56 protein-coding genes (2 of these 56 running past the window's edge) are annotated in these 55016 nt (G+C 73.1%); 23 read left to right on the top strand and 33 right to left on the bottom strand.

The genetic code is table 11. From position 1 onward, the window contains the following. Positions 1–637, top strand: partial view of a zinc metallochaperone AztD gene (gene aztD / locus FVE25_RS01610; RefSeq protein WP_157244553.1) — the 3' portion only. The gene continues 476 nt to the left of window position 1, outside the view; only the last 637 of its 1113 coding nucleotides appear in the window; its start codon lies off the left edge, out of view; it ends in the stop codon at positions 635–637. A 35-nt stretch (positions 638–672) separates the two neighbouring features. Here the strand turns inward: aztD and FVE25_RS01605 are convergent, their stop codons facing one another. Next, on the bottom strand, positions 673–1827 hold the full coding sequence (locus FVE25_RS01605; protein WP_246266512.1) for a winged helix DNA-binding domain-containing protein: 1155 nt from the start codon (positions 1825–1827) through the stop codon (positions 673–675). A gap of 358 nt (positions 1828–2185) precedes the next feature. Here FVE25_RS01605 and FVE25_RS01600 point away from each other — a divergent pair, with 358 nt between their 5' ends. From FVE25_RS01600 to alc, 7 genes are all read left to right on the top strand, one after another. Next, positions 2186–2566 carry an allophanate hydrolase-related protein gene (locus tag FVE25_RS01600; RefSeq protein WP_157244552.1) on the top strand — a complete coding sequence of 127 codons (381 nt, stop codon included), beginning with the start codon at positions 2186–2188 and terminating at the stop codon, positions 2564–2566. Beyond that, positions 2563–3324, top strand: a complete 762-nt coding sequence (locus FVE25_RS01595; RefSeq protein WP_219825261.1) for a hydroxypyruvate isomerase family protein — start codon at positions 2563–2565, stop codon at positions 3322–3324. Before FVE25_RS01600 ends, FVE25_RS01595 begins: the two co-directional genes overlap by 4 nt. Beyond that, the gene (locus tag FVE25_RS01590; protein ID WP_157244549.1) at positions 3321–4151 is read left to right on the top strand and encodes an NAD(P)-dependent oxidoreductase; all 831 of its coding nucleotides are present in this window, start codon (positions 3321–3323) and stop codon (positions 4149–4151) included. Before FVE25_RS01595 ends, FVE25_RS01590 begins: the two co-directional genes overlap by 4 nt. 2 nt (positions 4152–4153) lie before the next feature. Then, a complete protein-coding gene (gene gcl, locus FVE25_RS01585) occupies positions 4154–5854 on the top strand; it encodes a glyoxylate carboligase (RefSeq protein WP_181019469.1) in 1701 nt (566 codons plus the stop codon). A gap of 85 nt (positions 5855–5939) precedes the next feature. Beyond that, positions 5940–7148, top strand: coding sequence for a glycerate kinase (locus FVE25_RS01580; protein WP_246266688.1), 1209 nt, complete (start codon positions 5940–5942; stop codon positions 7146–7148). A 1-nt stretch (position 7149) separates the two neighbouring features. After that, positions 7150–8463, top strand: a complete 1314-nt coding sequence (allB, locus tag FVE25_RS01575) for an allantoinase AllB (protein ID WP_157244547.1) — start codon at positions 7150–7152, stop codon at positions 8461–8463. Next, positions 8464–9411 carry an allantoicase gene (gene alc, locus FVE25_RS01570; RefSeq protein WP_157244546.1) on the top strand — a complete coding sequence of 316 codons (948 nt, stop codon included), beginning with the start codon at positions 8464–8466 and terminating at the stop codon, positions 9409–9411. An 89-nt stretch (positions 9412–9500) separates the two neighbouring features. Here the strand turns inward: alc and FVE25_RS01565 are convergent, their stop codons facing one another. After that, complete coding sequence (locus tag FVE25_RS01565; RefSeq protein ID WP_157244545.1) at positions 9501–9833, bottom strand: YciI family protein; 333 nt, start codon at positions 9831–9833, stop codon at positions 9501–9503. Positions 9834–9851: 18 nt separating this feature from the next. Further along, positions 9852–11090 carry an MFS transporter gene (locus tag FVE25_RS01560; RefSeq protein ID WP_157244544.1) on the bottom strand — a complete coding sequence of 413 codons (1239 nt, stop codon included), beginning with the start codon at positions 11088–11090 and terminating at the stop codon, positions 9852–9854. A 45-nt stretch (positions 11091–11135) separates the two neighbouring features. Here FVE25_RS01560 and FVE25_RS01555 point away from each other — a divergent pair, with 45 nt between their 5' ends. The 4 genes from FVE25_RS01555 (at position 11136) to FVE25_RS01540 (ending at position 16419) form a co-directional block, all read left to right on the top strand. Further along, the gene (locus FVE25_RS01555) at positions 11136–11684 is read left to right on the top strand and encodes a CGNR zinc finger domain-containing protein (protein ID WP_157244543.1); all 549 of its coding nucleotides are present in this window, start codon (positions 11136–11138) and stop codon (positions 11682–11684) included. 445 nt (positions 11685–12129) lie between these two features. Next, on the top strand, positions 12130–14214 hold the full coding sequence (locus FVE25_RS01550; RefSeq protein ID WP_157244542.1) for a metallophosphoesterase: 2085 nt from the start codon (positions 12130–12132) through the stop codon (positions 14212–14214). A 79-nt stretch (positions 14215–14293) separates the two neighbouring features. Further along, complete coding sequence (locus FVE25_RS01545; protein WP_157244541.1) at positions 14294–15511, top strand: MFS transporter; 1218 nt, start codon at positions 14294–14296, stop codon at positions 15509–15511. After that, positions 15508–16419 (top strand): TolB-like translocation protein, encoded by a 912-nt coding sequence (locus FVE25_RS01540; RefSeq protein WP_157244540.1) that lies wholly within the window; start codon positions 15508–15510, stop codon positions 16417–16419. The genes FVE25_RS01545 and FVE25_RS01540 overlap by 4 nt, the downstream gene beginning before the upstream one ends. Before the next feature lie 4 nt (positions 16420–16423). Here the strand turns inward: FVE25_RS01540 and FVE25_RS01535 are convergent, their stop codons facing one another. The 11 genes from FVE25_RS01535 to uraD all read right to left on the bottom strand — a co-directional run bounded on the left by FVE25_RS01535 (position 16424) and on the right by uraD (position 27811). Next, the gene (locus FVE25_RS01535) at positions 16424–17350 is read right to left on the bottom strand and encodes a hypothetical protein (RefSeq protein WP_157244539.1); all 927 of its coding nucleotides are present in this window, start codon (positions 17348–17350) and stop codon (positions 16424–16426) included. Beyond that, on the bottom strand, positions 17350–18318 hold the full coding sequence (locus tag FVE25_RS01530; protein ID WP_157244538.1) for a TrmB family transcriptional regulator: 969 nt from the start codon (positions 18316–18318) through the stop codon (positions 17350–17352). The genes FVE25_RS01535 and FVE25_RS01530 overlap by 1 nt, the downstream gene beginning before the upstream one ends. A gap of 31 nt (positions 18319–18349) precedes the next feature. Further along, entirely contained in the window at positions 18350–19447 is a 1098-nt protein-coding gene (locus tag FVE25_RS01525) for an XdhC family protein (RefSeq protein WP_157244537.1), read from the bottom strand. 49 nt (positions 19448–19496) lie between these two features. Next, positions 19497–20903 carry an NCS2 family permease gene (locus FVE25_RS01520; RefSeq protein ID WP_157244536.1) on the bottom strand — a complete coding sequence of 469 codons (1407 nt, stop codon included), beginning with the start codon at positions 20901–20903 and terminating at the stop codon, positions 19497–19499. A 127-nt stretch (positions 20904–21030) separates the two neighbouring features. Continuing rightward, positions 21031–23328: a xanthine dehydrogenase family protein molybdopterin-binding subunit gene (locus tag FVE25_RS01515; RefSeq protein WP_219825260.1), complete on the bottom strand. Its 2298-nt coding sequence runs from the start codon at positions 23326–23328 to the stop codon at positions 21031–21033. Next, a complete protein-coding gene (locus FVE25_RS01510; RefSeq protein ID WP_181019417.1) occupies positions 23325–24743 on the bottom strand; it encodes an 8-oxoguanine deaminase in 1419 nt (472 codons plus the stop codon). The genes FVE25_RS01515 and FVE25_RS01510 overlap by 4 nt, the downstream gene beginning before the upstream one ends. After that, positions 24740–25285, bottom strand: coding sequence for a (2Fe-2S)-binding protein (locus FVE25_RS01505; protein ID WP_157244535.1), 546 nt, complete (start codon positions 25283–25285; stop codon positions 24740–24742). The genes FVE25_RS01510 and FVE25_RS01505 overlap by 4 nt, the downstream gene beginning before the upstream one ends. Beyond that, positions 25285–26145, bottom strand: a complete 861-nt coding sequence (locus FVE25_RS01500) for an FAD binding domain-containing protein (RefSeq protein WP_157244534.1) — start codon at positions 26143–26145, stop codon at positions 25285–25287. The genes FVE25_RS01505 and FVE25_RS01500 overlap by 1 nt, the downstream gene beginning before the upstream one ends. Positions 26146–26147: 2 nt before the next feature. Continuing rightward, on the bottom strand, positions 26148–27023 hold the full coding sequence (pucL, locus tag FVE25_RS01495) for a factor-independent urate hydroxylase (RefSeq protein ID WP_157244533.1): 876 nt from the start codon (positions 27021–27023) through the stop codon (positions 26148–26150). Beyond that, on the bottom strand, positions 27024–27317 hold the full coding sequence (uraH, locus tag FVE25_RS01490) for a hydroxyisourate hydrolase (protein WP_157244532.1): 294 nt from the start codon (positions 27315–27317) through the stop codon (positions 27024–27026). It lies immediately after the preceding gene. Next, the gene (gene uraD / locus FVE25_RS01485; RefSeq protein WP_157244531.1) at positions 27314–27811 is read right to left on the bottom strand and encodes a 2-oxo-4-hydroxy-4-carboxy-5-ureidoimidazoline decarboxylase; all 498 of its coding nucleotides are present in this window, start codon (positions 27809–27811) and stop codon (positions 27314–27316) included. Before uraD ends, uraH begins: the two co-directional genes overlap by 4 nt. Positions 27812–27942: 131 nt before the next feature. Here uraD and FVE25_RS01480 point away from each other — a divergent pair, with 131 nt between their 5' ends. After that, on the top strand, positions 27943–29439 hold the full coding sequence (locus FVE25_RS01480; RefSeq protein WP_157244530.1) for a PucR family transcriptional regulator: 1497 nt from the start codon (positions 27943–27945) through the stop codon (positions 29437–29439). Here the strand turns inward: FVE25_RS01480 and FVE25_RS01475 are convergent. Together FVE25_RS01475 and FVE25_RS01470 are read right to left on the bottom strand one after the other, a co-directional pair. Next, positions 29436–30017, bottom strand: a complete 582-nt coding sequence (locus FVE25_RS01475) for a hypothetical protein (RefSeq protein ID WP_157244529.1) — start codon at positions 30015–30017, stop codon at positions 29436–29438. The two genes, FVE25_RS01480 and FVE25_RS01475, sit on opposite strands and share 4 nt — an antisense overlap. Positions 30018–30031: 14 nt before the next feature. Continuing rightward, complete coding sequence (locus tag FVE25_RS01470; RefSeq protein WP_157244528.1) at positions 30032–30598, bottom strand: hypothetical protein; 567 nt, start codon at positions 30596–30598, stop codon at positions 30032–30034. Between the two features lie 285 nt (positions 30599–30883). Here FVE25_RS01470 and FVE25_RS01465 point away from each other — a divergent pair, with 285 nt between their 5' ends. Then, entirely contained in the window at positions 30884–31726 is an 843-nt protein-coding gene (locus tag FVE25_RS01465) for a deoxyribonuclease IV (protein WP_157244527.1), read from the top strand. On the opposite strand, the gene FVE25_RS01460 is transcribed toward FVE25_RS01465, so the two are convergent. Beyond that, on the bottom strand, positions 31723–32769 hold the full coding sequence (locus FVE25_RS01460) for a LacI family DNA-binding transcriptional regulator (RefSeq protein ID WP_157244526.1): 1047 nt from the start codon (positions 32767–32769) through the stop codon (positions 31723–31725). The genes FVE25_RS01465 and FVE25_RS01460 overlap by 4 nt on opposite strands. Before the next feature lie 62 nt (positions 32770–32831). Here FVE25_RS01460 and FVE25_RS01455 point away from each other — a divergent pair, with 62 nt between their 5' ends. Beyond that, positions 32832–33020, top strand: a complete 189-nt coding sequence (locus FVE25_RS01455; protein WP_157244525.1) for a hypothetical protein — start codon at positions 32832–32834, stop codon at positions 33018–33020. A 32-nt stretch (positions 33021–33052) separates the two neighbouring features. Here FVE25_RS01455 and FVE25_RS01450 read toward each other — a convergent pair whose 3' ends face one another. Beyond that, positions 33053–34201, bottom strand: coding sequence for an RsbRD N-terminal domain-containing protein (locus FVE25_RS01450; protein ID WP_246266510.1), 1149 nt, complete (start codon positions 34199–34201; stop codon positions 33053–33055). Positions 34202–34290: 89 nt separating this feature from the next. Between FVE25_RS01450 and ureA the strand changes: the two genes are divergently transcribed. Together ureA and FVE25_RS01440 are read left to right on the top strand one after the other, a co-directional pair. Beyond that, on the top strand, positions 34291–34854 hold the full coding sequence (ureA, locus tag FVE25_RS56145; protein WP_157244523.1) for an urease subunit gamma: 564 nt from the start codon (positions 34291–34293) through the stop codon (positions 34852–34854). Then, entirely contained in the window at positions 34851–36485 is a 1635-nt protein-coding gene (locus FVE25_RS01440; RefSeq protein ID WP_219825259.1) for an urease subunit alpha, read from the top strand. The genes ureA and FVE25_RS01440 overlap by 4 nt, the downstream gene beginning before the upstream one ends. An 83-nt stretch (positions 36486–36568) precedes the next feature. Here FVE25_RS01440 and FVE25_RS54895 read toward each other — a convergent pair whose 3' ends face one another. Beyond that, the gene (locus FVE25_RS54895) at positions 36569–36760 is read right to left on the bottom strand and encodes a hypothetical protein (protein WP_246266718.1); all 192 of its coding nucleotides are present in this window, start codon (positions 36758–36760) and stop codon (positions 36569–36571) included. Between the two features lie 24 nt (positions 36761–36784). Here FVE25_RS54895 and FVE25_RS01435 point away from each other — a divergent pair, with 24 nt between their 5' ends. Beyond that, complete coding sequence (locus FVE25_RS01435) at positions 36785–37765, top strand: MFS transporter (RefSeq protein ID WP_246266684.1); 981 nt, start codon at positions 36785–36787, stop codon at positions 37763–37765. Then, positions 37765–39375: an amidohydrolase gene (locus tag FVE25_RS01430; protein WP_157244522.1), complete on the top strand. Its 1611-nt coding sequence runs from the start codon at positions 37765–37767 to the stop codon at positions 39373–39375. Before FVE25_RS01435 ends, FVE25_RS01430 begins: the two co-directional genes overlap by 1 nt. 39 nt (positions 39376–39414) lie before the next feature. Here the strand turns inward: FVE25_RS01430 and FVE25_RS01425 are convergent, their stop codons facing one another. Further along, positions 39415–40746 (bottom strand): aminotransferase class I/II-fold pyridoxal phosphate-dependent enzyme, encoded by a 1332-nt coding sequence (locus FVE25_RS01425; protein ID WP_219825258.1) that lies wholly within the window; start codon positions 40744–40746, stop codon positions 39415–39417. A gap of 37 nt (positions 40747–40783) precedes the next feature. Here FVE25_RS01425 and FVE25_RS01420 point away from each other — a divergent pair, with 37 nt between their 5' ends. Continuing rightward, the gene (locus tag FVE25_RS01420) at positions 40784–41404 is read left to right on the top strand and encodes an FMN-binding negative transcriptional regulator (protein WP_157244521.1); all 621 of its coding nucleotides are present in this window, start codon (positions 40784–40786) and stop codon (positions 41402–41404) included. 6 nt (positions 41405–41410) lie between these two features. On the opposite strand, the gene FVE25_RS01415 is transcribed toward FVE25_RS01420, so the two are convergent. Continuing rightward, positions 41411–41908, bottom strand: coding sequence for a DoxX family protein (locus FVE25_RS01415; RefSeq protein WP_157244520.1), 498 nt, complete (start codon positions 41906–41908; stop codon positions 41411–41413). A 137-nt stretch (positions 41909–42045) separates the two neighbouring features. On the opposite strand from FVE25_RS01415, the gene FVE25_RS01410 reads away from it, so the two are divergent. Further along, positions 42046–42696, top strand: coding sequence for a sensor domain-containing protein (locus FVE25_RS01410; protein ID WP_157244519.1), 651 nt, complete (start codon positions 42046–42048; stop codon positions 42694–42696). A 75-nt stretch (positions 42697–42771) separates the two neighbouring features. Here FVE25_RS01410 and FVE25_RS01405 read toward each other — a convergent pair whose 3' ends face one another. The 3 genes from FVE25_RS01405 to FVE25_RS01395 all read right to left on the bottom strand — a co-directional run bounded on the left by FVE25_RS01405 (position 42772) and on the right by FVE25_RS01395 (position 44945). Continuing rightward, complete coding sequence (locus FVE25_RS01405) at positions 42772–43743, bottom strand: hypothetical protein (protein WP_157244518.1); 972 nt, start codon at positions 43741–43743, stop codon at positions 42772–42774. Further along, entirely contained in the window at positions 43740–44288 is a 549-nt protein-coding gene (locus FVE25_RS01400) for an RNA polymerase sigma factor (protein ID WP_157244517.1), read from the bottom strand. The genes FVE25_RS01405 and FVE25_RS01400 overlap by 4 nt, the downstream gene beginning before the upstream one ends. A 75-nt stretch (positions 44289–44363) precedes the next feature. After that, positions 44364–44945 (bottom strand): TetR/AcrR family transcriptional regulator, encoded by a 582-nt coding sequence (locus FVE25_RS01395; RefSeq protein ID WP_157244516.1) that lies wholly within the window; start codon positions 44943–44945, stop codon positions 44364–44366. 87 nt (positions 44946–45032) lie between these two features. On the opposite strand from FVE25_RS01395, the gene FVE25_RS01390 reads away from it, so the two are divergent. Next, positions 45033–45884 (top strand): NAD(P)-dependent oxidoreductase, encoded by an 852-nt coding sequence (locus FVE25_RS01390; RefSeq protein ID WP_157244515.1) that lies wholly within the window; start codon positions 45033–45035, stop codon positions 45882–45884. 318 nt (positions 45885–46202) lie between these two features. On the opposite strand, the gene FVE25_RS01385 is transcribed toward FVE25_RS01390, so the two are convergent. The 5 genes from FVE25_RS01385 to FVE25_RS01365 all read right to left on the bottom strand — a co-directional run bounded on the left by FVE25_RS01385 (position 46203) and on the right by FVE25_RS01365 (position 50586). Continuing rightward, on the bottom strand, positions 46203–47669 hold the full coding sequence (locus FVE25_RS01385) for a sodium:solute symporter family transporter (RefSeq protein WP_181019416.1): 1467 nt from the start codon (positions 47667–47669) through the stop codon (positions 46203–46205). Continuing rightward, positions 47666–47977: a hypothetical protein gene (locus tag FVE25_RS01380; protein WP_157244513.1), complete on the bottom strand. Its 312-nt coding sequence runs from the start codon at positions 47975–47977 to the stop codon at positions 47666–47668. Before FVE25_RS01380 ends, FVE25_RS01385 begins: the two co-directional genes overlap by 4 nt. Further along, on the bottom strand, positions 47974–48714 hold the full coding sequence (locus FVE25_RS01375; RefSeq protein WP_157244512.1) for a LytR/AlgR family response regulator transcription factor: 741 nt from the start codon (positions 48712–48714) through the stop codon (positions 47974–47976). The genes FVE25_RS01380 and FVE25_RS01375 overlap by 4 nt, the downstream gene beginning before the upstream one ends. Before the next feature lie 66 nt (positions 48715–48780). Then, positions 48781–49917, bottom strand: coding sequence for a sensor histidine kinase (locus tag FVE25_RS01370; RefSeq protein ID WP_157244511.1), 1137 nt, complete (start codon positions 49915–49917; stop codon positions 48781–48783). A gap of 66 nt (positions 49918–49983) precedes the next feature. Next, positions 49984–50586, bottom strand: a complete 603-nt coding sequence (locus FVE25_RS01365) for a molybdopterin-dependent oxidoreductase (protein WP_157244510.1) — start codon at positions 50584–50586, stop codon at positions 49984–49986. A gap of 214 nt (positions 50587–50800) precedes the next feature. Here FVE25_RS01365 and aroF point away from each other — a divergent pair, with 214 nt between their 5' ends. Beyond that, the gene (gene aroF, locus FVE25_RS01360) at positions 50801–51832 is read left to right on the top strand and encodes a 3-deoxy-7-phosphoheptulonate synthase (protein WP_157244509.1); all 1032 of its coding nucleotides are present in this window, start codon (positions 50801–50803) and stop codon (positions 51830–51832) included. Positions 51833–51874: 42 nt separating this feature from the next. Here aroF and thiI read toward each other — a convergent pair whose 3' ends face one another. The 4 genes in view from thiI to macS are tightly spaced (at most 42 nt apart) and all read right to left on the bottom strand, a layout consistent with a single transcriptional unit that may run on beyond the window. Then, positions 51875–53092, bottom strand: a complete 1218-nt coding sequence (gene thiI, locus FVE25_RS01355; RefSeq protein WP_157244508.1) for a tRNA uracil 4-sulfurtransferase ThiI — start codon at positions 53090–53092, stop codon at positions 51875–51877. A 42-nt stretch (positions 53093–53134) separates the two neighbouring features. Continuing rightward, on the bottom strand, positions 53135–53782 hold the full coding sequence (locus FVE25_RS01350) for a response regulator (protein ID WP_157244507.1): 648 nt from the start codon (positions 53780–53782) through the stop codon (positions 53135–53137). Between the two features lie 4 nt (positions 53783–53786). After that, positions 53787–54371, bottom strand: coding sequence for a Uma2 family endonuclease (locus FVE25_RS01345; protein WP_157244506.1), 585 nt, complete (start codon positions 54369–54371; stop codon positions 53787–53789). Positions 54372–54409: 38 nt separating this feature from the next. Beyond that, positions 54410–55016, bottom strand: the 3' portion of a protein-coding gene (macS, locus tag FVE25_RS01340; RefSeq protein WP_157244505.1) for a MacS family sensor histidine kinase. It continues 497 nt past the right edge of the window; 607 of the gene's 1104 nt are visible here — the last part of the coding sequence; the start codon falls outside the window, past its right edge — the gene reads right to left on this strand; the stop codon is at positions 54410–54412.

Here is a 55016-nt window from a genome sequence, read left to right as displayed (position 1 = left end):
GGAACGCCGCGGCATCGCCGTACTGGACGCCGCGCGCAAGGAGAAGGCGCGCGACGAGAGCTGCCCCGGCGTGCACGGGGAGGCCACCGCCCAGGGCGAGGCGGTCGTCGTCGGCTGCGAGAACGGCGTCCTGCTGTACAAGGACGGCGCCATCCGCAAGATCGCCAGCCCGGACCGCTACGGCCGGATCGGCAACCAGGCGGGCTCCGAGCGCTCCCCGATCGTCCTCGGCGACTACAAGAAGGACCCCGGCGCCGAGGTGGAACGCCCTCAGCAGGTCTCGCTCATCGACACCGCGACGGGCACGATGAAGCTGCTGAGCCTGGGCACCAGCTACACCTTCCGCTCGCTGGGCAGGGGCCCGGCCGGAGAAGGGCTGGTCCTGGGCACCGACGGCCGCCTGCACGTGATCGACCCGGCGGCGGCCAAGGTGGTCAGGAGCATCCCGGTGCTGGGCGCGTGGAGCGAACCGGCGGACTGGCAGCAGCCCAGGCCCGCGCTGTTCGTGCGCGGCGGCACGGCCTACGTCAGCGACCCGGCCAAGCGGCAGGTGCACGCCGTCGACCTGGCCGCGGGCAAGACGACCCGCACCACGACGCTGCCCAAGCCGCCCAACGAGCTGAGCGGCGTGGCCTGACGGTCCGGCGGCCCGGCGGTCAGGCGGCCCGGCGGTCAGGCGGTCAGCTCGCGTTCCAGCGGGGTGCGGAAGCGCGGGGTGATCCGGACGCCGCCCAGCCAGGCGGCCAGCCCGGCCGCCTCGGCCTCCACGGCCGCCCGCGCCTCCGCGCCCACGTCGTCCAGCAGCCGCCAGACGACCTCGCCGTCCGCCCGCGTCGCCCAGCCGCCCGCCACCCGGCCGTCCCACCAGATGGTCGGGCCCACGTTGCCGCTGCGGTCGAACAGCAGCGGCCGGTGCTCGGGCGCCAGGTACCAGTCGCGTCCCTGCCAGCCCATCGGCGTCGGGTCGAGGGCGGGCAGGAACGCCGCCCACGGCCCGGCCTCGCCCGGGAGGCCGTCCTCCTCGGGCAGGACGTAGCCGGTGCCCTCGTCCAGGGCGACCTCGGCCGCGCCCACCGCCTTCAGCGCGCGGCGCGTGTCGCCGAGCGTCCAGCCGGTCCACCACTTGAGGTCGGCCTCGGTGCCGGGGCCGAAGGCGCGCAGCCACCGCTCCACCAGTGCCGCCTGCGCCTCGGCCACCGGCATCTCGGCCATGGCCCCGGCCAGCGCCCACCGGTGGCGGCCGCTGATCCACGAGCCCGCGGGGCGGCCGCGCCGTACCACGACGCCGTCCATCGCCATGAGCGTGAGCAGCCGTGAGGCCACGCCGACGCGGGTCTCTGAGGACGTGCCGGGCGCGTAGACGATCTGCTCGCGCAGGTACGGCACGGCCTCGCGCAGTTCGGTGGCCTCCGCCTCGCCCAGCTCGCCCAGGGCGGCGACCACCGCGGCCTCGGCGGCGGCGATCCACGGCTCGTCGAACGGGCCGCCCTCGGCGAAGTGCTTGACCAGTTGCCGGCGCTCCCTGACCGCGATCGCCGCGGTCGAGGAGTGGTGCACGACGGGCACGAGCTCCCGGGGCACCACGAAGACGGTGCGCCGCATGCCGGTCATCCGCACCAGGGTGCGGTCGGCGTACAACGCCTTCTCGACCGCCTCCACCGTGGGAAGGGCCAGCCGCGCACCGGCCGACAGGAAGACGGTCGCCGGGTCGGTCGCGTGCAGCGCCACCACCGACGCGACGGCCTCCTCGACGCCGGCCGCCTTGCGGGCCAGCGCCTGGCGTGCGCCCAGGCGCGCGCGCCGCTGCCGCGCTGTGATCCGTTCCACCGGTGCCTCCGTCCCGTGCGTGGTTCCAGGACACCTTCGCACACCCCGGGGACATCGCCGCTGCAGGGCATGCCCCGGCCTCTGGAGTCGTCCATGACAACAGAGGTGCACCCGGTCGACCAGCGGCGTCGCCACGCTCATCCAGTGCGTGGGCGTGTGGCGATCGCGGGCGGCATCCTGGTGCTCTTCAACCAGCTGCGCTTGGCGCAACGCACAAGCTGATCGCCGGTCCCGCGGCGCAGCTTCGGAGTTCTCGCGGCTAGACCCGGCGGGAACCGCCTGGGTGTACTGAAACGGCACTCAGGCACCGCGCTGCCCGTCACCGGGCAGACCCACGGGCCCCAGCGAAGGAGCCTGCATGACCCTGATGTTCCTCAACGGCGGCGCCATGCGGGGCGGACCGCTGCACCACCTGCTCGGCGGCGCGCCCCTCGTGGCCGAGACCCGCACCGCCGCCAAATACCGCTTCTACGCCGTCGGCGACCGCTGCCCGGCGCTGTTCCCCGTCTCGCACGGCGGGGCCGAGATCGACGGCGAGCTGTACGACCTGGACCTGGACCGGCTGCGCGACGAGGTCCTCCCGGCCGAGCCGCCGGAGCTGGAGCTCGGGGTGATCGAGCTGGCCGACGGCGGCTCCGCCCTGGCCATGCTGCTGCGCCGGCCGAGCACCTCGCACGCCGAACTGGCCGACATCACCGGCTACGGCTCGTGGCGCGCCTACCGGAAGGAGAGAGCGTGAGGTTCGACGTCAACTGCTCCATCCTGTTCACCGACCGGCCGCTGCTGGAGCGGCCGGCCGCGGCCAAGGCCGCCGGGTTCGACGGGGTGGAGTTCTGGTGGCCGTTCGCGGCAGCCGTACCCGATGACCGTGCGGTGGACGCGTTCGTCGCCGCGGTCGAGGACGCCGGGGTCCAGCTCGTCGGGCTGAACTTCCTCGACGACCTCCCCGAGGGCGGGCGCGGGCTGTTCTCCCGGCCCGGCGACCGGGTACGGCTGCGCGACAACCTCGACGTGGCCGCCGGGATCGCCGGGCGGCTCGGCTGCCGGGCGCTCAACGCGCTCTACGGCAACCGGGTGCCCGGGCTGTCGGAGCGGCGGCAGGACGAGGTGGCGCTGGAGAACCTGGCGCTGGCCGCGCGCAAGGCGGCCGCGGCCGGCGCGGTGGTGCTGGTCGAGGCGCTCAACAGCTACGAGTCGCCGTCCTATCCGCTGGTGTCGGTGAAGGGGGCGATCGACGTGATCGAGGGCGTCGGGGAGCCGAACGTGCGCTTCCTGTGCGACCTCTACCACCTGGCCCGCATGGGCGAGGACCTGACCGCGGCGCTCGCACATCCGCTGGTCGGCCACGTCCAGATCGCCGACAGCCCGGGGCGCGGCCGTCCCGGCACCGGGGAGCTGCCGTTCAAGGATCTCCTCGGCGGCTACGACGGCTGGGTGGGCCTGGAGTACAAGGACCCCGGCCTGGATTTCTCGTGGATCAAGGAGTTCTCGCAGTGAAGATCGGTTTCATCGGGCTCGGCGTCATGGGCAGGCCCATGGCCGGGCACCTGGTCAGGGCGGAACACGAGGTCACCGGCCACGACCTGAGCCCCGTGGATTTCGAGGGCGCCCTCGCGGGCAGTGTCGCCGAGGCGGTCCGGGACGCGGACGTGGTGATCACGATGCTGCCCGCGGACCCGCAGGTTGAGGCGGTTTTCCCGGAAATTTCGGCGAACGCCCCTCAAGACGCCCTCTACATCGACTTCTCCACCATCACCCCGCAGACCTCCCAGAAGCTCGCCCAGCAGTGGAAGCGCACCCTGGACGCCCCGGTCTCCGGCGGTGAGAAGGGCGCGATCGACGCCGTCCTGTCCATCATGGCCGGCGGCTCGGCGGCGGACTTCGCGGCCGCCCAGCCGGTCTTCGAGGCCGTGGCCACGACGTACAGGCTCGTCGGCGGCCCCGGCGCGGGGCAGTACGTCAAGGCCGCCAACCAGCTCGTCGTCGGCGGCACCTACGCCCTCCTCGCCGAGGCCATCGTGCTCATGGAGGCGGCCGGAGTGGACGCCGCCGCCGGGCTGGACGTGCTCGCCGGCGGCCTGGCCGCCGGCCGCATCCTCGACCTCAAGCGCACGTCCATGCTGGCCAGGGACTTCCGGCCCGGCTTCCGCATCGACCTGCACCACAAGGACATGGGCATCGTCCTCGACGCCGCCCGCGGCGCCGGCGTGGCCGTCCCCATGGGCGCGCTCACCGCGCAGCTCGTCGCCTCCGCGCGCGCCCAGGGGTACGGCGGGCTGGACCACTCCGCCCTGCTCAAGGTCGTCGAAGGGCTGAGCCGATGAAGATGCCCGCGATGGAGGCCGTGGTCCACGTCCTGAAGTCGGAGGGCGTCGACGTCGCCTTCGGCTGCCCCGGCGCGGCCATCCTGCCCCTCTACAAGGCGATGGAGCGGCTCGGCGGCATCGAGCACCTCATCGTCCGGCACGAGGAGGGCGCCACCCACATGGCCGACGGCTGGGCGCGCACCAACGGCCGCGCCGGCGTGGCCATCGGCACCTCGGGACCGGCCGGCACCAACATGATCACCGGCCTCTACACCGCGATCGCCGACTCGATCCCGATGATCTGCGTCACCGGCCAGGCCGCCTCCACGAAGCTGCACCAGGAGGCGTTCCAGGCGGTGGACATCGTGGAGATCGCCAAGCCGGTCACCAAGTGGGCGGTGCAGATCAAGGAGGCCGCCCAGGCGCCATGGATCTTCCGCGAGGCGTTCCGGATCGCCCGCTCGGGCCGCCCTGGGCCGGTCCTGATCGACATCCCGGTGGACGTCGCCAAGCAGGAGATCGAGTACGACCCGTCGATCGACGCGCCGCTGCCCGTCAGCGAGGTGCGCCCGCACCTGCCGCGCGTCGAGCGCGCCCTGGACATGCTGCTGGCCGCCGAGCGGCCGATCATCCTGTCCGGCGGCGGCGTCATCCTCGCCGACGCCGCACCCGAGCTGGCCGAGCTCGCCGGGTTGCTGCAGATCCCGGTGCAGGCCACGCTCATGGGCAAGGGCTCCTTCGCCGAGGACCACCCGCTGTACTGCGGCATGACCGGCATCCAGACCTCGCAGCGGTACGGCAACGCCTCCTTCCTGGAGTCGGACCTGGTGCTGGCGCTCGGCGCCCGGTTCGGCGACCGGCACACCGGCGCGCTCGACGTCTACCGGGGCGAGCGCGCGTTCATCCACGTGGACATCGAACCGACCCAGATCGGCCGGGTCTTCGGCCCCGACCTGGGCATCGTCTCCGACACGCGGCTGTTCCTGCGGGCGCTCACCGGCCTGGCGCGCGAGCGCGGCGTCAGCCGTACGCCTGGAAGGTGGGTGGCGCGCGTGCAGGAGCTGAAGCGCATGCTCACCCGGCGCGAGGACTTCGACGACGTCCCGATCAAGGCGCCCCGCGTCTACAAGGAGATCAACGAGTTCTTCGACGACGAGACCTACTTCGTCACCGCGATCGGCCTCTACCAGATCTGGGGCGGCCAGCACCAGAAGGCCGGCAAGCCGCGCCGCTACCAGGTGTGCGGGCAGGCCGGGCCGCTCGGCTGGGAGATCCCGGCGGCGATCGGCGTCAAGAAGGCCCGCCCGGAGGCGACCGTGGTCGGCGTCGTGGGCGACTACGGCTTCCAGTTCCTGGTGGAGGAGCTGGCGGTGGCGGCGCAGTACAACGTGCCGTTCGTGCTGGTGATGCTGAACAATGAATACCTCGGGCTGATCCGGCAGGCGTCGATCGGCTACGACATGAACTACGAGGTCGACATCCACTACGACGAGTTCGGCAGCGACAACGTCAAGATCATGGAGGCGTACGGCTGCGCGGGGACGCGGGTGCACGACCCGGCGCGGATCCGGCCGTCGCTGGAATGGGCCGCCAAGGAGGCGCGGCGCACCTCGCGTCCGGTCCTTGTGGAGATCATGATCGAGCGTGAGGCCAACACCCCGCACAGCGTCTCGTCCATCGACGCGGTACGCGAGTTCGAACCCCTTCCGGAGCAGGTGTGATGATAGGCACGCCCTCCTGCCCGCTCGCACCGGGCAGGAAGGCGTGTCCAGCCATTCTGTAACAGCTCGCGAGGAGTTCGTAGTGGTGGAGCACGTGCTGATCGCACCCGACAAGTTCAAGGGGTCGCTCACGGCGCCCGAGGTCGCCGCCCGGGTCTCGGCCGGGCTGGGCGTGCCGGCGGTCGAGCTGCCCGTGGCCGACGGGGGCGACGGCACCGTCGACGCCGCCGTGGCCTGCGGTTTCGAGCGTGTTCCGCTGACCGTCACCGGTCCCACGGGCGAGCCGGTGGCCGCCGCCTACGCGTGGAGGGCGCCGACCGCGGTCATCGAGATGGCCGAGGCGTCCGGGCTGCGGCGGCTGCCCGGGGGGCCGGCGGCGCTCACCGCCACGAGCTACGGGACCGGGGAGCTGATCGCGGACGCGGTCAAGCGCGGGGCCACCCGGATCGTGCTCGGGATCGGGGGCAGCGCCTCCACCGACGGCGGGGCCGGGATGGCTCGTGCGCTGGGCGCCCGGTTCCTGGACGAGGCCGGGGCGGAGCTGCCCGAGGGTGGGGCGGCGTTGCGGGAGCTGGCAAAGATCGACATGTCTGGATTTATCAGCCTTGATGGGGTTGAGGTGGTGGTCGCGAGTGATGTCGACAACCCGCTCCTCGGCGCGCACGGCGCCGCCGCCGTCTACGGACCCCAGAAGGGCGCCTCGCCCGAGGACGTCCAGGTGCTGGAGGCCGGGCTGGCCCGCCTGGCCGCCCGCGCCGCCGCCACGCACGGCCTGGTCGGCGCCCCGGAGTGCAGGAGCTCGGGACGAGAGAGCGACGAAGGAGCCAACGAGGAGCGAAGCGGGCGCGACCATGAACACGCGCACGACGGCGTCCCCAGACCCATGGGCGTCGCCGGGGCGCCCGGCGCGGGCGCGGGCGGCGGCGTCGGCTTCGCCGCCCTCGCCTTCCTGCGGGCCGACATCCAGCCCGGCATCGAGTACCTGCTCGACCTGCTCGGCTTCGGTGCGCAGGTGCGCGGCGCCCGCCTGGTCATCACCGGCGAAGGCTCCCTGGACGAGCAGTCGCTGCGCGGCAAGGCCCCGGTGGGCGTCGCGCGGGCCGCCGCCGTGGCCGGGGTGCCCGTGGTGGCCGTCTGCGGGCGGCGCACGCTCTCCGACGACGACCTGCGCGCCGCGGGCATCCAGGCCGCCTACGCGCTCACCGACCTCGAACCCGACCCCGCCCGCTGCATGGCGGAGGCCGGCCCGCTGCTCGAACGGCTGGCGGCCCGCATCGCCGCCGAATGGACGTGACATGGACGATCTGGTGATCCGCTCGCGGCGCGTGGTGACCCCGGACGGGGTGCGCGCCGCGGCGGTAGCCGTACAGAACGGCACGATCGCGGCGCTGCTGCCGTACGACGCACCGCGGCCGGCGGCGCGCGAGCACGACCTCGGCCCGGTCGCGCTGCTGCCCGGGCTGGTCGACACGCACGTGCACGTCAACGAGCCGGGCCGCACCCACTGGGAGGGCTTCGCCTCGGCCACGCGGGCGGCCGCGGCGGGCGGCGTCACCACGATCGTGGACATGCCGCTCAACTCGCTGCCGCCCACGGTCACCCCGGACGCGCTGAGCGCGAAGAAGGCCGCCGCGGCCGGCCAGTGCCACGTGGACGTCGGCTTCTGGGGCGGCGCGGTGCCCGGCAACGTGAAGGAGCTGCGCCCCCTGCACGAGCGGGGCGTGTTCGGCTTCAAGTGCTTCCTGTCGCCGTCAGGGGTGGAGGAGTTCCCGCCGCTCGGCCTCGAGGAGGTACGACCGGCGCTGGCCGAGATCGCCGCCTTCGACGGGCTGATGATCGTGCATGCGGAGGATCCCTCGCTGCTGGCCGAACCCACCGGCCCGACCTATCCGGAATTTCTCGACTCGCGCCCCGGCTCCGCCGAACGCAGCGCCGTCGAACACGTCATCCGGCTGGCCCGCGAGACCGGCGCCCGCGTCCACATCCTGCACGTCTCCAGCGCCGACTGCCTCGGCCCGCTCCGCGACGCGCAGGCCGCCGGCGTCCCGATCACCGCGGAAACCTGCCCCCACTACCTGACCCTCGCCGCCGAGCAGGTCCCCGCGGGCGCGACCGCCTACAAGTGCTGCCCGCCCATCCGCTCGTCGGCCAACCGCGACCTGCTCTGGCAGGGCCTGGCGGACGGCACCCTGACCTGCGTCGTCTCCGACCACTCGCCGTCGCCGGCCGACCTGAAGGTGCCCGACTTCGCCGCCGCGTGGGGCGGCATCGCCTCCCTGCAGCTCGGCCTCACCGCCGTCTGGACCGAGGCGTCGCGGCGTGGGTACGGCCTGGCCGACGTGGCCCGCTGGATGGCCGAAGGCCCCGCCCGGCTGGCCCGCGTCAGCGGCAAGGGCACGATCGCCCCGGGCAACGACGCCGACCTCGTCGCCTTCGACCCCCAGGCCGCCCACGTCGTGGACGCCCACGCCCTCCACCACAAGAACCCCGTGACCCCTTACCACGGGCACGCTCTCCGGGGCGTCGTCCGCACCACCTGGCTGCGCGGCCGTCCCATCGACGTGACGGCGCGGCCGTACGGAACCTTCCTGCAGTTGGGAGCACGCTGAATGACCGACTTCACCAGACTGCCCGACCTGGCCCTGCGCTCGTACGGCGGCGCCGTCGTGGCCGCCAGCGACGAGTCGTTCGCCGAGAAGGAGGCGCTCGTGCGCCCCGGCCGACCGGCGTTCCAGGCCGAGACGTTCGGTAACAAGGGCCAGGTGTACGACGGCTGGGAGACCCGGCGGCGGCGCACGCCGGGGCACGACTGGGCGATCGTCCGGCTCGGGCTGCCGGGTGTCGTGCGCGGCCTGGTGATCGACACGGCGTGGTTCAAGGGCAACTATCCGCCGCACGCGTCCGTGGAGGCGTGCGAGGTGGCCGGTCACCCCTCGCCCGAGGACCTGGCCGCGGCCGCGTGGACCGAGATCCTGCCCCAGGTGGATCTGAAGGGCGACGCGGAGCACTCCTTCGAGGTGCGCTCGGGGCAGCGGTTCACCCATGTCCGCCTGAACATGTACCCCGACGGGGGGATCGCCCGGCTGCGCGTGCACGGCGAGGTCCGCCCCGACCTGTCGCTCTACGACGGCCTCAGCCTGGACCTGGCCGCGCTGGCCAACGGGGCCGTGGTGACGGAGTGCTCCAACGAGTTCTACTCCGCCCCGCACCACGCCATCGCCCCCGGCCTCGCCCGCCACCAGGCCGAGGGCTGGGAGACCGCGCGGCGGCGCGACGCGGGCAACGACTGGATCGTCATCCGCCTGGCCGGGCGCGGCCTCATCAGGCTGGCCGAGATCGACACCACGAACCTGCTGTACAACGCGCCGGGCGAGATCCGGCTGCAGGGGCGCGACGGGGACGGCGACTGGTCCGACCTGCTGGCCCGGACCCGGCTGCAGCCCGACACCCCGCACCGCTTCCGCCTCACCGAGCCGCGGCCGGTCACGCACGTGCGCGCGGACATCTACCCGGACGGCGGCCTGGCCCGCATCCGCCTGCACGGCACCCTGACCTGAACGGCGCCGCGATCTCCTGCTGACCGGCCCTCCCTTCGGCCGGTCAGCATGGCGGCCCGCCGCGTCTCCCCACCCTGCCGCAGGGGGCTCTATGCCTCCCACAGAGGGCGGATCTCGATGCCCGCCCCCATCGGGCACCGGCGGGCGAGCTCTTCCGCCTCGTCCGGGTCGGCGCATTCGACCAGATAGATCCCGGCCAAGTCCTCGCGCAGCGGCGTGAACGGGCCGTCCGCAGCGGAGCCGCCGGAGCGCAGCGTTCTGGCCTCGGACTGGGGTTTCAGGGCCGCCGCGGCGAACGGGGCGCCGCGTTCGCTCAGGTAACGGCCGAACGCGGCGTGCTCGGCCACGGCCGCCTCCATCTCCGCCTGCGGCACCGTGGCCCAGTAGTCCTCGTGGTCGAACAGCAGCAACGCGAATCTCATGATGGACCTCCTTCTCCCTCATGACGCGCGAGCGGGCCGGAGTTCGACAGCGGCGCGGGATTCCGCGGCGGACGAGACCAGGACGACCAGCGTGCTCAGCGCCACGCAGAGGCCGATCGCGGGCTGGGCGCCGATCCGGTCCACGAGCCAGGCCACGCTCAGCCCGGCGGCGCCGTACCCGAGGCCGCCCGCGGCGTACATGCCGGAGAAGCCCACGGCCCACTGCGACTCGGGCAGCCGGTCCTGCAGGGCCACGGCGCGGGCGGTCAGAGCGGGGGTCTGCAGGAGGCCGGCGGCGGCGAACAGGACCACCACCAGGCCCAGCGCGGGCACGAGGGCGGCGGCGCCCAGGGCGAGGCCGATGCCCGTGGCCAGCAGCGTGGCGTGGGCCAGCGGGCTGCCGCGCCAGGCGCGGACGCCGTAGAGGAGGCCGCCGCCGATGCCGGCCAGCGTGTAGGCCGTCAGGACGGGGCCGGACAGGCCGGCGCCGGCGCCGTGGGTGATCAGAAGCGTGGGGAGCGCCAGGCTGACGGCGCCGAAGGCGAACATCATCGCGCCGTCGAAGGCCATCGCGGGCCAGCCGGTCCGCCAGAGGCCGGCCGGGGTGGCGGTGCCCGCGCGAGACGGCTCGGCTAGGCGGCCGGCAACCGAGGAGCCGGACGCACGAGACGGGTCGGCGAGACGGCGGGCGATCAGGGCGCCGGCGGCGGCCGTGGCGGCCATCAGGAGCACCGCGATGCGCGGGTCGGCCGCCGCCAGGAGGGCGACGACGGCCGGGGCGACGGTCCAGACCGTGGTGCTGGCCGCCGATTCGAGGCTGAGCGCGGGGATCCGGCGCTCGCCCGGTGCCAGCCGTACCAGGAGGGCGCGGAGGCCGCCGTTGGCGCCCGCGGAGATCGCGCCGCCCAGCCCGGCCAGAGCGAGCATGCCCGGCACGGTCCAGGGGCCGCGCGGCGTGGCGGCGAACGCGGCCAGCAGCGCGAACGCGCCCGCCTCGACGCCCAGCACCAGGGCGGCCTCGGCGCGCGCCGGCCTGCGGTCGAAGCGCCTGCCCAGCGGACCGGCGGCGACCGCCTCGGCCAGGGCGTGGCCGCCGCCCAGCAGGGCGCCGACGGCGTAGGAGCCGGTGGCGGCGTGGCCGAGGAAGACGAGCGCGAGCGGCGCGGCGGCCACCGGGAAGCGCTGGCAGACCAGGACCGCGAACCAGACGCCGATCCCGGGTGAGCGGAGCACGGCCAGATACTGTTTACCGGTCATACATTTAGACGGTAACAGTTACCGGCTATCGCGTAAACTGGTTACATGAGCGAGAGCGCGGCGCCGGGTGCGCTGGAGCAGGTGCGGACGTTCCTCAACACGTGGTGGGTGCCCAACGACACCCGGGCGCCCGAGGACCGGCTCCCCGCCCTGCTCGCCGACCCGGCCGCCTGGCGGGCCGACCTGCCCGCCTTCGCCTTCCCCGGCCGGAAGGACGCGCCCGGGATCGCGGAACTGCGGGCGGCGTTGCGGGCCGCGCTGGGCGAGGCGCGGCCCGTCACGCTCGGCCCGTGGCTGGCGCGGCACCCCCTGCGCGCGGAGCTCTCCGCGGATCCCGGCCGGCCGCCGCTCGCCCTGGTCCCCGAGGACGGTACGGCGGGCGGCGCGATCCTGGCGGTGGTGGCCGAGGCGGTACGGGCCGGCCAGTGGGCGCGGCTGAAGGCGTGCCCGGACTGCTCATGGGTCTTCTACGACCACAGCCGCAACGGCAGCCGCCGGTGGTGCGTGATGAGCCCGGGCGGGTCGGAGGCGCGGGGATGCGGGAGCATCGCGAAGGTCCGGGCCTACCGGGAGCGCCGCCGGACCACCGACTGACGCACATCCCCGATCCACCCGCTGGCGCACACCCGCCCGCTGGTTGGCGCACACACCCGGTCCGCGAAACGGCGTTGGCATCCCGTGACCGCTGACCCGCGCGGGCACCCCGAGGGCGCCGGCCGACGCGCGCTTCCCGTGCCGCGGAACCGGGGCCGGCGGGCGGGGCCGTGAGCTGCGTGGACGGGTGTGCCAGTGGCACGGACGTGCCGCGCCACGGCCGCATATCCGGATTTATCACCATAAATCCGGCTGGCCTTCCCCTCAATTCACGGAACAATCAGCGTTGGCCTCGCCGGCACCCTCCTCTCACCTGGACCCCCGAACCAGACCATTCACGGAATACCTGACCAACCCATTGACCCTCCGGTCAGGTTGACTAGTTTTCGGATCGCCGTGGGCCCGCGGAACCAGATCGGCACACCCCCGAGAGGAAGACCCGTCCGTGATCCCTCACCGACACCGCCTCATCGCCGGCACGACCTGCCTGCTGTTACTCGGCGTCACCGCCCCGGCCGAGGCCGCCGCCATCCCCCAGCCCCGATCCCAGGTCCAGATCCCCCAGCCCCGGCTCCAGATCCAGATCCCCCAGGCCGGCGTTGTCCCCCAGATCCCCCAGCCCGGCGCGGAAACGCATGACACGAACCTGTCCGGCCCCTCCCCTCAGAACGTCTGCGAGGAAGGCGCCACCTGGATGCGCCTGCGCATCGAGGGCCTGGACCTGCGTGACACGGACACCCTCACCCTGACCGGCTCCACGTCCGGCCGGCTCACCCTCACCCGGGCCCACGGCCGCGACCGCACGCTCACCACCCGTTCCCTGCGGGGCGACTGCGTACGCGTGACCCCGGACCTCAAGAACCCCGCCAGCAGGTACGCCGTCACCGGCTACGAGAGCGGTGCCACGGCCGACGTCGTCGTGGCCGGCGCCGGTGACATCTGCGGCAGCCAGTGCTCCGAGACGGCCAGGCTGATCACCGCCATGAACCCGGCCGCCGTCTTCACCACCGGCGACAACGCCTACGACAGCGGCACGCTCAGCGAGTACCGGGGCGACTACGCACGAACCTGGGGCTCCTTCTTCACCAAGACGTACCCGACCCCGGGCAACCACGAGTACAACACCAGCGGCGCCGCCGGGTACTTCGACTACTTCGGCGCCCGCGCCGGCGCCCGCGGCCAGGGCTACTACAGCTGGGACGTCGGCGACTGGCACTTCGTCGCCCTCAACAGCAACATCTCGATGAGCGCGGGCTCGGCCCAGGAGCAGTGGCTGCGCCGCGACCTGGCGGCCACCACGAAGCCGTGCACCGCGGCCTACCTGCACCATCCGCTGTACAACGTCGGCAACCACAGCCCCTCGACCGGCACCCGGCCCCTGTGGAAGGCGCTGTACGACCACAAGGCCGACCTGTTGCTGGCCGGGCACGACCACAACTACCAGCGCTGGGCGCCGCAGGATCATCAGGGCGCCGCGAAGGCCGACGGCGTCCGCGAGATCCTGGTCGGCACCGGCGGCCGCAGCTTCTACGGCCTGAGCGGCAGCAACCCGGCGAACCTGCAGGCCAAGAACGCCAACACCCACGGCGTGCTGAAGCTGACGCTGTCGAGCACCGGCTACCGCTTCGACTTCGTGCCGATCGCCGGCCGTACCTTCACCGACAGCGGCTCGGCGACCTGCCACCGCGCGAGCACGAGCCCAGACTTCGGCGTGTCCGCGGACCCGGTGACGGTCGCCCCGGGCGCGTCCGCCACCGCGGCGGTCCGCGTCTCCAGCCTGAACGGCTTCGCGTCGGCGACGCAGCTCACCGTCTCGGGCCAGCCGTCCGGCGTCACCGCGTCGATCTCGCCGTCGTCGGTGACGCCCCCGGCCGGAGGTACGGCAGACGCCGCCCTCACCGTCACCGCCGCCCCGGGCACCCCGGCCGGCACCCACAGCCTGACCGTGACCGGCACGTCCGGCGCCCTGACCAGGACCGCGGCCGTCGCGCTGCGCGTCGGGACCCCCGCGGTGTTCGCCGACGACTTCGAGAGCGACAGGGGCTGGACCGTGAACGCGGCCGGCGCCGACACCGCCACCACCGGCCGCTGGCAGCGCGGCGACCCCGAGGAGACCGCGGAGGAGGGCGTCAAGCAGCTCGGCGCCACGGTCAGCGGCGTCAACGCCCTGGTGACCGGCAGGCTGGCCGGCTCCGGCCCGGGCGCCCACGACGTGGACGGCGGCGTCACCAGCATGCGCTCCCCCGAGGTCACGCTGCCGGCCGGCGCGCCCACGCTGACCTTCTCCTACGCCTTCGCCCATCGCGACAACGCCGGCCCGGAGGACTTCTTCCGGGTCAAGGTCGGCACGTCCGTCGTCTTCGAGAGGAAGGGCACGTCCGGCGCCGACCTGGACGGCGCCTGGACGACGGCGAGCGCGGACCTGTCGGCCTTCGCCGGCCAGACGGTCCGCATCACCGTCGAGGCCGGCGACATGGGCGGCGCCAGCCTGGTCGAGGCCGCCGTCGACGACGTGAGCATCGGCTCCTGACAAGCCGGGGGACACGGGACGCCACCCCCCTCGCCACGCCCGTCCCGTGTCCCCTTCTCCCGCCTGGAAAGGATTCGCCGTGTACGTCTCGACCATCCGCGCTCCCGGCGCGCGGCGGCTGGGCCGGGTGCCCGCCACCGTGGTCGCGCTGGGGCTGGTCAGCTTCTTCACCGACGTCTCCGCCGAGATGGTGGCTGCCTTTCTGCCCATGTACCTGCTGTACGGCGTGGGCGCCGGCTACCTGCACCTCGGCATCCTGGACGGCCTGTACACCGGGGCCGGTGCCGTCCTGCGCCTGGCCGGCGGCCACCTGGCCGACCGCACCTCGCGGCCCAAGGCCGTCGCCCTGGCCGGATACGCCCTGTCGGCCGCGGCCAAGTTGTCGTTCCCGCTGGCCGGCGGGTCGCTGCCCGGCGTCGGCGCGGCCGTGGCCGTGGACCGCGCGGGCAAGGGCCTGCGGGCCGCCCCGCGCGACGCGCTCATCGCCGCCGCCACTCCCCCGCCGCTGCTCGGCGCCGCGTTCGGCGTGCACCGGGCGCTGGACACCGCGGGCGCGCTGCTCGGCCCGATTCTCGCCTTCACGCTGGTGGCCGCGGTGGGCTCGGCCTACGACACGGTGTTCGGGGTGAGCTTCTGCCTGGCCCTGGTCGGGGTGCTCATCCTGGCCTGTTTCGTGCGGGGCACGCGGCCGGCGCCCGCCGCCGGTCCGCGGGTGTCGGTGCGTGAGGGGTGGCGGCTGCTGCGCGAGCCGTCCGTGCGCCGCGTCGCCGTGGTCGCCACCTGCCTGGGCCTGGGTACGGCCGGCGACGCGTTCCTGTTCGTGGCCGTGCAACGCCAGTCGGGCCTGGGGCCGGGGGCGCTGCCGCTGCTTCCGCTGGCCACCTCGCTGGTGTTCCTGGCCGCCGCGGTGCCGGTGGGCAGGCTGGCCGATCGCGTGGGCGGCCGGCGGGTGTTCCTGGCCGGGCACGCGCTGCTGGCCCTGGCCTACCTGCTGCTCGGCGCCGGCGGGGTGCTGCCCGCGTGGCCGGCGGCGGCAGCCGTCCTGGTGCTGCACGGCCTGTTCTACGCGGCCACCGACGGTGTCCTGATGGCCTGCCTGGCGCCCCGGCTGCCCGAGCGGCTGCGGGCCAGCGGGCTGGCCCTGGTGCAGACCGGCCAGGCGGTGGCCCGGATGGGCGGCGCGATCTGCTTCGGGGCCCTGGCCGCCGGGCAGGGCCTGCCCGCCGCGTTCACCCTGTTCTGCGCGGCGCTGACGGGAGTGCTGGGCGTCGCCGTCCTCAAGCGGAGGAGGACATGAAACGGCTGGCCGGAGGCGTGGCGATCGGGGTGGTCCTGGTGGCGTGCGCCGCATATGTGGCCCGGACCTCCGAGGCGGCCGGAGGAGGGTCCGCCGCCGCGGCGTCCGGGCCGGGGACGCTGGTGTTCCTGGACGACCGGGGCGAGCTCTCCCGCGTGGACCGGGGCGGGGTGGCCCGTCTCGGGGTCAGGTGCCTGCGCTCGTACACGGCCCGGGGCACGACGGTGTGCCTGCGGCCGGTGGCGATCCCGGCGGGGTTCGAGGCGGCGATCCTGCGCGGCGGCAAGGAGGCGGCCGAGCCGATCCGGATCGACGGCACGCCGAGCCGCGCCCGGGTCTCCCCCAGCGGACGGCTGGCCGCCTGGACGGTGTTCCGCAGCGGCGACTCCTACGATCCGGGCGCGTTCGCCACCACCACCGGCGTCTACGACACGCGCACCGGCGCCCTTCACGGCTCGCTGGAGGACTTCGCGGTCACCGTGGACGGCCGGCCGTACCTGCGGGAGGACCGCAACTTCTGGGGCGTCACCTTCGCCGGGGACGACGAGACGTTCTACGTGACGATGGGGTCGGCGGGGAAGGTCCGGCTGATGCGGGGGCGGCTCGGCGCACGCTCGCTCAGCGCCGTCGCAGAGGGGGTGGAGTGCCCGTCGCTCTCGCCGGACGGGACCCGCGTGGCCTACAAGAAGCGCTCGGGTGAGCGCTGGCGGCTGCACGTCATGGACCTGGCGAGCCTGCGGCAGACGCCGCTGGCCGAACCTGGCGACGTGGACGACCAGGCGGAGTGGCTGGACGACGCCACCGTGGCCTACGGCAGGGACGGGGCGGTGTTCGCCGTCCCCGCCGACGGGAGCGGCACGCCGCGGCTGGTACGGCGGGGCGCCGGCGCACCGGCCATGCAGCGCTGACGGCCTAGTCCCATTCCCAGGCGACGCCGTGCAGTCCGGGCTCCGGGTCGAGGACGATGCGGGCGGCGGTGCGGGAGGCGCCGATCCACAGCTCCCGCACGGCGGTCCTGGGGTGGGCGATCGAGGCGTGGTGGTAGGCGTGGCAGCGCGCCGGCAGCGCCCCCGGGGCGAACTCCACCTCCACCGTCAGCTCCCGCGTGCCGGGCTCGGCCCGCCAGACGGTGTGCGGGTCGAGGTGACCGGGCGGGTAGGCGAGGGTGCGGGCGGCGACCGTGCTCTCGCCCGCGGGCAGGGTCCGGTCCAGCAGCATCTCGTGGACCTCGATGCCGGTCTCCTCGTCGGCCCTGATGCGGCCGGGACGCCAGCCGCGGGCCTGCTCGATCGCGGGCCCGCCGGCCCCGGCCATGTAGGCGTGGCAGACGACCAGCGCCCGCCACGCCTCCTGCCGGGTGGCGCAGAACACGGTCTGCGTGCTCACGGTGCGGATCTGGCGGTGGGCGTCCAGCCGGACCAGGACGCTGTGGCGCAGGCACGCCGGGTTCGTCAGGCTCTCCGGGGTGGCGTCGAGCTGGGCCAGGGCCCGCCGGAGCCCTTCCGGCCTGGCCCACGACCGGTCCGGGCGCGGCGGCCTGGGCGCGAGCTGCCCGGCCCACCGGCCGCGCGGGCGTGGCGGGCCGAGCAGGTCCAGCAGCCCGCCTTCGGGTACGGCCAGCATCTCCTCCAGCACGCGGACGGCCCGCAGGGAGGCCGGGCGCTCCGGCTGGGTGCGTCCGGACTGCCAGTAGCTCAGGGCGGTCCGGCTGACCGAGACGTCGCGTTCGCGCAGCCGGTGCTGGAGCCGGTCGAGGCTGAGTCCGCTCTCCTGGATGGCCAGGCGCAGCGCGGCGCTGAACGGGCCGTCCTCAAGCGCCTTCTTCAGGTCCTCCGTCATCACAGCCAGCCCTCGTGCGCGGCCGCGACCGCGAGCTGGAACCGGTTGGCCGTCGAGGTGCGGGCCATGAGCTGCTCCAGGCGGCGGTAGAACGTGCGCCGGCTCATGCCCAGCGTCTCGGCCGCCCGCACGTCGCTGACGCCGGCGTGCAGCAGCGCCAGGAGCTGCCGGTCGTCCGGGCCGATCGCGGCGCGCTCGCCGGTGGCCCGGTGCAGCGGGAGGCCGCCGGACCAGCAGAGCTCGAACAGGCCGATCAGCGCCTCGAGGAGGCCGCCCGCGTACACGATCGTGAGGGTGGCGTCGAGGCCGTCCTCGGGGCGGGCCATCCAGGCCAGGTCGTGGTCCAGGATCGTCATGTTGACCGGCAGCTCGGCGGCGACCCTGGCCTGCTCGCCCGCCTCCACGCACGGGATCACGTTGCCCTCCAGGTAGCCGGGCTGCTCCAGGCAGGCGCGCGAGTACACGACCCGGTAGGCGACGCCGCGGGCCAGTTGCTCCAGCTCGGCCCGGTTCGCGGTGCCGAACAGGTGCGGCGGGCGGTCCAGGCGGCGGATCTCGTGGCGCACGCCGGCGACCAGTTGCCGGATGCGCACCTTCACCGCCGAGCCCGTCACCACCTCGACCGGGGACTCCACGCCGCCTCTCCTGGCCGGGCGGCGGGCCTCGAAGGCGTTGCCCACGGCGATTCCCGCGCGCTCGACGTCGGCCTGGCGGCGCCGTACCAGGGCGCTGAGACCGGCGGCGGGGATGACGGCGCGGCTGCCGCGGCCGGTGTCGTGGCGGGTGGCCAGGCCCCAGGCCGTGAGGTCCTTGAGTGCGGTGCGGGCGGCGTCCTCGGTCATGCCCAGGGCGGCGGCGAGGTCGCCGGCGGTGGCGTGCGGGGTGCGCAGGAGCAGTTCGTAGCCGCGGGCGGCGTCGGGGTGCAGGCCGAGCAGGACGAGCTGGGCGTGGAGGTCATCCTGGTCCACCCGCTCACTATAGGTCGGGGGGCGGAGGCCGTCAGGGGGTGAGCGCGTGGATGGGGCCGGTGGTCGTGGTCAGCGGCCGGCAGGTGCCGCCGCGGCGGACGGCGACGAGTTCGGCGGCGATGGAGACGGCGACCTCCTCGGGGGTGCGGGCGCCGAGGTCGAGGCCGATCGGGGAGCGCAGGCGGGCCAGCTCGGACTCGGTCAGCCCCGCCGCGCGCAGGCGGCGCAGCCGCTCGTCGTGGGTACGGCGGGAGCCCATGGCGCCGACGTATCCGGCGCCGGTGCGCAGAGCGCGCTCCAGCAGCGGGAGGTCGAACTTGGGGTCGTGCGTGAGCACGGCGACGGCGGTGCGCGCGTCCACGTGCTGGCGGTCCAGGTAGCGGTGGGGCCAGTCGACGACCACCTCGTGGGCGTCGGGGAAACGCCTGCGGGTGGCGAAGACGGGCCGGGCGTCGCAGACGGTCACGTGGTAGCCGAGGAAGCGGCCGATCCGGGTGAGGGCGGCGGCGAAGTCGATGGCGCCGAAGACCAGCAGGCGGGGCGGCGGCGTGCGGGACTCGACGAACATCCGCAGGCCGTCGCAGCCGACCTCTCTGACGCCGGTCGCGCCGGTGTCGAGCATGGCGGCGGCCTCGGCCCGCACGAGCCGGTCGATCGCCGCGTCACCCGCGGAGCCGGTGTACTCGCCCGACGGGGTGAGGCAGAGGGCATGGGGAGGGCCGCTTGAGCCGGCCGCCCCGGCCGGAGGCAGGATCCGGGCCAGGGCGACCGGCCGGCCTGCGGCCAGCGCGTCCAGGTGGGCGCGGAAGGCGGGCTCGGCGGTGTGCGGCCAGACGAGGATGTCGATGACGCCGCCGCAGGTCAGCCCCACGGCGAAGGCGTCGTCGTCGCTGTAGCCGAACGTCTGCCCGATGGCCCTGCCCTCGCGCAGGGCTTCCAGGCACAGCTCGTAGACGGCCCCTTCGACGCAGCCGCCGGACACGCTGCCGACGGCGGTGCCGTCCTCGGCGACGGCGAGCGCCGCCCCGGGCTCGCGGGGCGCGCTGCCGCTGGTCCCGACGACCGAGGCGACCGCGAAGCGCCGCCCCTCCCCGAGCCAGGTCAGGAGGTCTTCGACGAGGTCACGCATGGCGTCTCCTTACCGGGTCGCGCGGGGAGGGGCGGCGGTGCCGTACGGCTCAGCCGAGAAGGCCCTCGATGAACGCGATGCCGAAGTAGGCGGCGAAGATGGCGGTGATCAGCCAGAGCAGCCAGTGGATCTCGGTGAACCTGCCGCGTGCCGCCTTGATCACGGTGTAGGCGACGATGCCGGCGCCCACGCCGTTGGTGATCGAGTACGTGAACGGCATGAGGGCGATCGTGAGGAAGGCCGGGATGGCCAGCTCCAGGTCGTCCCAGCTGATCTTGCGGGCGGCGGTCATCATGAGCGCGCCGACGAGGACGAGCGCGGGCGCGGCGGCCTGCGCGGGCACGACGGCCGCCAGCGGCGTCAGGAACATGGCGCCGGCGAAGAGGCCGCCGGTGACGAGACTGGCGAGGCCGGTGCGAGCGCCCTCCCCGACTCCCGCCGCCGACTCGACGACGACCGTGTTGGCCGAGGCGCCGGTGAAGCCGCCGATGATGGCGCCGAAGCCGTCGACGGTGAGGATCTTGCCGATGCCCTGGATCTGGCCGCGCTCGTCGGCGAGCCCGGCCTCTTCGCCGACGCCGATGATGGTGCCCATCGCGTCGAAGAAGCCCGACAGCACCAGCGTGAACAGCACGACGGTGGCGGTCAGGATGCCGGCCCGGCCGAAACCGCCGAACAGGTCGATCGAGCCGAGCAGCCCGAAGTCGGGGGTGGCGACGACGGTGTCGGGCAGGCGGGGGGTGACGACGCCCCACGTGAGCCCGTCCACGGTGGCGTTGACCGTGATCGCCAGCGCGGTTGCGGCGACGATGCTGATGAGGATGGCCCCGGGCACGCGGCGGACGAACAGGGCGAGCATGAGCAGCAGGCCCGCGCAGAAGACGGCGACGGGCCAGCCCTGCAGGTGGCCGCCGGCGCCGAGCGTGACGGGGGTGCCTTCGCCGCGGCCGACGAAGCCGGCGTCCACCAGGCCGATGAGCGCGACGAACATGCCGATGCCGACGCCGATGGCGTGCTTCAGCCCGGTGGGGATGGCGTCCATGATGAGCCTGCGGATGCCGGTGAGGGCGAAGACGACGATGACCACGCCTTCGAGCACGACCAGGCCCATCGCCTGGTCCCAGGTCATGAACGGCGCCGCCTGGAAGGCGACGACGGGTGCGACGCCGAGCCCGGAGGCCAGCGCGAAGGGGGCGTTGCCCACCACGCCCATGAGGATCGTGGTGAGCGCGGCCGACAGGGCGACGGCGGTGGTGAGCTGGGGGATCGTGAGCTGGGCGCCGGTGACGTCCTTGGCGCCGCTGAGGATGATGGGGATGAGCAGGATGATGTAGGCGACCGCCACGAACGTGGTGATGCCGCCGCGCACCTCCCTGCCCAGGGTGCTCCCCCTGCCCGGCAGGTCGAAGAACCTGCCGAGGGCTCCGGCCGGGGGCCTGGTCTCGAGCTGTGTCATGGTCGTGCCCTCCTCGGGGCGTGGCCGACCTGCGGCTGTGCTGCCGCTGGGTGCGGTTGTGGAGTCTGTCCCGCCGGAACATGGGGGGTGCGGGCTGCCCCTGTCGGTCAACTCACCCGGAGTGCGTTCATCCGGTGATGTGCTCCGGACGCACCGGCACCCGGTCGAGTGCCAGCCCCGTGGCGTCGCGGATGGCCGCGACGATGGCCGGGGTGGAGGAGAGCGTGGGTGGCTCTCCGGCGCCCCGCAGCCCGTATGGGGCGCGCGGGTCGGCGTTCTCGAGGATTTCCAGCCGCATGGGCGGCATGTCGAGGATGGTGGGGATGAGGTAGTCGGTGAACGACGGGTTGCGGACCTTGCCGTCGCTGACCACGATCTCCTCCATCACCGCCAGGCCGAGGCCCTGGGCGGTCCCGCCGTGGATCTGGCCCTCGAGCGAGAGCCGGTTGAGGATCTTACCGACGTCCTGGACGGCGGCGAGCTCGACCACCTTGACCAGGCCGAGTTCCACGTCCACGTCGACCACGGCCCGGTGCACGCACAGGCCGAGCTGGGTGTGGGTGTCGCCCTGCCCGGTGGCCTGGTCCATGCCCGTGGTGGGGTGGTGGTGGTACTCGCGGGTCTCCTCGATGACCCGGTCGCCGAGCACGTCCTCGATGGCGGCGACGACGCCGTGGGCGGCCGAGATGATTTTTCCCCCGGCGAGCGACAAATCATCGTAAGTCCCGCCGACGAGGGCGACCACCCGGTCCCGTACGGCCCGGCACGCCGCCTGGACGGCGCCGCCGGTCATGTACGACTGCCGCGACCCGGAGGACGAGCCGGAGTCGCCGACCTGGTTGTCGGCCGGGTGGATGACCACCTTCTCGACGCCCAGCTCGGTGCGAGCGATCTGGGCCTCGATGGTCACCAGCCCCTGCCCGACCTCGGCGGCGGCCGTGTGCACCAGCGCGGTGGCGGCCCCGCCGATCACCTCCAGCCGCACCTTGGCGGTGGAGTAGTCGTCGGCGCCCTCGGAGAAGCAGATGTTCTTCAGGCCGACGCCGTATCCGACGCCCCGCCGTACCCCCTCGCCGTGGGTCGTCTGGGAGGCCCCGCCGGGAAGGTGCCGGATGTCGGAGTCGTCCAAGGGCGGCGGCATCGGCAGGTCGCGCGCCTGCGCGAGCATCTCCTTCATGGGCAGCGGCGCGTGGATGATCTGCCCGGTGGCCAGCTTCGAGCCCTGGGAGGCGGCGTTGATCTGCCGGATGGTCACCGGATCGATCCCGCAGGCGGCGCCGAGCTTGTCCAGCATGGACTCGTAGGCGAAGCACGCCTGCACGGCGCCGAACCCGCGCATGGCGCCACAGGGCGGGTTGTTCGTGTAGACGCCATAGGCGTCGATCTTGATGTTCGGGATCACGTAGGGGCCGACCCCGAGGGAGGCGGCGTTGCCGACGACGTTGAGCGTGGACGAGGTGTACGCGCCGCCGTCGAGGATGATCTCCACGTCGGCGTAGAGGATCTTGCCGTCCCGGGTGGCGCCGTACTCGTAGCGCATCTGGGCCGGGTGCCGGTGCACGTGCCCGAAGAACGACTCGTACCGGTTGTAGACCATCTTCACCGGCCGGCCGGTGCGCAGGGCGAGCATGGCGGCGTGGATCTGCATGGACAGGTCCTCGCGCCCGCCGAACGCGCCGCCGACCCCGGAGAGCGTCATCCGGATCTGCTCGTCGGCCAGCCCGAGGCAGGGGCCGATCTGCGACAGGTCGTTGTGCATCCACTGGGTCGCGACGTACAGCTCGATGCCGCCGTCCTCCGAGGGGATCGCCAACCCCGACTCGGGCCCGAGGAACGCCTGGTCCTGGATGCCGACCTCGTAGGTCCCGGTGACCACGACCTCGGCGCTCGCGCGTGCCGCCGCGACGTCGCCGACCCGCACCGGCTGGTGGCGGGCCGGGTTCTGCCGCTCCTGGACCTGCGGGTAGCCCGGGTCGAGCGCCGCGCGGCGGGCGTCGGTGAGCGGCTCCAGGATCTCCCACTCGATGACGATCTCGTCGAGCGCGCGGCGGGCCGTCTCCGGATGCTCCGCGGCCACCACCGCGATCGGCTCGCCCTGGTGCCGCACCTCGCCGATGGCCAGCACGGGCTGGTCCCAGGTGTGGTCCTCCCCGTAGTGCTTGCGGCCGGGGACGTCCTCGTGCGTGAGTACGGCGTGCACCCCCGGCTGGGCGAGCGCCGGGGCGGTGTCGATGGCGACGATGCGCGCCCTGGGGTGCGGACTGCGCAGGGTGGCGCCCCAGAGCATCCCGTCCGCCCAGAGGTCGGAGGAGTAGGCGAACTCGCCCCTGACCTTGAGCGTGCCGTCCGGCCGCAGTGTGCTCTCGCCCACTCCCCCGGTGCCGGGGGCGGCGATCTCGCGCGGCGCGCGCAGCGGGGTGGTCACCTGTGTACCTCCTTGGCGACGGAGAATCCCTGTTCCCGCGCCAGCCGCATCAGCCGGCGGTGCGCCTCGGCGCCCGCCCGGCCGGACGCGTCCTGGTCGACGGTCCTCAGCTCGTCGTCCTCCACGACGGTCTCGCCGCCGACGAGCAGCCGGGCCAGCGGCGGCTGGCGGGTGGCGAAGACGAGCTGGCAGACGGGGTCGGTGACGGCACTGGCGAAGCTGCCGTCCACCCGCCACAGGGCGAGGTCGGCGAGCTTGCCCGGCTCCAGCGAGCCCAGCTCGTTCTCACGGCCGAGGTTGCGCGCGCCGCCGAGCGTGGCCATCTCCAGCGCCTGGCGGGCGGTCAGCGCGGTCGGCCCGTACGCGGCGCGCTGGAACAGCAGCGCCTGGCGCATCTCGCCGGCGAGCGTGGTCAGCTCGGAGGAGGCGTTGCCGTCCACGCCGATGCCGACGTTGGCCCCGCGGCGCAGCATCTCCGAGACGCGGGCGATGCCGGCGCCGAGGCGGCCGTTGGACGAGGGGCAGTGCGCCGCGCCGGTGCCGGTGGCGGCCAGCTTGTCGATGTCGCCGTCGCTCAGGTGCACGGTGTGGGCGAACCACACGTCGGAGCCGAGCCAGCCGAGCTTCTCCATGTAGTCGACCGGGCGCACGCCGAACGCCTCGACGCAGTGCTCGTCCTCGTCGAGCGACTCGGCCAGGTGGGTGTGCAGGCGCACGCCCTTGGCCCTGGCCAGTTCGGCGGCGCCGGTCATCAGCTCGGCCGTCACCGAGAACGGCGAGCAGGGCGCCACGGCGATGCGCAGCTTCGAGGAGAACGACGGGTCGTGGTAGGCGTCGATGGCCTCGGCGGTGGCGGCCAGGATCGTCTCGCGGTCCTCGACCACGACGTCCGGCGGCAGGCCGCCCTGCGAGTGACCGCGGTCCATGGAGCCGCGGGCCGGGTGGAAGCGGATGCCGAGCTCGCGGGCCGCCTCGATCTCGGCGGCGAACAGGTCGCCGCGGCCGCTCGGGAAGACGTAGTGGTGGTCGCTGGAGAGCGTGCAGCCGGACAGCGCGAGGTAGCCGAGCCCGGCGGCGGCGGCGCCCTTGACCACCTCGGCGTCCATCGCGGCCCACACCTGGTAGCTGGCGACCAGCCACTCGAAGAGCGTGGCGTCCTGGGCCAGGCCCTGGGAGGCCCATTGGTAGAGGTGGTGGTGGGTGTTGACCAGGCCGGGCGTGGCCAGGCAGCCGGTGCCGTCGATGCGCTGAACGCCGGGCCCGCCGGGCTCGGGCGCGCGACCGGCGCCGAGGGCGGCGATCCGATCCCCCTCGATCCGGATATATCCGGACTCGATCTCGGGGCCTGCCACGGGGGCGATGTAGACGTTGTCGATGATCACGGTCCGGCCGGGGCCACCCGCAGGCCCGGTCATGCGCCGGCGACCTTACGCGAGGCGGCCAGCCGTACCGCATCCAGGATCTTCTCGTAACCGGTGCATCGGCACAGGTTCCCCGCCAGCGCCTCGCGGATCTCCGCGTCGGAGAGGTCGGGCACGCGTTCGTGCTTATGGTCGCGACCGCTTCGCTCCTCGTTGGCTCGTCCCTCGCTCTCTCGTCGCGAGCTCCATCGCTCGATGAGGTCGTGCGCCTGCACGACGAGCCCCGGCGTGCAGAACCCGCACTGCACCGCGCCGCACTCGACGAACGCCTCCTGCACCGGGTCGAGCCGGTCGCCGTCGGCCAGCCCTTCGACGGTCCTGACCTGGCGCCCCTCGGCCTGACCGGCCGCCACGAGGCACGAGCAGACGGGCGTGCCGTCCAGGTAGACGGTGCACGAACCGCACTCGCCCTGCTCGCAGGCGTTCTTGGAGCCGGGCAGCCCGACCCGCTCACGCAGCACGTAGAGCAGGCTCTCCCCCGCCCATACGTCGTCCACGGACTCTTCGCGCCCGTTCACGGTGAAGGTGACGCGCATCAGGCGGCCCTCACTTTCCGGTAGTCGTTCCACGCCCAGGTGAGCGTGCGGCGGGCCATCACGGCGATGGCGTGCCTGCGGTAGTCGGCGGTGCCGCGCACGTCGTCGATCGGCGAGGCGGCCTGCGCGCACAGCTCCCCGAACCGCTTGAGCAGCGCGCTGTCCAGCCGGGCGTCCCAGTCCAGCTCGTGCGCCAGGAAGTCCTCGGCCTCCAGCGCCCGCCGGGGCGTCGGGGCGGCCGAGCCGATGCCGGTGCCCACCCGCCGCTCGCGCGGGTGCAGCGCGAGCGCGAACGAGCACACCGCGATGACCATGGCGTTGCGGGTGCCGACCTTGGAGAAGTACTGCGGCCCGCCCGCCGCCTCCACGTGCACCGCCCGGATCAGCTCGTCCGCCTGCAGCGCGCTGCGCTTCACGCCCAGGTAGAACTCGTGCGCCGGGATCATCCGCACCCCGCGCTCGCGCGACTCCACCTCGACGGCGGCCCCGGCGGCCAGCAGCGGCGGATGGCTGTCGCCCGCCGGCGAGGCCGCGCCGAGGTTGCCCCCGACCGTGCCCCGGTTGCGGATCTGCGGCGAGCCGACCGTCCGCGCGGCCTGCGCGAGCCCCGGCAGCACCCCGCCGAGCTCCTCGATGATCGTCACGTACGGCAGGCCAGCCCCCACCCGGTAGGTGTCGCCCTCCCGCGACCAGGTGGCCAGCTCGGCGACCTGGTTGAGGTCGAGCAGGGCCGGCGGCCGGTGCACGTCGAAGTTGATCTCCACCATCACGTCGGTGCCTCCCTGAATGGGCACCGCCTCCGGCCGGACCGCCTTGGCGGCCAGCGCCTCCGCCCACGTCGTGGGCCGCAAGAACTCCATCACTACTCCCAGGCGAAGGCGGCGTCCGGGGCGTCGTCGCGCAGGACGGCGCCTTCGATCAGCCCGTAGGGGCGGTCGGCCGCGTAGTAGACCTCGTTGTCGTTGTCGAGGCCGAACGGCGCCAGATCCACCAGGAAATGGTGCTTGTTCGGCATCGCGAACCTGATCTCGCAGACCTCCTCGCAGGCGGTGAGCACGCGCTCGCCCATGGCGTAGAGGGTCTGCTGGAGGGAGAGGCTGTGGGTCTCGGCGAAGGCTTCCAGCAGGCACCGCCGTACCTCGGTATAGGACTTGCCGAAGGAGGAGGAAAGGCCCGAGTGCCGCCACTGGGCGGAGACGGCGGTGGCGAGGATGCGGTCGGTGGTCGGCCGCAGGGTGGTGTACTCGTCCTCGATGTAGCCGTGGAACTCCGAGCCGGTCGAGTTCAGGACGACCAGGTCGCGCAGGCCGGAGACGATCGTGGTGCGGCCGTCGCGGTCGTGGTGCACGACGCAGGTGCGCACCTCCTGGCCCTCGCGGACGAACGAGTGCTGCCGGTCGCCGGCGACGGGGATGCGGCGCCAGGAGTACTCCTCGATCTCCACGCGGGCGTGGTGGATCGTGGGCCGGTTGCCGACGTAGTGCCGGGCCAGCAGGAGGGCGAAGTCCTCGATCTGGTCGACGCCGAACCTCTTGGCGAAGGCGAAGGCGGTGTTCTTCTGCGTGTCGGTCGGGAGGACGGCCGCGTTGCTGCCGGTCAGGTGGACGTCTTCCATGTCGCCGGAGAGCGCGGAACTGACGTTGACGTCCTTGATGTGGTGGACACCGCCGTCCCGCACGACCCGGACGAGCCTGGTCTCCGCCTTCCCGTAGCGGTTGGGCCCGAGGATGACTGGCATCTAGCTCCCTCGATAGGTGGAGTACGCGAACGGGCTGAGCAGGAGCGGGACGTGGTAGTGCTGGTCCGGGTCGTCGACGGTGAAGGCGATGACCACCTCGGGGTAGAAGGTGCTCAAGCCGCCGGTGTCGAAGACGACGCGGTGCACGCCCCGGCCGGGGTTCCAGCCCTTGATCCGGCCGTCGTCGTCGGTGCGGCCCTCGGCCACGACCGTGCCGTCCCGCTCCAGCCGTACGGCGACGCCCGCGGCCGGGCGGCCCGTCGCGGCGTTCAGGATGTGGGTGGAGAAGCTCATGCCAGGCCCACCAGCTTGGCCATGCGCAGCCGGGTGATCTTGGCCAGTTCGTCGCGTACCGCGCGGCGCTCCGCCTCCTCGTCGTTGAGCAGGCGCTCGTTGAGGCGGTCGAGCATCTGGCGGCCGGTCAGCCCGGTCGCGCAGATCAGGTACACGTGGCCGAACCTGTCCTCGTAGGCGCGGTTGCCCGCGGCGAGCTCCTCCAGCACCTCGTCGCCGACGCCGGCCTGCTCCTGGCGGGACCACTTCTCGGTGCCGCGCTCGCCGATCCGGGGGTGCGCGGACAGCGCCTCCAGCACGTCGGGCCAGTCCAGCGCGCGCACCGCGGTGTCGGCGGTGGCGGTGAGCTGGGCCAGGTCCCGGTGCGGCCGGAGCGCGGCCACGGCCCCGGCGAAGGCCCGCGAGGCGCAGCAGGCCATCAGCTGGCGCTCGGCGTCGGCCGGGCTGAGGGCGTTGAAGTCGGCCAGCCCGGCCACGGTCTGCAGGTTCGGCATGTCAGAAGTACACACATGGCCGTCGTGCCCGGTCCATCCGCAAGAACTCCGAACTGGCCAACGGGTTGGTCAGGACTTTTCGTGTCATGCTCCAAGTACGTACGGAGGGTGACGGCGGGTACTGTCCGTGCATGCGACTCAACGCGCTGCCGGACATGCCGGAGCTGGGTCTGTCGACCGTGGTCGGGCACGACGACCTGGACCGCCCGTTGCGCTGGGTCGTCACCACCGACATGCTCGATCCCGGCCGCTACCTCAGCGGGGGCGAGCTGGTGCTGACCGGGCTGATCTGGCGCCAGACCTCTGAGGACAGCGAGACGTTCGTGGCGGCGCTGGCCGCCGCCGGGGTCTCGGGGCTCGGCGCCTGCGAGGCGGCCTCCGCCGGCGACCTGCCGCCCGACCTGGTGGCCGCGTGCAGGAAGCACCGGGTGCCGCTCTTCCACGTGCCGCGGGCGCTCGGCTTCGCCGAGGTGACCGAGCACATCGTGCGCCGCCTGTCCGGGGAGCGGGCCTCCGACGTCAAGGCCGTGCTCGACCGGCACCGCCGGCTCGTCTCGGGCGCCGGGCTGGACCCGGTGCTGGAGATGATCGGGCGCGACCTGGGCATGCGCGGCTGGGTGCTGACCGCCTCCGGCCGGGCCGTCGCCGGCGCCCGCCCGCCCGCCGAGGCGCCGATGCTGGCCAGGGCGTTCCTGACGGCCAAGCGGCTGCCCTGCGTGCGCTCCGGGTACACGATCTTCCCCGTGGACGAGCAGACGACCTCGCGGGTGGCCGACTGGTTCGTCGTCGTCGAAGGCTCCATGGACGACTGGCCGGAGGAACGGCTGGCGCTGGCCGCAGAGCTGGCGGCCGTGGCCGCCATGGAACGCATGCGCCTGGACGACCGGCTCAGCCCCGAGGGCCGCATCGGCCAGGAACTGGTCCGCCTCGTGCTCAGCGAGGGCCGGCCCAGCGACATCCTGCCCCGCCTGCAGGTCACCGGCCTGGCGGAGGCGCCCGGCTACGTCGCCGTCGCCGCCGCGGCCGGTGGCGGCCTGCGCCCCGGCGAGCTGCGCGTGGTCGTCAAGGAGATCCTGTACGGCCTGCGTCCCGTGATCGGGGTGGCCGAGGACGAGACGATCGCCCTGGTGCCCGCCTGCGACGAGGACGTCACCGGCCGGGTCCGCCACGCCGTACACGCCCTCGCCCCGGGGCTGGCCGGGAGCAGGCTGACGGTCGGGGTGAGCGGGCAGGCGCAGGTCGAGGGGCTGCGCGGCGCGGTCGAGGAGGCCCGCTACGCCCGGCGGATGGCCGAGGGCAGGGCGGAGCCGGACGCGGTCGTCGGGCACGACGAGCTGGCCACGCACGTGTTGCTGCTGGCCTCGGTGCCCGACGACGTGCGCCACATGTTCCGGGTGCGGCTGCTCGACCCGCTGCGCTCCTACGACCAGGTGCACCGGGCGGACCTGGTGCGGACGCTGGAGGCGTTCCTGCAGTGCTCCGGCTCGTGGACCAAGTGCGCGGAACTCCTCCACGTGCACGTCAACACGCTGCGTTACCGCATTCAGCGCATCCAGGACCTCACCGGCCGCGACCTGTCACGGCTGGAGGACCGGGTCGACTTCTTCCTGGCGCTGCGGCTGGGTTAACCGTGGCCGCTGAGCCGCTTGAGGTCGTCGCGGGTGAGCGTGACCGGGTTCTGGGCGAGCTTGACGGGGTTGCCGGCGGTGTCGAGCGGATACTGGCCCTGCTGCGGGTTGAGCAGGGCGGCGGGCGCGTCCGGGTAGGTCTCCAGGAACAGGACGTAGCCGGAGCCGGGCCGCAGCACCTGGGCGCCGCTTTCCTCGTAGGTGACGCCGCGCAGGGTGCCGCCGAGCTGCTGCACGTCGACGGCCTGGCCGGGCTGGGCGCCGCCCTTGAAGACCTTGGTGACCCTGACCTGGTAGACGGAGATCACCACGGGCGAGCCGGGCTGCTGCTGCGCGGACTCCAGGCCCGCCTGCGGGTTCAGCTTCGGGTCGCTGCCGCCGCCCTTGTCCGCGCGCAGCTCCTGCACGCGGGCGGGGGCGCCGGTGACCGTGCCCTCCACGACCAGGCTCGCCCGCTCGTAGAGCTTGTCGGCGGACTCGTAGGCGGGGTAGTCGGCGCTGTAGACGACGGGTTCTGCGGTGGCGCACGCGCTCAGCAACGCCATGGCGGCCAGCACGGGGAACAACAGTCGTGTCATCGGTCGCTCCCGGTCTAGTAGTACTCGTTGACGTCGCTGATGTCGTGCGACTGCGGCTGGTGCATGACGTTGCGGTTGCGGCAGTAGCTCATGATGGCGGTGGTGCAGTGGGAGCCGTCGGAGATGTCGTTCAGGCTCAGGCGGTGGCCGAACTCGTGGGTGGTGCTGCTGCTGACGAAGTTGGCGAAGTTGGTGGCGTCGCGGGTGATCGTGCGGGAGTTGATCTGGATGCGGAACGTGCGGTTGGCCCGCGTGCCGGAGGGCGCGTAGAGGCCGTACCAGGTCCCGGAGTACGAGGCGACCTCCAGCGTGGAGGCGGAGCCGCTGTTCTTGGTGATGTCGGCCGGCGTGGCGGTGGCGTTCCAGTTGGTGAGCGCGCGGTCCAGCGGGGGCATCCACGTGGCGTTGTAGCTGTAGGGGCGGATGGTGAAGACGGGGTTGGCGCCGCCGCCCGAGTAGTAGTGGGCGCCGGCCGGCGTCGCGGTCAGCGCGACCAGCGTGACGGCGGCGGCGCCGACGGCTAAGGCGCGCCTCGCGCGGCTTCCTCGACCCGTTCTTCGGCATGTGGCATCGAACCTCATGGCGGCTGCTCCGGTGGTCGGGCGGGGCGGCCCGGCCGTCCCGCAGACTGAAACGGGCGGTGATGGGTTCCGGTTCGCAATGATCGGTTCCCATCCGGAGCGTAACTCCGCGAGTCAGGCTCATCAATCTCTGAAGTCAGGAAATATCCGGACACAAATCTGGGACCCGCGCGCAGCCTGCCTCCGGCGCGCGGAAGGCCGGGCCACAGGCGGGCCACATCCCCGCGCGGCCCTCCGGAAGCGGCGGGCCACCGCGGGAGACCTGCCGATACACTGGCGGGCATCATGACATCCACTTCTCTCATCGGCGGCCACGTCTCCGTCGCGGGCGGCCTGGCCACCGGCGGCCTGGCGTTCATGGCCGACATCGGCGCCGAGATGATGCAGGTTTTCGTCACCAACCCGCGCTCGTGGGCGCTGACCGCGGGCAAGCCCGACGAGGACGCCAAACTCGCCGAGTCGGGAGTGGAGAGCTACATACACCTGCCCTACCTGGTCAACTTCGGCTCACCCAACCCCGAGACCCTGGCCAACTCCGTCACGCTGACCCGCTACACGCTGCGGCGGGCCGTGGAGACCGGCGCCAAGGGCGTGGTGGTCCACACCGGCTCCGCGGTCACGCAGCCACGCGACGCGGCGATGGCGCAGCTGCGCGAGCACCTGCTGCCGCTGCTGGAGGAGATCCCGGAGGGCGGCCCCGACCTGCTGCTGGAGCCGATGGCCGGGCAGGGGGCGATGTTGTGCGCCACGGTCCAGGACCTCGAGCCCTACCTGGCCGCGCTCGATTGGCACCCGCGGGCGGGGGTGTGCTTCGACACCTGTCACGCGTTCGCCGCCGGTCACGACCTGGCCGCCGAGGGCGGGGTGACCGAGACGCTCGACGCCCTTCACAAGATCGCTCCCGGGCGGCTCAAGCTGGTGCACGCCAACGACTCCAAGGACGTCTGCGGCTCCAAGAAGGACCGGCACGAGAAGATCGGCCAGGGCCACATCGGGCAGGCGGCGTTCGGGGAGCTGTTCCGGCACCACACGCTGGCCGGGGTGCCGGTGTGCATCGAGACGCCGGGCAAGGCGCCTGAGTACCGCGTGGACATCCAGACGCTGAAGGACCTGCGCGACGCGGGCTAGCGGGGCGGCGCGGTAGTGCCGCGGACGACGAGTTCGTGCGGCAGGACGGTGCGCTCGGGCGCGGGCTCCCCGGACAGCACCATGCGGCCCGCCGTATGCCCGGCGAGCCGACTGTACTGGCGGATCGTGGTGAGCCCGGCCTCCTCGGCGCCCGCGTCGGAGAAGCCGACGACCGACAGCTCCTCCGGCACCTTCACCCCGGCCTCGGCCGCCGCGTCGAGCACGCCGAGCGCCAGCACGTCGGTGTTGCACAGGATCGCCGTCGGCCGGGGTGAGCGCGCGAGCAGCGCACGGCCCGCCTCGCGGCCGGACTCGCGTTCGTTGTCGTCCAGCTCGTAGACGGGCACCTGCGACCAGTCCAGCCCCGCGGCCTCGGCGGCGGCGCGGTAGCCGCGCATGCGCTCGCGCATGGCGCGGAAGATCGCGGCTTCCTGCCGGTCGGGGCCGGCCCAGCCCTGCCGGCCGTCGTGATACATGCCGACCACGGCCAGCCCGAGCCGCCGGTGCCCGAGGTCCAGCAGATGCCGTACGGCGGCGCCGGCGGCGGCCAGTTCGTCGATGCCGAGATGCGGCACGCCGTCCACGATCGGCTCGTCGACCAGGAGCGTGGGCAGGCGCCGGGCGAGGACGGCGTCGAGCGCCGCGTGCCCGTCGGGCAGGCAGAAGACGACGAAGGCGTCAACCACGGCGTTCCGCACGAGTTCGGGGCGTTCGACGCCGCCCGGCTGCTGCAGGAGCAGCAGGCCGACGCCCGCTTCCTCGGCGGCCGCGGCCACGCCCTGCAGGAAGCCGATGGCGTAGGGGTCGCCGAGGGCGTAGGGCAGCGTCTCGGTGAAGATCAGCCCGAGCACCCCGGCCCGCCCGAGGCGCAGGGAGCGGGCGGTCGGGTTGGGCCCGGCGTAGCCGAGTTCGTCGGCCACGCGGAGGATGCGCTCGCGGAGTTCGGCGCTGAGCTGGTCCGGGCGGGAGAACGCGTAGGAGACGGTGGCGCGGGAGACGCCGACGCGGTCCGCGATCGTCTGCAGGGTCACTCGCTCAGCCATCAGAACACCCTAGCGCGACCCCTTCTTAATCAGTTAAGCTCTTAATGGATTAAGGAGAAGCCATGGACGCCATGCACGTGCTCGCCCACCAGACCGCGATGGGATATTCCGACAGCCTCCATGCGGCCCTTCCCGGTGCGCCGCGACAGCCCGGCGGCGACACCGAACGCGTCAGGGCCCGGCTGGCCCGCGCCCTGCGCCGCGCCGCCGACCACCTCGACCCCGCGCCCACGCGCACCTGCACCTCTTAGGTCACCTCCCGGGGGCCACCTCCCCGGCGCGTTCAGGAGGAGGCCGCCCGCAGGGCCAGGGCGATCACCGCCGCGTCCTCCGGAGCGCGCAGGTCGCGGCCGGTGAGCTCCTTGAAGCGGGCGAAGCGGTGCTGGACGGTGTTGCGGTGGCAGTACAACGCCGCGGCCGTGGCGGCGATGGCCCCGTCACCGGCCAGATGCACCCGGACCGTCTCCAGCAGCCGCTCCCGCTCGGCCGCGCCGATCTCGTACAGCGGGCCCAGAACCCGGACGGCCAGTTCGGCGGCCAGCTCCGGATTGTGCGCGGTGAAGACCTCCAGCCAGCTGTCCTCCAGGCGCACCGGGCCGTCGGCCGTGACCGCCGCCCGGGCCGTCGCGGCGGCCAGCCGTACGGCATGCGGGACCCGCGCCAGGCCGCCGACCCGCGGCGAGACCCCGCAGGGCACGCCCGCCAGCGCGTCGAGCAGCACCCGCTCCGGATCGGCCGCGCGGGCGGGCAGTTGCACGACCAGGATGTCGCCGGTCGGCGCCTCGTGCCGGTGCAGCCGGAATCCGAGCGTGCCCAGCGCGGAGACCGCCGCCCGCGACGACGCCCCGGCCGCCGCGTCGGCGAGCACGGCCACGAACGGCGCGGCCGTGTCGAAACCCAGCACGCGCCCGGCGTCGCGCACCACGTCCGGATTGCGCCCGTCGTTGTCCAGGAGCCGGGCGAACCAGGTGCGCCGCTGGTCCTCGCGCTGGCGCCCCATCTCCAGCACGGCCCGCTGGTAGCCGGTCATGAGCCCGGTGCTGTGCTGCTCGACCGCCTCCCAGACCAGGTGCGCGGAGTTCAGCAGGCCGGGCAGGTCCGCCGGCCCGGCCTGGGCGATGAGGCCGTGCCACAGCACCTTGGCGTCGAGCCGGGCGGCGGCCAGCAGCGACTCCAGGGGCACGCCCTGCCCGGCCCGCCGTTCGCCCAGGGCCTGCGCGTGCGGCCCGAGCTCGGCCGGCGGCCGTCCCTCGGAGAGCATGCGCAGGATCAGCGCGAACCCCACGCGCGCCCCCTCCCGCACCTCGGCTGGCCCCACCAGCCCCCGGGCGTACGGTTCGATGGCCATCACCTCGGCCAGCCAGCCGTCGATCAGGACCTCGTAGGAGGTCAGGCAGCGCGCGGCCAGGCGCGCGACGACATCGCTGTGCATATGCACAACTTAACGGGTCATTTACGCGCCGTATCACCGTTGGCCACCCTCGTGACCTGGTCCTACGGTGTGCGGAAGGGAGGAAGAACGTGCATCTGACGCCTCGTGAGCAGGAGCGGCTCACCATCTTCACGCTCGCGGAGCTGGCCCGCCGCCGACGGGCGCGCGGCCGCCGGCTCAACGCCCCCGAGTCCGTCGCCCTCGTCTGCGACGAGATCCTGGAGCTGGCCTGGGACGGCGCCACGCTCGAGGAGGTCATCGCCGGGGCGAAGGCCGTGCTCGGCCCGGACGACGTCATGGACGGCGTGCCCGCGCTCGTCACGCACGTCCAGGTGGAGGCGCTCTTCCCGAACGGCACCGCGCTGGTCGCCGTGGACGCCCCGATCGGCCCCGCCCCGCAGGACGGCCCGGGCGCCGTGCGCACCGCCGGCGAACCGGTCGAGATCAACCCCGGCCGGCCCCGCTCCACGCTGCGGGTGACCAACGAGGGCCCGCGCACGGTCTTCGTCTCGTCGCACTTCCCGCTCGGCGAGGTCAACGCGGCGCTGGCGTTCGACCGCGACCCGTCCGGCCTGCGGCTGGACATCCCGGCAGGTACGGCCGGCGCCTTCCGCCCAGGTGAGAGCACGGAGGTCGAGGTGATCGAGGCATGATGGACCGGGCGACCTACAACACGATCTACGGGCCCACGACGGGCGACCGGATCCGGCTCGGCGACACGTGCCTGTGGGCCGAGGTCGAGCACGACGACGTGCCGCACGGCGACGAACTGCTCGGCGGCTGCGGCAAGACGCTGCGCGACGGCCTGCTGGCCCGCCCGCGCGGCGACCGGGAGTCCGCCCTGGACCTGGTCGTGGCCGGGGTGGTGCTGATCGACCCGGTGCTCGGGGTGCGCAAGACGCACATCGGGGTCAAGGACGGCCGGGTGGTGCCGTTCGCGGGCGCGGTCATAGACTCGCACACCGCGATCGTCCCGGGCGAGGGCCTGATCGCGACGCCGGGCATCGTGGACTCGCACGTGCACCTGTCCTCGCCGGAGATCGCCCCGGCGGCGCTGGCCTCCGGCGTGACGACGGTCGTCGGCATGGGCCTCGGCGGCGTCTGGGACGTCGGCGTGAACCCGGCGCGCAACCTGCACACGCTGATGTCCGCCTGGCGCGCGACGCCGCTGAACGTGGCGTTCCTGGCCAGGGGCTCGTCGAGCTCGCGGCAGCTGCTGGAGGAGGCGGTGCTGGCCGGGGCCGGCGGCTTCAAGATCCATGAGGACTTCGGGGCGACGCCGCGCATCATCGACACCTGCCTGGGCGTGGCCGAGGACGCCGATCTGCCGGTGGCGCTGCACTCCGACTCGATGAACGAGTCGGGCTACCTGGCCGACACCGTCGCCGCGACGCGGGGCCGTACCGTGCACGCCTATCACGTCGAGGGCGGCGGCGGGCACCCGGACCTGCTGGAGATCCTCGCTGAGCCGCACGTCCTGCCCTCCTCGACCACGCCGACCATCCCCTACACCACCAACACGGCCGGTGAGCTGTTCCCGATGACGATGACCGTGCACCGGCAGAACCACCACATCGGCAGCGACGTCGAGGTGAGCAGGAGCCGGGTGCGGGCGCACGGGATCGCGGCCGAGAACGTGCTGCACGACCTGGGCGCGATCAGCATCGTGAACTCCGACTCGATGGGCATGGGCCGGGTCGCCGAGACGGTCCGGCGCACCTGGCAGCTCGCCCACCTGCACGAGCTGCGGGATCCGCGGCCGGGGAACGAGCGGATCCTGCGCTATCTGGCGAAGCTGACGGTCAACCCGGCGATCGCGCACGGCATGGCGCACGAGGTGGGCACGCTGCTGCCCGGGCGGCTGGCCGATCTCGTGATCTGGCATCCGGCCTGGTTCGGCACCAAGCCCGAGCTGGTCCTCAAAGGCGGGTTCGTCGCCCACGGGGTGTCGGGGAGCGGGTCGGGGTCCACGCGGCTCACGCAGCCGCGGGTCTACCGGCCGTACTTCGGCGGGCTCGGGGACGCGGCGGCGCTGCTCTCGCGCATCTTCGTCGCGCACGACGCCCTCGACGCCGCCGACACCAGGGACGCGCTGCCCCGCGGCCTCCGGTACGCGGCGATCAAGAACGCCCGCGGCCTGACCCGCGCCGACATGTACCGAAATATCGCGACTCCGGCGGTGGTGGTGCCCCGCGAGCCCGGCCCCGTCCTCGTGGACGGCGCCGAGGTGAGCATGGACCCCGTCACCGAGGTGCCGCTGGCCCAACTCCACCACTTCGCCTAGGAAACACCCCTCATGAGCAATCCCCGCGGCGCCGGAATCGCGTCCTTCGTCGGCACCTCCATCGAGTGGTACGACTTCTACATCTACGGCACGGCCTCCGCCCTGGTCTTCAGCCGGTTGTTCTTCCCCGAGGCCAGCCCGGCCGCGGGGGTGATGGCCTCCTTCGCCACGTTCTGGGTGGGCTTCCTGGCCCGCCCGCTCGGCGGCGTGATCTTCGGCCACCTCGGCGACCGCATCGGCCGCAAGGGCACGCTCGTCGCCACGCTGCTGCTCATGGGGGCGCGACCACCCTCGTCGGCATCCTGCCCACCTACGCCTCGATCGGCATCCTGGCCCCGATCCTGCTGGCCGTGCTCCGCTTCGTGCAGGGCATCGCGGTCGGCGGCGAATGGGGCGGCGCTGTCCTCATCGCCGCCGAGCACGCCGGGCCGAAGCGCGTCTTCTACGCCGCCTTCGCCCAGCAGGGCTCCCCCGCCGGATCCATCCTCGCCACGGGCGTCTTCGCCCTGGTCACCCTCATGCCCGAGGACGCCTTCCTGTCCTACGGCTGGCGCATCCCGTTCCTGGCGTCGGCCGTGCTCGTGGTCGTCGGCCTGGTCATCCGGCTGCGGGTGGAGGAGTCGCCGGAGTTCGTGCGGATGCGCGAGCAGCGCGAGGTGGCCAAGCTCCCCGTCGCCGAGGTCTTCCGTACGGCGTGGCCGCTCGTCCTGCTCGGCATCGGCGCCAGCGGCGTCGGCATCGCCTCGGCCTACTTCACCAACACCTTCATCCTGTCCTGGGCCACCACCGACCTGGGCATCGCCAAGAGCACCATGCTCAACGTGCTGCTGATCGTCTCCGTCACCCAGTTCGTCACCCAGCCGATCGGCGCCGTCCTCGGCCAGCGGATGGGCGCAGCGCGCTACATGCTGCTGGCCTTCACCGCGCTGATCGTCTGCACCCCGGTCACGTTCCTGCTGGTCGGCACCGGCTCACCGGTCTGGGCGACGATCGGCCTGGCCGTCAGCGTCGTCTTCAGCGGCTCGTCGTACGCGGCGCTGGCCGGGTTCCTGGCCGAGGCGTTCCCTGCCCGGGTCCGCTACACCGGCATCTCGCTGGCCTATCAGCTGTGCGGGGCGCTGATCGGCGGCACCACACCCATGATCGCCCAGGGCCTGCTCGGCGCCACCGGGACGATCTGGGCGGTCGTCGGCCAGTACCTTGTCGTCATCCTGCTCACCATGGCCTGCGTGACCGGCCTGCAGCGCCGCTCCGCCCGCCGTACCCCTGTGGAGGTCTGATGCGCCTGGACGCGCTCTACGTCAACGGCCGGTTCACCACGCTGGACCCGGATCGGCCCACCGCCACCAGGCTCGGGGTGTTCGCCGGGCGGGTGGCGGGGCTGGACGAGGAGCTCGACGGGCTGCCGGCCGGCCGGGTGGTGGACCTGGGGGGCCTGCCGGCCGTACCCGGGTTCAACGACGCCCATCACCACCTCAGCATGCGCGGCCAGCGGCTGCGTGAGCTGGACCTGAGGGTGGCGAGCCTGGAGGAGCTGTACGCGCTCGTCCGGGACCGCGCGGCCGGGCTCCCCGGGGACGCCTGGGTCCGGGGCTCGGGCTACGACCAGAACAAGCTGGGCGCCCACCCCGACCGCGCCGCGCTGGACCGGGCGGCGGGCGGGCGGCCGGTGTGGCTGCAGCACACCTCCGGCCACATGGGCGTGGCCAGCACCGCCGCTTTCACGCTCATGGGCTTCCCGGATCTGGAGGTTCCGGACGTTCCCGGCGGCTCGGTCGGCCGGGACGCCGGCGGGCGCCCCAACGGCCTGCTGACCGAGCAGGCCCAGGACCTCGCCCACCGGATCCTGCGCCCGGTGGGACTGGAGGAGTTCGTGTCGGGCATCGCGCTGGCCTCCCGTACGGCGGCGGCCGAGGGGCTGACCAGCTTCACCGAGCCCGGCATCGGCCTCGGCCTGGCCGGGAACGGCCCTCTGGACATGGCCGGGTACCAGGAGGCGAGGCGGCGGGGAGTGCTGCTGCAGCGGGCCGTGCTGATGCCCGGCTCGCCCAATCTGCACCCGGTCGGCGACTCCTTCGGCCTGGACCTCGGCATGGGCCCGGGGCTGGGCGACGACCGGCTGCGGCTGGGGCCGGTGAAGGTCTTCTCCGACGGCTCGCTCATCGGCCGCACCGCCGCCATGTGCTGCGACTACGCCGGTGAGCCCGGCAACCGCGGCTTCCTCCAGGAGGAGGCGGGGACGCTGCGCGCGTTCATCCTGCGCGCCCACGAAGCGGGCTGGCAGGTGGCCGCGCACGCGATCGGCGACCACGCCGTGGACGTCGTCCTCGACGCCTACGCCGAGGCCCAGGCCACCTGGCCGCGCGCCGACGCCCGCCACCGCATCGAGCACTGCGCCGTCACCAGCCCCGAGCAGGTGGCCAGGGTCGCCGCCCTGGGCGTGATCCCGGTCCCGCAGGGCCGTTTCATCTCCGAGATCGGCGACGGCATGCTCGCCGCCCTGGGCCCGGAGCGCTCGCGGGGGTGCTACCGGCAGCGTTCGTTCCTGGAGGCCGGGATCGTGCTGCCCGGCAGCTCCGACTGCCCGGTCGTGGAGGGGGCGCCGCTGCTGGGCATCCACGACCTGGTCAACCAGCGCACCTCGGGCGGGCGGCCGTTCAACCCGGAGGAGGCGCTGACGGCCGAGCAGGCCCTGCGCGCCTACACGACCGGGTCGGCGTACGCCGTGTTCGACGAGGGCGTGAAGGGCACGCTGGCCCGCGGCAGGCTGGCAGACTTCGCGGTGCTGTCGGACGACCTGCTGGCGGTCTCGCCGGAGGCGATCAAGGACATCGCGGTCGTGGCCACCGTGGTGGGGGGCGACCTGGTGCACGACCTGCTCGACGGCTAGCGGCCCACGCCGGCCGGGTGCGGCCGCCCAGCCGGCCGGTCAGCCGTAGCGGCCGGTCGAGCCCGGGAGTACGGCGGCGGCCAGGGTGGCGGCGAGGTCCGGGATCTCCTCGCGGGCCAGCGGGGCGATCGTGACGCGGATGGCGGGTGCGCTGGCCAGGCGGTTGCGTGCGCCCGGTGCCACGGCCCAGCCCCGGGCGAGCAGGCGGGTGACGGCGACGGTCTCGTCCGGGACCGGGATCCACACGTTGAGCCCGCTGCGCCCGTGGGCGCGGACGCCGTGGCCGGCCAGCGCTTCGATCAGCGCGTTCCGCCGGGCCGCGTACGAGGCGGCCACCTCGGCCCGCGGCACCGCCCCGGTCCGCCACAGATGGGCGACGGTGCGCTGCAGCAGGTGGCTCACCCAGCCCTCGGCCAGGCGCTGGCGGCCGCGCAGCCGCTCGACGGTCTGGGTGTCGCCGACCACCACGGCCAGGCGCAGGTCGGGGCCGTGGGACTTGGCCGTCGAGCGGGTCAGGATCCAGCGGGCCGTGGTGCCGGTCAGCGTGTGCAGCGGGAGGTCGGCCAGGCCGGCGGCGTGGTCGTCCTCGATGAGCAGGGTGCGCGGGTGCGCCGCCAGCAACGCCCGCAGGGCGGCGGCCCGGCCGGCCGAGACCGCGGCGCCCGTGGGGTTCTGCGCCCGGGCGGTCACGATGACGGCCCGCGCGCCCGCGGACAGCGCCCCGGCCATCGCCCCGGGGTCCGGGCCCTCGTCGTCCACCGGGACCGGGATCGTGCGCAGGCCGAGGGCGGCCACGAGGTCCAGGGAGGCCGACCAGCCGGGATCCTCCACCGCGACCGCGTCCCCGGGACGCAGGTGCATGGTCAGCACGCGTTCCACCGCGTCCAGCGTGCCCGAGGTGACGGCGGGCCCGCCCACACCGGCTATGCCGTCGGCCGAGAACGCGGCGGCGGCCAGGGCCAGCAGGCCGGGGTCGTCGGCGGTGCCGTACAGGGCGGGGCTGGCGGCGTGCAGGCGGGCGGCTTCCGCCAGGGCTGCGGTGAGGTCGGGGAGCAGGGCCGGGTCGGGGTTGCCGCGGGCCAGGTCGCGGGCGCCGGGCGGCACGTGGATGCGGATGTCCTCGCGGGCGGTGCTGGCGGGGCGGGGCCGTACCCGGGTGCCGCGGCGGCCCGCGGTCTCCACGACGCCGCGCTCGCGCAGCAGGCGGTAGGCCGCGGCGGCGGTGTTGGCGTTGACGCCCGTGCGGGCGGCGAGCTCGCGGACGGTCGGCAGGGCGGCGCCGGCCGGCAGCGCGCCCCGGGCGACCGCGGCTTCGATGCCGGCCGCGATCTCGCTGGCCGTCTCACCGGTGAACGTGTAGCTTACTAGCACAAAGTGTATTTTGTACTAATACAAAGGATATTTCAACATGCTGATCCAGCCCTGGGACGCCGCGCGCGGCGACGGCGAGTGGCGTGACTGGCTGAGCGGGCGCGACTTCGGGCAGCTCGCGGCCAACGGCGTGGACGGCGGGGCCCCGGTCGTGGTCCCGACGCACTTCCGCTTCGACGGCGCGGCGGAGGTGCTCCTGCATCTGGCCAGGCCCAACCCGATCTGGGCGGCGATCGAGGCGAGCCCGGTGCTCACGTTGAGCGTCGCCGACGACTACGCCTACATCCCCGCCGCCTGGCGGGCCGGGGACGTGAACGGCGTGCCGACCAGCTACTACGCCGCCGTCCAGCTCACCTGCCGGGCCGAGGTGGTCGACGGGAAGGAGGGCAAGGCCGAGATCCTGCGCCGCCAGCTCGCCCACCACCAGCCTCTGGGCGACCACGGCACGGTGTCGGTCACCGAGGGCCCGTACCACAAGATGCTCTCGGCCATCCGGGGGCTGCGGCTGGAGGTGGTGGAGGCGCGGGGCACGTTCAAGTACGACGACCACAAGCCGGTCGAGTTCCGCGAGCGGGTGGCCGGCCTGCTGGCCGGGCGCGACCGGGGCCGCGACGCCGGAGCCCGCGCCCAGCTCCTGCGCCGCATGGCCGGGGCCTGACCGGGGTCAGCCGGCCACGGAGCGGCGGGGCAGGGCGAACGGCAGGGCGGCCGCGCCCCTGGTCGCCCAGAGCGCGACGCCGATGAAGAGCACCTGCTCCGGCGTCCGGACCCACAACGGCGTGGCCCCGTCCACGGCCATCGCGGCATACACGTTGGCCGGGAACATGGCCACGAACAGCACCGCCAGCGCGTATCCCGCGGCCCGCCGGGTGGCGGCGAGGACGAGCCCGGCGGCCCCGAGCAGTTCCAGCACCCCGGTGAGGTACACCACGAAGGACGGGAAGGGGATGACCGGCGGCACCATCGCCACCAGGTCGTCATGGGCGGGCATGGGCAGCGACGTACCGGCCGGCACGAAGTGCGCACTGGCGGTGACCAGCAGCAGCACGGCCATCCCGTGGGCGGCGCTGACCGGCCAGGTGGCGAACCGGCGCACCCCGAGCACCCCGAGCAGCCGGAAGCCCAGGGTCGCGCCTGCGAGCACGATGACGGTGAAGAACATGGCGACTCCTTAGACGGCAACTCGCTAGATAGTACAACTATCCAACGGAAGCGCAAGGGGGTAGGGACAGCCCTACCATCACGACGCCAGCCGGCAGGCTCGTTGCGGCCCCCGCCGCATCCGTAGCGTCAGGTGCCATGAGAACCCTGCAGCGCAGCATCACCCGCGACACCCGCTACGTGCTGGCCGGCTTCCCGGTCACCGTCACCGCCTTCGGCCTGACCGTCACGGGCGTGGCGGCCGGCATCGGCTCCGCGGTCGCGTTCGTGGGACTGCCCGTCCTGGCCGGCACCGCGACCCTGGCCAGGAAGTTCGCCGACTTCGAGCGGTCGAGCCTGCCCGAGGTGACCGGCCAGGCGCTGGCCCGGCCGCACTACCCCGAGGCCCCCGCGGGCGCGGGCTGGTTCCGCCGGACCATGAACCCGCTCACCGGCCCCCAGGCGTGGATGGACCTGATGCACGCGATCCTCGCCCTGCCGATCGCCATCGTCTCGTTCACCCTGGCCGTCGTCTGGTGGGCCGGCGCGATCGCCGGGCTGACCTTCCCGATCTACGGCTGGTCCATCGCCCGCATCCCCGGCGTGGACGGCGGCCTGCCCGAGCTGCTCGGCCTGGGCACCGGCGACGGCGTCTTCGTCGCCGTCAACACCGGCGCCGGCCTGCTGTTCGCCCTGACCCTGCCCGCGGTCCTGCGCATCGCCGCCCTGCTCAAGGGAGGCGTCGCCCAGGCGCTGCTCACCCGCCCCGCCGACGAGCCCCAGCCGCTGCGCCACGTCATGGCCGCATGACCCCCGCCGCACGCAGGGCCGGCGCCTCCTGTGGCGCCGGCCCTTCGCATGCACGTCCCCCGACGGGTGCCGGCGCTAGTCCTTGATCACCGCGTCACGCGGCCCGCCGTACACCGGGTTCTTGTCCCAGCGGTCCTCGGTGACGAGCAGCCGGATCCGGCCGCGCGGGTCCTTGTCCAGTTCCTCGGCCTCCCAGACCACCCAGTCGTCCCCGACCGGCTCGCTCCGCTCCTCCAGGATGCCGAAGCCACCGGGGTTGCCGGGCGGCAGGGACATGACGGCGAACGTCGGCTTCAGCCCACGCCGCCGGATCTCGGGAAGGACCTCCCCGACTGTCTTCTCGTCCACCCGGAACCCCTCCAGCGAGCGGCCCTTGACGGTGGCCACGCGGTATTCGGGGCCGAAGGCCGCCCGATCGGGCTTGGGTTCGGGCACCGGCTCGCAGGGGGCGACAGGGCCCTTCATCAGGATCGTGCTGGTGCTGCTGCCGCCGTCGGCGTGCGGGCTGACGGTCCAGACGAACGTCTCCCCCGGCCGGAACAGCTTGGTGTCGATGCGCATCTGCCAGCCGTCCGACCGGCCGGGGATGTTCTGCGGCACGCTGTACAGCCCCTGGGGAATGTCCTGCACGTGCTCGGCCCGCGGCTCCCTGCACCTCATGCCCTCGGGCACGTGGTCGACGATGGCCGGCACGCCCAGCTCGGCGAGCTGCCTGGTCAGCCCGGCCACGTCCGTGAAGTCGGTGACCTTGACGAGGACGACTCCCGAGGAGTCCTTGGTGACGGCGTAGGAGGCCGAGACGTAGGTCCCGGAGTCGTCCAGCACGCTCGGCACGATCAGCGCGCCCGCGGCCACGACCGCGGCGCCGGCCAGCACGAGTCCCACCTTCTTCAGCGGGAACCCGGGCTTCGGCGCGACGGGGGCCGTCGCGGTGATCTCCGCCAGCAGTGCCCGCGCCCCCGCGCCGGACGCCTCTCCCCCGGCCTCACCCGGCCGGACCCTGGCCAGCTGCTCCAGCATCGTCTCGATCCCCTTCGTGTCCTTCACAGCGACCTCTCCACCGGCATCAGTCGTTCCGCTCGTGTCTCTCGCACGCCCGCCTTCTCCAGCGCCCGGGCGAACCGTTTGCGGGCGCGGTGCAGCCGCACCCGTACGGCGTTGCGGCTCAGGCCCAGGACCCGGGCGATCTCCTCGCGCTCCAGCCCCTCCCAGGCGACCAGGGCGAGCAGCTCGCGGTCGTCGTCCGGCAGCGTCCTGAACACCGCGGAGACGGCCGCCACCCCGTCGCCCTCGTCCGGCGCCGCCGCGTAGAGGTCGGCCATCTCGGTGTCGAGCGCCACGTTCCTGGCCAGGCGGCGGCCGGCGGTCTTGTGGTGGTTGGCCAGCACCTTGCGGGCCACGCCGTACAGCCACAACGTGGCCTCCTCGCCGCCGGGCAGCTCGGCCACGCGGCGCCAGGCGACGGTGAAGGTCTCGGCGACCACGTCGGCGGCGTCCTGGGGCGAGGCGCAGCGGCGGGCGACATAGGCCGTTATCTGGCCATATGTCTGCTGGTAAACGGCCTCGAATCTGGCCAGCCGTTCATCGCTCACTGATGAAGTCCCTTGGTCCGGCAATGCATACATCACCGTCTATGTACGCAGCCGCCACACCATTACCGAGATCTTTCAGCGGTAGGCGGCGATCAGCTTGGCGAGATGGCGTCCGGCCAGATGAAGGGGCGTCTCGCTCTGCGCCACCTGGGCGGACATCTCGGCGCCCTCCAGCGTGTTGATCACCGTGTGCGCGAGCTCCTCCGCCACCTCCGCCGGGAAGCCGGTACGGCGGAGCCTGCCGCCGACCAGCTCCCGCCACCCGGCGAAGACCTCCTCGGCCGCCCGCTGGATCTCGGGGAAGCGCCCGGCGCTCTCCAGGGCGGTGGTGGTGATCGGGCACCCGTCCAGCCAGCCGGACTCGCGCAGCCCGCGGGCCAGCTCGCCGGTGCACAGGACGATCGCCTCGGCCGGGTCCTCGGCCCGCTCCAGCGATTCACGCAGGAGCTCGGCGAACTCCACGCCCCCGTGATGCACGGCGGCGACGGCCAGCTCCGCCTTGCCGCCGGGGAAGAAGTGGTAGACCGAGCCGAGCGTGGCCTCGGCCTCCTGGGAGATCTGTTTGAGGCCGGTGGCCTCGTAGCCCTGGCGCTGCATGAGGCGGGCGGTGGCGCGGACGATGCGGTCCCGGGTGCCGATCTCGTGCTTGGTCTTCATGGTTCCCGATCCTAGTGGATAGAGCGTTCATTTTAGTGCTAGGGTCACCGTTCTAGATAGAGCGTTCGTTCTAGAGAGGGAGCAGACATGCAGGTCACCGTCATCGGACTCGGGCCCATGGGCCAGGCCATGACCGCCGCCTACCTGGACAAGGGCTACGACGTCACCGTGTGGAACCGCACCCCGGCCAAGGCCGCCGCTCTGGTGGCCCGCGGCGCCCGTCTCGCCCCAAGCGTCGCCGCCGCCCTGCGGGCCGGCGACCTCGTGGTCATGAGCCTGACCGACTACGACGCCGTCCACGCGATCCTGGAGCAGGCGCCGGAGGCGCTGGCCGGCCGTACCGTCGCCAACCTCACCTCCGACACCCCCGAGCGGGCCCGCGCGGAGGCCGAGTGGATCGCCGCGCACGGCGGCGTGCAGCTCACCGGCGGCGTCCAGACCCCGCCGCCCGGCATCGGCGCCCCCGGGGCCGAGACCTACTACAGCGGCGACGCCGCCGCGCTGGAGACCCACCGGGCCGCGCTCGAGGTGCTGACCGGGATCGACTACCTGGGCGAGGACCCCGGGCTGGCCGCGCTGTACTACCAGATCGGGATGGACATGTTCTGGACCGGCCTGACCGGCTACCTCCACGGGCAGGCGCTGGCCTCGGCGCACGGGATCCCGGCGGAGAGGTTCCTGGAGCAGGCGGTCAAGACCATGAACTTCGAGTACTTCGCGAGGTTCTACGCGCCCCGGATCGACGCCGGCGACCACGCCGGCGACGTGGACAACGTCACGATGGCCGTGGCGAGCCTCGAGCACGTGGTGCACACCGCGCAGGCGGCCGGGCTGGACACCGGGGTCCCCGGGGCGGTCCTCGCGGCCTTCCGCCGCGCCCAGGCCGCCGGGCACGGCGGAGACAGCCTCACCCGGCTGACCGAGACCCTGAAGGGATGAGGCGGGGCGCCCGCTCGCGCGATCCGGCCGCCCCCGTAAGGCCGGATCGCGGTCCGTTTTCACGGCGGCAGCGGGCGCCCCCTCCTTCTGCCGGCTGGCGGGCCCCACCCCCCGGTCGAGGGCCCGACGGCCGTGGTGACCTGCGGAGGTCACCGTGAATCCGTCGCATCAGGCCTGTCGTGAGCCTTGCGGCTCGTCCCCCCCAATGCGGCGGAGTGGCTTTTCGATGCCGCAACCCTACGGTTGCGATCTTGTGGTCGTAACCCCGTTTACGGACAGCTCGTTGAACGGTCTGTAGTCATCGATATACGGAGCGTGTCAGAAGGCCGAGCGGTCGGTCTCGCGCGACAAGCGGTCGATCAAGGGGCCTGCGGAGGACTCGGGCAGGTGCATCCGGGCCATCATCGAGGCCACGTCCCGGGGGATCCGACCCGGTGTGAGCAGGGAAATCATGACCATCGCGGCGAATCCCAGCGGCACGGCCACGGCCAGCGGGACCCCCGCATTCACACCCACCCATTCGAGCCCCGCAAGCACTGCCGCCGAGCCCCCGCCCGCCAGGAACCCGCCCGCCACCCCGGCATCCGTCAGCCTCCGCCACCAGATGCCCAGCACGAGCAGCGGGCAGAACGTGGCGGCCGACAACGAGAAGGCCGTCAGCACCAGCTCCACCGATCCGGCGGGCGTCGTCACCGCCGTCAGGACCAGCGCCAGCCCGCACACGGCCACCAGCGTCGCCCGGAAGGGGCCGGGCCCGGCCCTGGTCACGCAGGCCGACACCGCCCCGGACACCGCCCCCAGCACCCCGCACGACGTGGCCAGGAAGGCGGCGAAGGCGCCCGCCGACAGGAGCCCGGTCAGCAGATCGCCGGCCACGCCCGGCACCATCCTGGACGGCAGCAGCAGCACGACCTCCTGCCCGCCCGTCCCGGGCAGGTGCACCCGCCCGAGGATCCCGTACAACGGCGGCACCAGGAAGAACACCCCCAGCAGCACCTGGGCCGCCACGATGGACCGCCGCGCCCCCCGCCCGTCGCGGCTGGCATAGACCCGGACCACCACCTGCGGCAGCCCCATCGTCCCGAGCGCGCAGGCCAGCAGCACCGCCAGCACCCCGGGCAACGACTGATCCCCCTGCCCATAGCCCGCGAACCCCGGCAGCCCGGCCTCCACCCGGCCGCACCGCCAGGTGCACCACAGGACCAGCCCCACGCCGACGAAGGCCACGAGCTTCACCCAGAACTGCGCCGCCTGCACGCCGGTGACGCTCCGCATCCCCCCGGCCAGCGCCACCCCCGCGGCCGCCCCCGCCACCGCCAGCCAGCCGGCCCAGGCGGGTAACCCGGTCAGCAACGCCGTCACCGCCCCCGCCGCGTGAAACTGCGCCACCAGGAACAGCAGCCCGATCCCCAGCACCCAGCAGGTCGTGAACCGGCGCAACCACGCCCGCCCCAGCCGCCACTGCGCGAAGTCCGGCAAGGTGAACGTCCCCGAGCGCCGCAGCGGCGCCACCACCAGCGCCAGCACGACCACGAACCCGGCCGCCGCCCCGGCGGGGTACCACACCATCGGCCCGCCGTGCGTGACGATCAGCCCCGCCATCCCCAGGCAGACCGCCGCGGAGGTGAACTCGCCCGCGATCGCCGCCCCGTTGCGCCACGGCCGCACCGCCCGCGCCGCCACGTAGAAGTCCGCCACGCTGGTGTAATGGCGCGCCCGCACGTTCCCGGCCAGCACCGCCAGCACCAGCACGCAGGCCGCCCCGGCCAGCGCCGCGCCGGTCACCTCCCCGCTCGTTCCGCCCGCTCCGCGCCTCTGAGCTGGAGGACGGCCAGCAGCACCCACAGCGGCTGAACCCCCACCGACGCCGCCACCCACCACCACGCGTCACCGACCCCGGCGGCCAGCACCGGAACCCCGGCCAGCACGCCCAGCGCCATCGCGAGCGTCACGGCCGCCACCGACAACTGCCGCCGCATGACCACGCGGGTCTCGGCGTCGCGGGCCGTACCGGCGGACGGGGTGAAGGCGCCGCGGCCGGCGCGGGCGACGGCGGCGGGCCGGCGGGCGACGAGGACCCGGCGCTCACTCACGACGGCATGCTCCTGTGCTGGTTGACGAGTTGCTCGCGGACCTGCCGGGTGTGGCGGCGGCTGACGGGCAGGGTCTCGGTGCCGACGGTGAGCATCACCTTGCCGCCCTCGAACCGCAGCTCGCTGACGTGCCGGGCGGAGACGAGCGTGCTGCGGTGCACGCGGATGAACCCGGCGCCCGCCCAACGGCGTTCGAGCGCCGCCAGCGACATGCGCACGAGGTAACTGCCGTCCACGGTGTGCAGGCGGACGTAGTCGCCCTTCGCCTCGGCGAACCAGACGGCCTGCTGCGGCACGAAGCGGGTGACACCGCCCAGCTCGACGGGGATGACGTCGTCCGGCCCGCATTCGTCGGGCGGCGCGGAGGCCGCGTCCAGCCTGCGCACCGCCTCGGCCAGCCGGTCCACGCGCACGGGCTTGAGGAGGTAGTCGACCGCCTCCAGCTCGAACGCCTGCACCGCGCAGTCGTCGTGGGCGGTGACGAACACCAGGCGCGGCGGGCTGGGGAAGCCGCCGATGAGCCGGGCCAGATCGAGCCCGTCGAGGCCGGGCATGCGGATGTCGAGGAAGACGGCGTCCAGCCGCTCGCCCGCGCCGATCATCTGCACCATGTCCTGCAGGGCCGTGACCCCGTCGGCGGCGGTGAAAACCTGCTCCACTCTGCTGTCCTGGCGCAGCAGGTAGGCCAGCTCTTCCAGGGCGGGCACCTCGTCGTCAACGGCCAGAACGCGTAGCATGCCGTCCACGCTGCCGCAAGAACGCCCAGCTCACAAGCGACACGCCTACGGCAGGTAAAGATTTGACTACAAAGAGCTAGGCCGGGTCTTGGGGACGCGCAGCCGTACCTTCGTGCCGGCGCCGAGCCCGGTCTCGACCACCAATCCATAGTCTTCGCCATAGATCTGGCGCAACCGGACGTCCACGTTGGCCAGCCCTATGCCGCGGCCCTCGCCGGGGGCTTCGTCGAGAACGCGGCGGGCGTGCTCCGGATCCATGCCGGCGCCGTCGTCCTCCACGGTGATGTGCGCCTCGGGGCCGGCGTCACGCACCACCACCCGCACGCGCCCGGATCCGCCCGCGGCCCGCATGCCGTGCTTGATGGCGTTCTCGACCAGCGGCTGCAGGCACAGGAACGGCACGGGCACCGGCAGCACCTCGGGCGCCACCTGGACGGTGAAGCGCAGCTTGTCGCCGAACCGGGCGCGTTCCAGCAGCAGGTAGCGGTCCACGCAGGTGAGCTCGTCGGCCAGGGTCGTGAAGTCCTGGGCGCGGCGCAGCGCGTACCGGGAGAAGTCGGCGAAGTCGAGCAGCAGCTCCCGCGCGCGGCCCGGGTCGGTGCGGACGAACGAGGCGATGGTGGTGAGCGCGTTGTAGACGAAGTGCGGCGAGATCTGCGCGCGCAGCGCCCGCATCTCGGCCTCCAGCGCCCGCCGCCTGGAGCTGTCGAGCTCGGCGAGCTCGAGCTGGCCGGAGACCCAGCGGGCGACCTCGGTCACGGTGCGCACGAGCGCCGCGCTCAGCTCCTCGTCGTAGGCGGCCAGCGCGCCCACGACCCGGTCGTCGACCGTGAGCGGCACGACCACCGCGCCGTGCGGCTCGCCCGCGAACACCTGCGCGCGCCCCGAGGCGAGCGCGGTGCGCGCGTGCTCGAGCACCTCGCCCGTGCAGGGGCCGTCCCACGCCAGCGCCGCGTCGGTGGAGGTGATCGCGAGCGCGTGGGTGCCGAGCAGCGCCCGCAGATGGCGTACGGCCCGGCGCGCGGACTCCTTCGTGAGCCCGCCGCGCAGGGACGGGGCGGCCAGCGCGGCGATGTGCAACGTCGTGAACGTCGCCCGGTCCTTCCAGCCGCCCTCGGGCAGCTCGGGCCGTCGCCGCGCGACCGCGAAGCCGGCCAGGAACGCCAGGAAGGAGGCGAGCGCCACGGATGCGGCGGTCGACATGCGGGAAACCGTAGCCCGTCACGCGGGGTGTCCGGGCGGAAACGCCATGGAGTTCGGGCGGAATCGTTACGGTGGGCCCTCGCCCGGTTCCTCTTGGTAGGAGTAGCGCTGCTCTCGCCACGGATCGGCCACGTTGTGGTAGCCGCGTTCCTCCCAGAAACCGCGGCGGTCCTCGCTGAGGTACTCGATGCTGCGCACCCATTTGACGCTCTTCCACGCGTACAGGTGCGGCACCACGACGCGCAGGGGGTAGCCGCGTTCCGGGGTGATGGGCTTGTCGTCGAGTTCGGTGACGAACAACGTGCCCGGCGCGGTGAAGTCGGTCATCCTGACGTTGGCGCTGTAGCCGTACTCCGCCCAGATCATGACGTGGTTCACCCCGTCGGCGGGAGGGGCGAGCGCGAGGATCTCCAGCGGGCTGAACCCGCGCCACTCGTTGCCCATGATCGAGAACTTGGTGACGCAGTGGAAGTCGGCGAGCACGCTGGTGCGCGGCAGCTTCTCCAGCTCCGGCCAGGTGAAGCGGTGCGTCTCACCGGACTCGGTGTCGCCGAAGACGCGGAAGTCCCAGGTCGCGGGCCGGAACTGGGGGACCCGGCCGTAGTGGATGACGGGCCGGCCGCGCGGTACGTACTGGCCTGGGGGCAGGCGCGACTCCTCGTCGTTCATTCGGCCATCCTGTCATCGCCCGATCGCCGGCACGCCGCCGGGTGGGAATGCGCTAACATTGCGGGCTATGCGCACCGCGTTCCTGTTTTGGTATGGCGACGGACCCGTGAGGACCGATCGCCATGTGGCGCTGCGCTAGCAGACACAGACGAGCGAGAGGCCCCGGGTCCGTCAAGGACCCGGGGCCTTTTCGCGTTTCAAGGGAGACATCAGCATGGTCATCGTGATGGGCCCGGAGGCCACCGGAAACGACCTCGCCTCGATCCTCGCGCTCGTGGAGGCGGCCGGGGTGGAGGCGTTCGTGAGCCGTGGCGTGCAGCGGACGATCGTCGGCCTGGTCGGCGACGTCACACAGCTCGACCAGGGCAACCTGCGCGGCATGCCCGGGGTGCGGGACGTGGTGCGCGTGTCCACGCCGTACAAGCTGGTCAGCCGGGAGAACCATCCGGAACGCTCCACCGTGCACGTGGGCGGGGTGCCGATCGGCCCGGACACGGTGACGCTGATCGCCGGGCCGTGCGCGGTGGAGACGCCGCAGCAGACGCTGGAGGCCGCGCTCATGGCCAGGAAGGCCGGGGCGACGCTGCTGCGGGGCGGCGCCTTCAAGCCGCGCACCTCGCCGTACGCCTTCCAGGGGCTCGGCGAGGCCGGCCTGCGCATCCTGGCCGAGGTGCGCGAGGAGACGGGCCTGCCGGTGGTGACCGAGGTGGTGGACGCCCACGACGTCGATCTGGTCGCCTCCTACGCCGACATGCTGCAGGTGGGCACCCGCAACGCGCAGAACTTCGCGCTGCTGCAGGCCGTCGGCGCGGCGGGCCGGCCGGTCATGCTGAAGCGCGGCATGAGCGCCACCATCGAGGAGTGGCTGATGGCCGCCGAGTACATCGCCCAGCGCGGCAACCTCGACATCGTGCTGTGCGAGCGCGGCATCCGCACCTTCGAGACCGCCACCCGCAACACGCTCGACGTCTCGGCCGTCCCGGTCGCCCAGCGCCTGTCGCATCTGCCGGTCATCGTCGACCCGTCGCACTCGGGCGGCCACCGCGACCTGGTGCTCCCGCTGACTCGCGCGGCGATCGGCGCCGGGGCCGACGGCGTCATCATCGACGTCCACGCGCACCCCGAGCAGGCCCTGGTCGACGGCCCGCAGGCGCTGGTGGACGGCGACCTCGAGCTGCTGGCCGGGGTCATGCGCGACTTCCCGCCGCTGCTCGGCCGCACGCCCGCGGGCACGCTGACCGCCTGATGGGCTTTCCGCGAGGGGTACAGCGACGCCGCGCCGTACCCCTCAGGAGGCCGGAGCGACGCCTTCGAGGGTGTACTCCTGGATGGAGTCGGCCAGCTGCACGGCGAGTTCCTCGGCGTCGAGGCGCTTCTCGATCTGCTTGAGGTCCTCGATCTTGGCCCGGGTCTCGGCCCGCTTGGGCGCCAGGAGGGAGCAGCAGTCCTCGTCGGGCAGCTCGGAGATGGCCAGCGTGCCGATGCGGCGGGCCTCGGCCATGATCTCGGTCTTGTCCCAGCCGACCAGCGGGCGCAGGATCGGCAGGTCCACGGCGTGGTCCTGGGCGGTGATGTTGGCCAGGGTCTGGGAGGAGACCTGGCCGAGCGCGTCACCGGTGACCAGGGCGGCGGCGCGGATGCGGTGCGCCACCTCCTCGGCGGTCTTCAGCATGAGCCGCCGCTGGGCGATGACGGCCAGGCGGTCCTGGCCGGAGTTGCGGATGGACTGCTGCGCCTTGCCGAACGGCACCACCCACAGCCGCGAGTTGCTCTGGAACCGGTCCAGCTTGCGCACCAGCGCGTACGCCTTGTAGATCGACTCGGTGGTGGTGAAGGGGATGCCGGAGAAGTGCAGGAAGTCCACGTGCAGCCCGCGGCGCATCATCCGGTAGGCGGCCACCGGCGAGTCGATGCCGCCGGACATCAGCACCAGCGCCCGCCCGCTGGAGCCGACCGGCAGGCCGCCCTGGCCCGGCAGCCCGTCGGTGAAGACGAACACCTCGTCGCGGTCCACCTCGATGTGGAGGGTCAGCTCCGGCTTGGACAGGTCGACGGGCAGGCCGTACTCGTCGTTGATGGCGCCGCCGACGAGCCGGTCGAGCTCGTTGGAGCGCAGCGGGAAGCGCTTGTCGCGCCGGCGGGAGCGCACGGCGAACGTCGCCTTGCGCGCGACCTGCTCACTCTCGCGCACCAGCTCCAGGCCCGCCTTGACCACGGTGTCCGGGTCCTTGGCCACCCGCCAGGCCCGGTGGATCCACACGAGCCCCGGCACGTCGGCCACCCGCCGGGCGACGGCCTCCGCCTGCTCAACGGTGGCGCCGGCGGGCAGGAAGATCGCGATGACGCCGTGCCGCTTGCGCACGTCGACCTTGATGTCCAGCTCGTGGAGCGCGGTCCGGATGTTGTTGATCAGGCGGCGTTCGAACAGCTCGCGGTTCTTGCCCTTGAGGACGATCTCGCCCAGCTTGAGCAGTACGCACGGCTCGCCCAGGGCGGCCAGCGTCATGGGGGTCCTCCACGGGTTTCAGTGCTTTCCGACCCATCGAGTTTAGTCCTCGTCCAGACCTTGCTCGATCGCGTATCGGACCAGCTCCACCCGGTTGTGGAGTTGAAGCTTGTTGAGGGTGTTCTGGACGTGGTTCTGCACCGTCCGGTGCGAGAGGACCAGCCGGTCGGCCACCTGCCGGTAGGAGAGCCCCTTGGCCACGAGCCGGAGCACCTCGGTCTCCCGATCGGTCAGCCGGGGCCGCCCGTCCTCCTCCTTGTCCGGCTGCGCCGCCAGCCGCCGGTACTCCCCCAGCACCAGCCCGGCCAGCCCCGGCGTGAAGACGGCATCCCCCTCGGCCGTCCGCCGGACGGCGTCCAGGAACTCCTCCCGCGAGGCGGACTTCACGAGATACCCGGAGGCGCCCGCCTTGACCGCCTCCAGCACGTCGTCCTGCTCCGCGCTGGCCGACAGCACCAGCACTCTGGGCGGCGCCTCCAGCGCCTGAAGCCCGCGCGCCACCTCGGCCCCCGACAGGTCCGGCAGCTGCAGATCCAGCACCACGACCTCGGGCCGCACCGCCCCTGCCACCCTGACCGCCTGCCGCCCCTCCCCCACGGCCGCGACCACGTCGTACCCGGCCTCGGCCAGATCCCTGGCCACGCCGTCCCGCCACATCGGATGGTCGTCGACCACCATCACCCGCACCATGCGGTCACTCTAGGTCGGTCATCGTCCCGGGATCGAATGAGAACGGGAACGGGAAGTCGCCGGTGAACTCCTGTCCCGCCTTAGCTTCGCGGGCGAGGCGGTATGTGCCTTCCACGAGCTCGAGAATGACGATCTTCGGTGTGGGTTCCAGATCTACGATCCAGTACTGCGGGATCCCCGCTTGCGCGTACTCCCGCACCTTCCGGACACGGTCGGTCTGCTCGCTACCGCTTCGTACTGACACCACCTCGACGATGACGAGGATGTCTCCCGAATAGAACGTCCGAGACTTGCGTTCGATCGAAGCGCGAGCAGCGTCTCGGCTCATGACGAAGACATCGGGTTTCCGGACGCCTGCCGGAGTTGCCACGTCGTTGGATCCGCCCGCGATGTACATGGCGGCGTCGGACTTGCTCGCCGCGTCCTTCAGTACATCCTTCAAGCGGTCTGCGGCATGGTCGTGCCAGGTGCTGGGGGACAACTCGCGAAACCATCCGTCCTCAAGCTCGAACCGTTTGCCCTCATCTGGCATGGCGTCCAGGTCGTAAATGGTGTAGGGGCCGAAGTCGTGGATCGGAGCGACGCTCATCCGGCTCTCCTTTCCCTCTCCATGGTGATTACTCAATGTTACGCACCTCCACCTATCGGTATCCGGATTTCCACCTCGGTACCCTCACCCGGGGCCGTTATATAGGTAACCGTGCCGCCCAGGTCGGTGATGCGGCCCTTGATGGACTGGGCCACGCCCAGGCGGCCGTCGCGTTCGGCCTGTCGCAGGCGGCCCTCCGGGATGCCGCCGCCCTCGTCCCTGACGCTGACGATGACCGTGCCGTCCTCCGTTTCCGCGAGGACCCAGGCGCGGGCGGCCGGGCCGACGTGGGTGCGGACGTTGTCCAGGGCGGCGCCGACCGCGGCGGCCACCTCCTCGGCGGTGGCCGGGGGGAGGACGATGGGGGTGGCCGGGGTGGACACCGTCACCGTGGCCGAGCCGTACCTGGTCAGCAGGGTGCGCAGGTCGCCGGAGGGGGCGGGGCGCAGGGAGATGAGGTCGCGCAGGGCGGCCTCCTGCTCTCCGGCCAGGCGGCCGAGTTCCGCCGCTTCGCCGCCTATCTCCTGGCCGCGGCGCTGAACCAGGGCGAGGACCTGCAGGACCGAGTCGTGGATGCCGCGGGACAGGCGGTCGCGCTCACGCTGGGCGGCTTCCATCTCGATGGCCCGTTGCATGCGTTCCTCG

It is taken from the genome of Nonomuraea typhae (assembly GCF_009760925.1).
Classification (GTDB): Bacteria; Actinomycetota; Actinomycetes; order Streptosporangiales; family Streptosporangiaceae; genus Nonomuraea; species Nonomuraea typhae.
The sequence above is the reverse complement of the archived record's forward strand: the minus strand, read 5'-3'. Positions and strand labels throughout refer to the sequence as shown.

What these genes read in the sequence shown, in the direction of transcription:
- FVE25_RS01410 (WP_157244519.1), top strand. Translation starts at nt 42,046, where the DNA reads ATGAGAACCCTGCAGCGCAGCATCACCCGCGACACCCGCTACGTGCTG.
- aroF (WP_157244509.1), top strand. Translation starts at nt 50,801, where the DNA reads ATGGTCATCGTGATGGGCCCGGAGGCCACCGGAAACGACCTCGCCTCG.
- FVE25_RS01350 (WP_157244507.1), bottom strand. Translation starts at nt 53,782, where the DNA reads ATGGTGCGGGTGATGGTGGTCGACGACCATCCGATGTGGCGGGACGGC.
- FVE25_RS01365 (WP_157244510.1), bottom strand. Translation starts at nt 50,586, where the DNA reads ATGAACGACGAGGAGTCGCGCCTGCCCCCAGGCCAGTACGTACCGCGC.
- FVE25_RS01470 (WP_157244528.1), bottom strand. Translation starts at nt 30,598, where the DNA reads ATGAGGTTCGATGCCACATGCCGAAGAACGGGTCGAGGAAGCCGCGCG.
- FVE25_RS01395 (WP_157244516.1), bottom strand. Translation starts at nt 44,945, where the DNA reads ATGAAGACCAAGCACGAGATCGGCACCCGGGACCGCATCGTCCGCGCC.
- FVE25_RS01500 (WP_157244534.1), bottom strand. Translation starts at nt 26,145, where the DNA reads ATGGAGTTCTTGCGGCCCACGACGTGGGCGGAGGCGCTGGCCGCCAAG.
- FVE25_RS01560 (WP_157244544.1), bottom strand. Translation starts at nt 11,090, where the DNA reads ATGACCGGTAAACAGTATCTGGCCGTGCTCCGCTCACCCGGGATCGGC.
- FVE25_RS01390 (WP_157244515.1), top strand. Translation starts at nt 45,033, where the DNA reads ATGCAGGTCACCGTCATCGGACTCGGGCCCATGGGCCAGGCCATGACC.
- FVE25_RS01440 (WP_219825259.1), top strand. Translation starts at nt 34,851, where the DNA reads ATGATGGACCGGGCGACCTACAACACGATCTACGGGCCCACGACGGGC.
- gcl (WP_181019469.1), top strand. Translation starts at nt 4,154, where the DNA reads ATGCCCGCGATGGAGGCCGTGGTCCACGTCCTGAAGTCGGAGGGCGTC.
- FVE25_RS01520 (WP_157244536.1), bottom strand. Translation starts at nt 20,903, where the DNA reads ATGACACAGCTCGAGACCAGGCCCCCGGCCGGAGCCCTCGGCAGGTTC.
- FVE25_RS54895 (WP_246266718.1), bottom strand. Translation starts at nt 36,760, where the DNA reads ATGAGCAGCAGCGTGGCGACGAGCGTGCCCTTGCGGCCGATGCGGTCG.
- FVE25_RS01345 (WP_157244506.1), bottom strand. Translation starts at nt 54,371, where the DNA reads ATGAGCGTCGCTCCGATCCACGACTTCGGCCCCTACACCATTTACGAC.
- FVE25_RS01465 (WP_157244527.1), top strand. Translation starts at nt 30,884, where the DNA reads ATGACATCCACTTCTCTCATCGGCGGCCACGTCTCCGTCGCGGGCGGC.
- FVE25_RS01455 (WP_157244525.1), top strand. Translation starts at nt 32,832, where the DNA reads ATGGACGCCATGCACGTGCTCGCCCACCAGACCGCGATGGGATATTCC.
- FVE25_RS01555 (WP_157244543.1), top strand. Translation starts at nt 11,136, where the DNA reads ATGAGCGAGAGCGCGGCGCCGGGTGCGCTGGAGCAGGTGCGGACGTTC.
- FVE25_RS01480 (WP_157244530.1), top strand. Translation starts at nt 27,943, where the DNA reads ATGCGACTCAACGCGCTGCCGGACATGCCGGAGCTGGGTCTGTCGACC.
- uraH (WP_157244532.1), bottom strand. Translation starts at nt 27,317, where the DNA reads ATGAGCTTCTCCACCCACATCCTGAACGCCGCGACGGGCCGCCCGGCC.
- allB (WP_157244547.1), top strand. Translation starts at nt 7,150, where the DNA reads ATGGACGATCTGGTGATCCGCTCGCGGCGCGTGGTGACCCCGGACGGG.
- thiI (WP_157244508.1), bottom strand. Translation starts at nt 53,092, where the DNA reads ATGACGCTGGCCGCCCTGGGCGAGCCGTGCGTACTGCTCAAGCTGGGC.
- alc (WP_157244546.1), top strand. Translation starts at nt 8,464, where the DNA reads ATGACCGACTTCACCAGACTGCCCGACCTGGCCCTGCGCTCGTACGGC.
- FVE25_RS01375 (WP_157244512.1), bottom strand. Translation starts at nt 48,714, where the DNA reads ATGCTACGCGTTCTGGCCGTTGACGACGAGGTGCCCGCCCTGGAAGAG.
- FVE25_RS01540 (WP_157244540.1), top strand. Translation starts at nt 15,508, where the DNA reads ATGAAACGGCTGGCCGGAGGCGTGGCGATCGGGGTGGTCCTGGTGGCG.
- FVE25_RS01535 (WP_157244539.1), bottom strand. Translation starts at nt 17,350, where the DNA reads ATGACGGAGGACCTGAAGAAGGCGCTTGAGGACGGCCCGTTCAGCGCC.
- FVE25_RS01510 (WP_181019417.1), bottom strand. Translation starts at nt 24,743, where the DNA reads ATGACCGGGCCTGCGGGTGGCCCCGGCCGGACCGTGATCATCGACAAC.
- pucL (WP_157244533.1), bottom strand. Translation starts at nt 27,023, where the DNA reads ATGCCAGTCATCCTCGGGCCCAACCGCTACGGGAAGGCGGAGACCAGG.
- FVE25_RS01460 (WP_157244526.1), bottom strand. Translation starts at nt 32,769, where the DNA reads ATGGCTGAGCGAGTGACCCTGCAGACGATCGCGGACCGCGTCGGCGTC.
- FVE25_RS01600 (WP_157244552.1), top strand. Translation starts at nt 2,186, where the DNA reads ATGACCCTGATGTTCCTCAACGGCGGCGCCATGCGGGGCGGACCGCTG.
- FVE25_RS01430 (WP_157244522.1), top strand. Translation starts at nt 37,765, where the DNA reads ATGCGCCTGGACGCGCTCTACGTCAACGGCCGGTTCACCACGCTGGAC.
- uraD (WP_157244531.1), bottom strand. Translation starts at nt 27,811, where the DNA reads ATGCCGAACCTGCAGACCGTGGCCGGGCTGGCCGACTTCAACGCCCTC.
- FVE25_RS01475 (WP_157244529.1), bottom strand. Translation starts at nt 30,017, where the DNA reads ATGACACGACTGTTGTTCCCCGTGCTGGCCGCCATGGCGTTGCTGAGC.
- FVE25_RS01450 (WP_246266510.1), bottom strand. Translation starts at nt 34,201, where the DNA reads ATGCACAGCGATGTCGTCGCGCGCCTGGCCGCGCGCTGCCTGACCTCC.
- FVE25_RS01505 (WP_157244535.1), bottom strand. Translation starts at nt 25,285, where the DNA reads ATGCGCGTCACCTTCACCGTGAACGGGCGCGAAGAGTCCGTGGACGAC.
- FVE25_RS01370 (WP_157244511.1), bottom strand. Translation starts at nt 49,917, where the DNA reads ATGTCGACCGCCGCATCCGTGGCGCTCGCCTCCTTCCTGGCGTTCCTG.
- FVE25_RS01565 (WP_157244545.1), bottom strand. Translation starts at nt 9,833, where the DNA reads ATGAGATTCGCGTTGCTGCTGTTCGACCACGAGGACTACTGGGCCACG.
- FVE25_RS01415 (WP_157244520.1), bottom strand. Translation starts at nt 41,908, where the DNA reads ATGTTCTTCACCGTCATCGTGCTCGCAGGCGCGACCCTGGGCTTCCGG.
- FVE25_RS01525 (WP_157244537.1), bottom strand. Translation starts at nt 19,447, where the DNA reads ATGCGTGACCTCGTCGAAGACCTCCTGACCTGGCTCGGGGAGGGGCGG.
- FVE25_RS01420 (WP_157244521.1), top strand. Translation starts at nt 40,784, where the DNA reads ATGCTGATCCAGCCCTGGGACGCCGCGCGCGGCGACGGCGAGTGGCGT.